The sequence below is a fragment of the Pseudomonas sp. SWRI111 genome (genome assembly GCF_014268555.1).
Classification (GTDB): domain Bacteria; phylum Pseudomonadota; class Gammaproteobacteria; order Pseudomonadales; family Pseudomonadaceae; genus Aquipseudomonas; species Aquipseudomonas hamedanensis.
Map to the genome: position 1 here is coordinate 1 of NZ_JABWQQ010000020.1, position 53,584 is coordinate 53,584.

Genomic DNA, 53,584 nt, shown 5'->3' on the forward strand with positions numbered 1-53,584 from the left:
AACCGCCGTATACGGAACCGTACGTACGGTGGTGTGAGAGGACGGCGGATGTAAATCCGCCTCCTACTCGATCTGAAATTTGGCTATTCCTCTTTCTTTCTCGAAACTTCTGCACAAGTCCTGTAGGAGTAAGCCTGCTCGCGATAGCGGTTTGTCAGTCACGAACATCGGCGACTGGAATACTGCTATCGCGAGCAGGCTCACTCCTACAGGGATCTGATTTCAAATCACATGGTGCGATGCCACGTCGCATTGATTTTTTGATTATTTAGTCAGGTTTTCGTAACGGGTTGTTTGCTGCGGCCTCAGAAACCTTTAAAGTTAACCTTTCGGTCAGCTTTGCACTGTCAACACAGCTCTTTGCTTCGCCAGAAAGGGCTTCTGCACGACTCGAGATTCCCAGTACATAACCAAAAGGGCGGACCCATAACCGCCCAGAGGATGATCCATGTCCAACCGTGAAATATCCCGGCGCTCGTTCCTTCAGGGCGGGCTGGTGGCGGGTGTGAGCGTCACGCTGACACCGCTCAGCAGTCAGGCGCTGGCTGCCTTGATGGAAAACAGCGTGACCGTGCCCTCCGAGCAGTGGCTCGGCAACAACGGCAAGGCGCGGCAGCGTAACGATGCCTTGTCCAAGGTCTGCGGGGCCAAAGTGTTTGCCCGCGACATCCGTGCCAAGGACATGCCGGGCTGGCCGCAGCAGCAAGGTCACGCCATGCTGCTGAAAACCATCAAGGCCGACCGCATCTATGACGGCTACGACTTGTCGTGGCTCGGCGCCGATCTGCAGCCGGACCGCATCGTCACCGCCGCCGACCTGGACAAGGACGGTATCGTCTTCCCCGAAGAACACGCCCCCGATCCGTTGCTGCCGCAAGGCCAGGTGCCGATGTTCATTGGTCACCCGGTGGCGATCCTGATCTGGAATGATTTCGAGCGCTTTCGCCAGGCCAAGAACCAGCTCAAGTTCAATGACAAGGCGATTCGTTACGGCGCCAAAGTGCCGTTCTACGAAGGCGATCCCTACGGCAGCTTCCGCTATGTGCGCGTCGGCGGCCCGACCTCGGCAGACGAAGACGAGTTCGCCAGCCTCAAGGACTCGATCCTGTTCCCGATGCTGAAAAACCGCCGGCCGGTGTGGAATTCCCAGCCGAACCTGCACGGCAACCTGACCGAGCGTGGTCTGTTCTACGCCGAACGGATGAAGAAACAGATCGATACCCCGCCAGACAACTGGCTGGTGTTCGATGAGCGCTACAAGACGCCATCGATCGAACCGGCGGCACTGGAGCCGGACAACGGCAACGGCTGGTACGACCCGAAAACCAAGACCCTGCATTTTGTGGTGGCGACTCAGTGCCCGCTGGAAGTGGCGACCGATACCGCGAAAATGATCGCGCCGTCGCACTTCGGCCTCGCCAATCTGAACCTGCACCCAGGTTACACCGTCGGTTACGGCTCCAAAGACCACAACATTTTCGTCTACTACGCAGCCCTCGCTGCGCTGTATGGCGACGGTGTGCCGGTGCGTCTGGCCAATGATCGCTACGAGCAGTTCCAGAGCGGCATCAAGCGCCACCCGTTCGACATCCGCTACCAATTGGCCGTGGACAAGAACGACTACACCTTCAAGATCTTCCGCGCCGAGATGAGCGTCGACGGCGGTGGCCGGATCAACTACAGCCCGTCGGTGGCCGCGGTTGGCGCCACTGCGGCGCAGTCGATCTACTACATGCCGCAGAATGATCTGCAGGTCACCGCGTATCACTCGCGGGCGGTAGAAGCGGGTTCGATGCGCGGCTACGGCACTCTGCAGAGCATGGCGTCGACCGAGATGATGGTTGACGAAATTGCCAATCGCCTGGGTGTCGACGCGATCGATTTACGCCGCAAGAACGCCCTGCGTTCGGGGATGAAAAATACCCAGGGCGCGATCCCGGCCGGTGCGCTGCGCCTGCACGAGATTCTCGACAAGGCCGCAGTCCACGAAGTCTGGAAGAATCGCGACGCGATCAAGCAGCAGCGCGAAGCGGCTGACCCGGACAACTGGTATGGCGTCGGCTTCGCCATCTGCCAGAAAGACTTCGGTACCGGTTCCGAAGCACCGATGGCCAGCATCGAGTTCACCGCCGACGGGCGCATCACCTTGCGCCACATCGGTATCGAGATCGGCACCGGAATGTCCACCTCGCAAGCCTTGGTCGTGGCAGATTTCCTCGGCAGCCCGGCGCACGAAGTGAAGACCGGCGAAACCGAATGGAAGGAGATGCAGCTGATCACCAGCGGCAACCCTTACATCATGAGTCAGGCCGAGCAAGACAAGTTGCTGCGCAACCCGCGCTGGGTCGGCAAATTGGCGTCGGCGTCGTCGGCGACCAACTCGGCTTACTACTTTAGTCACGCCACGCGGGAAGCCGCGCGCGTACTGTTCAATCACGGCCTGTGGCCGGCAGCGCTAGAGATCTGGCGTCAGGGCCCGTATGGCGGTCAGGCCAACCCTTACGTGGTGCGTCGCGAAGATGCGCATTGGGTTGACGGCAAACTGACCGCCAACGGTATGCAGCCACTGAGTTTCGAGGAGCTGGCCAAGCGTGCCCACGAACGCGGTCTGGTGACAGCTGCCACGGTGCACGGTTTCAACCGCTGGAGCTGGGCCGAGGCTGAATACAGCATCGACGGCGTGCGCGAGCGGCTGCCGCTGGACGGTCTTGCGGTGAAGTACGGTGAGGGTGCGCCACGAGCGAAAAAGGCGCAGATGAACAGTGCCGGTTTCCACTTGCTTGATCGCCAGAACGTCAACTACCCGGTGGTTCAGCTGAACAACGCAGCAGTGACTTACTACAGCCCGGTCGCCACGCTGGTCGAACTCAAAGTCAACAAAGGCTCGGCGCAAGTTGAAGTACTCAACCACCATTCATGGGTCGAGTGCGGGCGTGTGTTGGTTGAAGAGTTGGTCAAGGGCCAGCTCGAAGGCGGTATCGCCATGGGAATTGGTCACGCGCTGATGGAAGAAATGCCGTTGTACGAAGGCGGGCCGGGGGAGGGTGACTGGAACTTCAACCGTTACCGTTTGCCGATGGCGCGCCACGTTGCGGTGTGGAAACAGACCGCGGAAATTCTGCCGCCGCTGTCGCCAAGCGATCCGTCCAAAGGCATCGCCGAGGTGGTGATGATCCCGATTGTCGGTGCCATCGGTAACGCCGTGGCCCATGCCATCGGTAAACGTGTTCGCGATCTGCCCATCACTGCTGCGCGCATCAAGGAGGCCCTCAATGGCTAACCGTCCGCTTCAACTGACTCTCAACGGTCAATCCGTCGGCCCGGTGGACATCCCTGATGACCTGCCGATGATCGACTATCTGCACGAATACAAAAACCTCACCGGTTCGCGCCTGGGCTGCGGCCAAGGCATCTGTCATGCCTGTGTGGTGATCGTCGATAACCCCGACGGCACCAGCGAAGAAGTGCGCACCTGCATCACCGGCGCGCATTACTTCGAGGGCAAGAAGGTTCGCACGATTGAAGGCCATGCGACCCGCGACGAGCAGGGTCAGGTCACCGCGCTGAACCCGATCCAGCAGCGCTTCGTCGATGAGTTCGCCTTCCAGTGCAGCTACTGCGCGCCAGGCTTCGTCAACGCCGCGACGGTGCTGGTTGAAAAGCTGCAACGCCAGCCAATCGTCAAAAGCCAGCTCGAACAGGTCATCGAGGACAGCCTCGGCCACCACGTCTGCCGTTGCACTGGGTACGTGCGTTACTACAACGCTACCCGCAACGTGCTGACCGATCTCGGTTTGGTCAAGGAGGGTTGAGCATGAAGCTGTTACTGACCCGCCTGACCCTGGCGCTCGGGCTGGCTGCGCCGCTGCTGTCTGCTCATGCCGACGATCAGGTCAAGCGCGGCGAGTACCTCGCCCGCGCCGCCGACTGCATGGCCTGTCACACCGCGCCGGGTGGCGCGCCTTATGCGGGCGGCCTGCCGATCGTGTCGCCGTTCGGCACGATCTACGGCACCAACATCACGCCGAGCAAGGAACATGGCATCGGTTTGTATAACGACGACGAGTTCTTTGCCGCGCTGACCGAGGGCAAGCGGCGGGATGGTGCGAACCTGTATCCGGCGATGCCGTATACCTCGTATCACCTGATGCCGCGCGCCGACTCCGATGCGATTCACGCGTACCTGAAAACTATCGAGCCGATCGAACGTGCTGCACCGGTGACCGGCCTCAGCTTTCCATTCAATGTCCGTCTGGGCCTGACCGGCTGGAACATGCTGTACGGCAAAGACCTCAAGCTGGAGCCAGCCGAAGGTAAAAGCCAAGCGTGGAAGCGTGGCCAGTACATGGTCGATGTGCTCGGCCACTGCGGTGAATGCCACACCCCGCGCGGCCTGCCCGGCGCGATGCAACTGGACAAACGCATGACCGGCGGCATTCTCAATGGTTATCTGGCGCCGAGTCTGCTGGCCACCGACTTGGCGGCTCGTGGCTGGAACCAGGAGGATCTGAGCACCTTCCTTAAACACGGCATGAGCGCGCAAGGGACGATGTTCAACGAGATGTTCCCGGTGTTCCACAACAGCACGCAAGGCCTCGACGATGCCGATCTGGCGGCGATGGCGACGTTCTTGCTCGGCGACAAACCGCCAGTGGCCCAAGCGCTTGTTGAGGTACCGGCAGAGAAGCTTGGCGTCAGTGCCCAGCGCGGTCGTCAGGAATATTTGAACGTCTGCGCCGGATGCCACGCGGTCGGTGGCGAAGGCAAACCGCATATCGCGGTGGCCATGCGTGGCAACACCACGTTGCGTCTGGACGACCCACGCAATCTGTTGCGCGTCATCGAAGATGGTATCGGCGAGCAGAAGTTCTCCGGCTTTGAACACATGCAGCCGATGCCTGGCTTCGCCGACAAACTCAGCCCGGAGCAATTGACCGATCTGCTCAATTACCTGCGCCAAGGCTGGGGTGGGCAACCCGCTGAACTGGCGGTGAGCGAAGTGCAGAAGCTGCAAGCGGATGCGCCGTCGATCGAGCACAAGGCGCACTGACATGCAGCATCTTGATCTGCAAGTGGTGCGGCGAGCGCTGGAGTGGTCGGCAGCGGGGCGGCGCATTTGGTTGTGCACGGTACTGACGACTTACGGTTCGGCACCGCGTGCGCCAGGATCGCTGCTGGCGGTGAACGATGGCGGACAGTGGATCGGTTCGCTGTCCGGTGGCTGCGTCGAAGAGGATTTTCTCGAGCGCGTCGCCGAAGGTGCGTTTCTCGATCCGGTCAGCATCGTGCGTTACGGCGCCGGCGAGGATCCGCGCTCGCGGGTCAGCCTGCCGTGTGGCGGCATTCTCGATGTGCTGGTCGAGAAACTCGACGCCGACTGCGCGGTGCAGATGCACTTGCGAGAATTGCAATCGGCGCTGTTGGGGCAGCGTCGCTTGATTCGCCAGATCGATCTGGTCAATGGTGCGCGCAGTCTGTTCGCTGATGGCGAGCAGGGTGCGCGGATTGCGCGCGAAAACGATCGGGTACGCATTCGTGTTGGCGCAGCGCAGCGCTTGTTGCTCGCCGGCTATTCCAGTGTGGCGCAGGCGTGCGCCGAGTTTGCGCTTGGGCTCGGGTTTGAAGTGATTCTCTGCGATCCGCGCGACGAGGTGCTAGAAGGTGTGGTGCTCGACGGCGTGGAAATCCGTCGGCAATTGCCATCGGTGTTTGTTGCCGATGGCGGATGTCATCGCGACACGGCGGTGGTGGCACTGACCCACGATCCGCGCATCGACGATCTGGCGATGATGGAAGCGGTGCGCACTGACGCGTTCTACATCGGCGTGATGGGATCGCAGCAGACCTCGCAGAAGCGTTTCGAGCGTTTGCGGCGCATTGGTGGTTTGAGTGAGGCGGAACTGGCGCGGATTCATGCGCCGATCGGTCTTAATCTTGGCAGCAAGACACCGGCAGAAATTGCCTTGGCGGTGCTGGCGGATATTCTGCGGATTCGCAGAGGGATTGCTCGGGATCAGCTATAGGCCGCCGTTACCCAAACCCTGTGGTGAGGGAATAAATCCCTCACCACAGCACTGATCAGAACCCGAGCTTGTCACGCAACCCGTAATACCAGGCCCCCATCGCCGCAAATGGGGTACGCAGCAATTGCCCGCCCGGGAACGGGTAGTGCGGCAGATCAGCGAACGCATCGAAACGCTCAGCCTGCCCACGCAAAGCCTCGGCCAGCACCTTGCCGGCCAGGTGCGTATAAGTCACGCCGTGGCCGCTGCAGCCCTGCGAGTAATAGATGTTGTCACCCAGACGCCCAACCTGCGGCAAGCGCGACAAGGTCAGCAGGAAGTTGCCCGTCCAGGCGTAATCAATTTTTACATCCTTGAGTTGCGGAAAGGCCTTGAGCATTTTCGGGCGAATGATCGCTTCGATATTCGCCGGGTCCCGCGCGCCGTACACCACGCCGCCTCCGAAGATCAGGCGTTTGTCAGCCGTCAGGCGGTAGTAATCGAGCAAGTAATTGCAGTCTTCGACGCAGTAATCCTGCGGCAACAGGGTCTTTGCCAGCTCATCGCCCAGCGGTTGCGTGGCGATCACCTGCGTGCCGCAGGGCATCGATTTGGCGGCCAGTTCCGGCACCAGATTGCCGAGGTAGGCGTTGCCGGCAACGATAATGAATTTCGCCCTGACCTTGCCTTGCGGGGTGTGCACGACCGGATTGGCGCCGCGCTCGATGCGCACCGCAGGCGACTGCTCATAAATAGTGCCACCGAGGGATTCGACAGCAGCCGCTTCGCCGAGCGCCAGGTTCAGCGGATGGATGTGGCCGCCGCTCATGTCGAGCATGCCGCCAACATACTGATCGCAAGCCACGACTTCGCGGATCCGGTGCTGATCGAGCAGTTCGAGTTGGCTATGGCCGAAACGCTCCCAAAGGCGCTTTTGCGATTCCAGATGGCCCATCTGCTTCGCCGTCAGGGCGGCGAACACGCCGCCGTCCTTCAAATCGCACTGGATGTTGTACGTGGACACGCGTTCACGAATGATCCGGCCGCCTTCGAAAGCCATCTGCCCAAGCATCTGCGCCTGCCGAGGGCCAACGCTGCGCTCGATCACATCAATATCACGGCTATAGCTATTAACGATCTGCCCGCCATTGCGCCCCGAGGCACCGAAACCGACCCTGGCCGCTTCCAGTACCGTCACGCGAAAACCGCTCTCCAGCAGAAAGAGGGCAGAGGACAGCCCGGTATACCCGGCGCCGATCACGCAGACATCCGTCTCCACATCGTCCTGCAGGACAGGGCGTGGCGGTGCGGGATTGGCCGACGCCGCATAATAAGACTCTGGGTAAGGGGTGTTCGCCATCCTGCAGCCTCTGTTTAATATATTTTACGAGTGCGCCGATCCTACCCGAGTTGAAAAACCTCCGCCAGCCACTGAAAATCTCTGTCGGCACGCTGAAATTAAATATTTTGCATATTCATAGGGTTAGGTGAAAAAAAGGTGTTGACACCCCTACGGAATTCCGTAGAATGCCGCCTCACAGCAGGCACGTAGCTCAGTTGGTTAGAGCACCACCTTGACATGGTGGGGGTCGTTGGTTCGAGTCCAATCGCGCCTACCAAACAAAATCCGCTCTGCTGGGCGGTCTGGAAGGGCTCACCGAAAGGTGGGCCCTTTTTTGTTGTCTGCGATTTGCAAGACTTTTGCAAAACTTCCACCTCAGAACGCCAGTTCGGCGCTCACCTCAACATAGTCGATCGTCTTGTCGCCGTGTCCCTCCTGGTAGTGCTTCGTCATCTTCTCATCCGCGTGGCCCAGCAGCGCCTGGATGTATTCCTGGGGGGAGTCCCGCACCTGGGCAAATGACTTGGTCAGGTAGTCGGGCGTGACGGCGTTCCAGTGAAGCTTGGCATCGAGCTGCGACCGCTTGCGGGCTTTCGTCGAGTAGTGGGTCAGGTAAGTGAACAGCATTACGGCCATGCGCCGAACTTACGCAGGACAGAGGTGTTAAAGTCCAGCCCCTTAGAGGGATGAGCCATGACCCAGGAAGAGCAAGCAGTTTCTGAGCGTGCTGTGATGTTTGCGAAGCAAAACCGAACCCGTATTGCCCGGGAGTTGGCCTGTTTGGAGACCTATCCGAGCGATGAGTACCCCGTCTCTGTGTTCATGGCTGGGTCGCCAGGCGCAGGGAAAACTGAGGTGTCCAGGGCATTTATTGGAATGATGCAGGTCGGCGGGTCGAAAGCGTTACGAATCGATCCTGACGATTTTAGAGTCTATTTCGATGAATACACAGGGTGGAACTCCAGGCTCTTTCAGCGTGGAGTAACGACTATTGTCGAGGGAGCCCTGGATCTAGTTTATCAGCAGCGTCAATCGTTCCTGCTGGATGGGACTCTTGCGAATCTCGATGTGGCGCGCCGAAATATCTCGCGAGCTCTTGATAAAGAAAACAGGTCCGCCCAAATAATCTATGTCTATCAGCGTCCTGAACTTGCTTGGGAATTCGTGCTTGCGAGAGAGAGGAGAGATGGAAGGAGTATTCCGTGCCCTGAGTTTGTTAGGCAATTCTATGCCGCAAAGGTCTCTGTCTGTACGCTCAAGCATGAGTTTCAGGATGCGTTGCAAGTGGATGTGATTATCAAGGATAACGATGGGGAGAACGGCGATATTGGCATTAACCTTTCGGCTGACGAAATTGACGGGTTCGTCAACCAGCCCTATGATCCCAGCGAGCTTGAACGTATTTTGAACGGAGAATCCCCATGAAAGGCGAAAAGGCAACAGGCGCTTCGACGAAACTTCATGGTTCGTCGACCATGTCTGATTTTTTCCGCCACGGGTCTGCGGAAGAAAGGCGAGAGATTTATCACATGGCGGCTCGTGCGGCCATTGACGAGCAGAAGGATGTGATCCTCTCGACGAAATCTGGCGAATTTATGGCTGCAAAATGTAAATAATTCTGTATCTACCACCAAGGCCCGGCCTGCAGTTGCCGGGCTTTTTTGCGTCTGGCTCAAAGCTTGGGGGCGTTGGCCTTCTCGATCATGCCGGCGATGCGCTCCAGCAGCATCAGATCCGACTCCTTAAGCCTTACCTTCGCCACTGCTCTGGTTAGCTTCTCGATAACAGCAATCGCGTGGGCGAAGCATTCTTTTGCACGGCTTGATATGGACATACACTTCGGTGTTGGCTTGGGACCTTTCCATCAGCACCATACTGGCGCATATCGGCGGCCTGATCGACGAGCGCAGCCATCTGGACTGCAATCTCTACCAATCCTTTATGCGGACTATCAGTACACCGTTTTAAATATTCTGGACTGGATCTTTATCTTCTTTGGTTCGCGTAAGCGCCTCGGTGACATGCTTGCCTCCACGATTGTGGTCCGCTCCAGGTAGCTCAGGATTCAGTGCGGGCGCAAGGCGTTGATGCCGAGAAAAACGTAAATCTGTCGGATATTGAACAGGTTACGAGTTTTTTTAACCGACCGGTTATCCAAAAAGCCTTGTTGAGGGTTGTGAATTTAAGTAACATCCGTCCCGCGTTCACCACCACGGTTTATGCATTTTTAAATCCCAAGCTTCCATCAGCTGCTTGGGATTTTTTTTGCCTGCGATTTGGCTTCTCCCGCCCCCTCGTTTTTTCTTCGCTGTCTCGCGACACCCGGCGATATGCCGCGGCACGTCGCGGTTTTTTCGACTACTACTGACTGGCCGATTTTCTAACGATTGCCGATTGGGGGTAGCGATGCTGAGTCACTGGTTCCTCGCCGCTGTGCATCTTCTGGCTTTTGCCTTGGGCTTCTGGGCCGTGCTGACGCGTGGTGCGGCGTTCAGTCGTCTGGCGGCCGGTACGGGAGAGGTCGGGCGGGTTTTGCTGGCCGATAATCTCTGGGGAGTGTCGGCGCTGATCTTGCTCATCACCGGCGGGATGCGAGCCTTTGGTGGCTACGAAAAGGGTGCTGACTATTACCTTCATCAGCCGCTGTTTCATCTGAAGATGACGCTGTTTGTACTGATTCTGCTAATTGAGCTTGCACCGATGATTACATTGATCAAATGGCGGATCGGCAAGGCGCGGGGAGCGGTGCTTGATACCGGGCGAGCAAGGTTGTTTGCGCGTCTCAGTCACGTCGAAGCGCTGCTGCTGGCGCTCATGGTCATCGCGGCCACGGGTATGGCGCGGGGCATCTCGTTGGGTTAGGAGCGCGAATTCCCCGTGCGCTATCGGAAACGTCCGACAGTCAGTGACAGGAATGGCAGGTAGTATCGTGCGGCAAGAGAGGAGGGGAGGCGTAACGAAGTGTTCCGGTGTTTCAAGCGCCGTACCCAGTGGAGTGGGGAGCGGATGGCAAAACGGCGCGTGAATCTTTAGCCAGTCATTGCGCGCAGGCACACGAACTGGCTACTGACTGCGGGTGGCTCAGGGCGTCTGTGGCTTGTCCGGGGCGGTCAGGCCAGCCTGGATGCGCTGATAGATTTCTTCACGGTGCACGGCAACATTTTTCGGAGCGTTGATACCGATGCGGACCTGTTGCCCGCTGACGCCCAGAATGGTGATGGTGATGTCATCACCGATGTTTATGCTTTCACCGACTTTGCGGGTGAGTATCAGCATGGTCTTCTCCTTGATTGCTTTGTAGGGCACCTGATTCAGACAGTGCAGAAGTCGGTGGTACGTATAGATTAGTGCGAAGTCTCACGGTTTGGGTGCCTCTTTCTGACGCGCAGAAGCGGCATTAATTCCCAGGGCGTAACTATACAGAGGCTGCAATCATCAATCTCGTTGTTTTGTGCCCATTTTGCGGGGCTCGCGAAGTATTTATGAATGTTAAGATCGCCGCTTTGAGAATTCCGAGGAAAGCGTTGTGCGCAAATTGGTCTGGTTGGTCGCGGCACTGGCATTGGCAGGGTGTGGTGAAGGCAAGCCTGTAGAGGAGCAAAAACCAAAAGCGGCGGTTGCGCCGGCAGTGGCGTCGGCGCCGCAGTGGGATCTCGAAGTGCGTGGCGAAACCCCTCAGGCCGTCAGCGATCTGAGTGGCTGGTTGATCGAGCATGCTTTCGTCCCGACCGTTATCAAGGACAGCAGCGGCAAGACGCGGATTCTCATCGGTCCGTTCAATTCCAGGGCTGAAGCTGAAGCGCGAAAGGTGCAGGTGGATGCGGCTTTGGTGAAAGCCAAAAAGCAGAACATTGAATCGGTGTTGGTCGAGCATCCGATCGCGCCGTAAGCATGCCATTCGGCGGAGTTGCCTAAAGGCGATCCGGCGCGATTCGTTTTCAAGGGAGTCGCTGATGATTTCCACAAGGAGCGCCCGATGGCTTCCGCCAATCCTTACAGGCTGTTCGATGTCACCTTGCACCGCAAAACGCAATTGAGTCCGCACATGATGCGGCTCACGCTGACGGGGCCGCCAGTCACCGAAATGGCAACGTGGGCACCGGACCAACGAGTAAAGCTGTTTTTTCCCGCCGCTGACGGCACGCACTCAAAGCTTGTCCGGGAAGATGGTTGGTACGCTCGATTCAAGTCGATGCTTGCGGATCGTCGTCCCGCGATGCGCACTTACACCATCCGGCATCTGCGTGCCGAACAGGGGGAGGTGGATATCGATTTTGTATTGCATGGGGAAACCGGTCCGGCATCGCGTTGGGCGTTGCGAGCGCAGCCAGGGGACTCGATGCAGATTCTTGCGCCTGACAAGCAATTTTCAGCGAAAGAAACCGGTGGGTTTGAATGGAAGCCCCCAAAAACGCTCACGCAGTTGCTGATTGTCGCGGATGCGACGGCATTGCCGGCGGCCATGGGGATTCTCGATGAGTTGGCCGCCCTCGCGAAGCCACCGCAAACGCAGGCGTTCTTCGAAGTCGATAGCGCGCAAGACATGCTCGTCGTGCCGGACTGGCCGGGGCTCTCAGTACAATGGCTGATTCGCGATCAAGCCGATGCGGTGGTTGCCGGTGCGCTGATGGTGGATGCCGTGCGCCATGCAGTCCTGCCCGTGCAGCCAGCTGCGGGGCAGGCGGTAGAGCTGGCTGAGGTCGATATCGATAAAGACATTCTCTGGGAAGTTGCCGAGACGGCCAGTGAAGGCTTCTATGGCTGGATCGCTGGAGAAAGTGCCGCGGTCATGAATCTGCGCAGGTACTTGATCAAGGAGTGCGGCATTCCCCGCGAAGCGCTTAACCTGATGGGCTATTGGCGCGACACCAAGCCTGGTGTTCAGGCGTAAAAAAGGGCCTCGAACATTTCTGTTCGAGGCCCTTTTTTTTGTCGCGATTGATCAGCCGCAAGCTTTCAGATTAACCGGGCCGACGAACTCGTTGCCTCGTCCCATCACGCACGCCACGCTTTGATTGCGCTGACGCTCCCAGTCCTGCACCGGGTAGGTCTTGTCCCATGCTTCGTACAAGCGCCGATCCTGTTTCGACAGGCGCAAGCCGTATTGCTTGCTCATGTAGAAATAGGTGCGCGCGATCATTCCGCGAATCGACGGGCGGGGCATGACCTTCTTTGCCTTGAAGTCGACTTGGGTCAGGCATGAGCCGTACTGGCCGGACTGCACTGGCAGCCAGCCGAAGCTGAAGTTGCTGCGGTCACCGTTGACCTCGCCGATGCTCGGTACCAGGTTGTGCAAATCCGCTTCGGCTTTCTGATAGGTCGGGTCGTAGCGTGTGCAGTTTTTACGCCCGCCTTCTTGCCAGCATTGGCGCTGATGGCCGATTTGCCAGGCCGGCACGATGTGCTCCCATTCGATACGAGACGCGCGTTTGGCGTTCTTGCGCGGAACGTAACCACACGCCTTCAAGTCGACTCTGTTGCCGGTGTATTTGCAGCCGCAGTAAAACTCGGTGGACTGCGGTGCGTACAGTGTCCAGGCGACCTTCTTGGCTTCAGTGAATGTGCGGGGGGCGCCAGCATGGGCGCCCATGGTGACGAACAGCAGCAGTAGAGCAAAACAGCGGACAATCATTGAATCAATCTTCCTTCGGCACAACCCAAAAAATCTGCACGCCACCGTCGTCGCGGTAGGCGAGGGTGACGTTGTCGTTCTCGTCGATTTCCTCAAGCAGACGCTCCCACTGGTCCATCGGCTCGTCTGGCAGGCGGAAGATCAGTGCGGCTTTGGCTTTCTGTGCGGTGGGGGAGTTGATGATTTTCTGAACGCGCATGCCCATGCGTTCGTAAGCGTCAGGAGCATCAGGAGAGGTGGCCACGAGGTTATCCTTATTAAGCTGTACGTGCATACAGTATTTAACTGTAAGCATTTTCGCAACTGCTTAAATTTCAAGAAAATCCTCTGACAGCGGTTTTCAGATTTTGGTGTAGGGCGCGTCGAGTTTTTTGTAGGAAAGATGCTGGACGAGGCATCACCCGCCGATCAGGCGAGTGATGAATCGAATGCCCGGTCCAGACTGGATCGGGCGAGGGGCAATCAGTATTCCCAGAACATCCGTTGCAGCTCTTTGCTGTCGTTGGTTTTGGTCAGTGCGACCATCGCCAGGATGCGGGCTTTTTGCGGGTTCAGGTCGTGCGCGACCACCCAGTCATACTTGTCATCTGGTTGTTCGGCGTTACGCAGGACAAAGCCGCCAGCGTTGACGTGGGACGAACGAATGATTTGCACGCCATCCTTGCGCAGCGCTTGCAGGGCCGGGACAACGCGGGAAGACACCGAGCCGTTGCCGGTGCCGGCATGGATGATCGCCTTGGCGCCGGATTGCGCGAGGGCCTTGTAGGCGGTATCGCTGACGTTGCCATAGGAGTAGGCGATTTCTACGTCCGGCAGGCTTTTGATGGTTTTGATGTCGAATTCCGAATCCATGGTATGGCGCTTGGCTGGCAAGCGGAACCAGTAGGATTTGCCTTCAACGACCATGCCCATCGGGCCCCACGCGCTTTTGAACGCTTCGGTCTTGATGTTGATCGTTTTGCTGACGTCGCGACCGGACTGGATCTCATCGTTCATGGTCACCAGCACGCCTTTGCCGCGAGCTTCTTTGCTGCTGGCCACGGCCACGGCGTTGTACAGGTTGAGCATGCCGTCGGCAGACATGGCGGTACCCGGACGCATCGAGCCGACCACGATGATCGGCTTGTCGGTTTTCTCGACCAGGTTCAGGAAGTAAGCGGTTTCTTCCAGGGTGTCGGTGCCGTGGGTGATGACGATGCCGTCGACATCTTTGCTGTCGGCCAGTTCGGCCACGCGACGACCCAGCTGCAGCAGGTTTTCGTTGGTGATGCTTTCGGAGGCAATCTGCATGACTTGTTCGCCACGTACATTGGCCAGCTTGCTCAGCTCGGGAATGCCGGCGATCAGTTGTTCAACGCCGACCTTGGCGGCTTGATAGGTGGCGCTGTTGGCGGCGCTCGCACCGGCACCGGCGATGGTGCCGCCAGTGGCAAGTACCACGACGTTAGCGAGCTTGGTCTGGGTTTCGACTTCTTTTGCCTGAAGGGCGGTGGGCAGGAGCAGGAGGAGGGCCAAAGCGCCCGGAACCAAAGTGTTGAAAGCAGATTTCATTATTTTTCTCTCTAGTAGTGAGACGGTGCTGATGCAGGTTCATCTAGATGCGCCCCGAGCCGATCTGGAGGCTGGGGTGCAATGAACGGAGCAGGATCTGTACCACTCGTACTTTGCGCCGTAAAAATGTTTAACTCGATGATTTGCATCAATATTTTATAAATCTTCAAATTGCGGAGTGAGTCGGTTATCCGGGTTTCCGAACACTGCGCGTCTTCCTGTTCGGCTCTCCGAAAGGGACTACCGGTTCTGTCCGGTTATGCGGATTGCCGATTTGCGTCTTTCTGCTAAAGAAACATTCGTTCGGGCCGATGGGTGTTCAAGGAAACTAAAACGTAGGGAGTTCCCATGTCACTGACGGTCGGTTTTACAAATCCTGGCGCTGTCACGATCGGCGGCAAGACCGCGGCAACGATCAACACAATGAATCAGGAGCAAGCGGATGCTTCTGCCGAGGCGTCTGGCACCGAGAAGGCTGACGGCACGCAGGTCAGAACCGGTGGTGGTCCTGCTGCACCAGCAGACAGCAAGGCTGAAAGCGGCGATAACCTGGGCGTCACCGTCAAGATGCTGCTGAAGCGGATGCAGGAACTGCAAAAGCAGTTGCAGGAACAGCAGCAGCAACTGGCGGCCGCTCAGGCCCGCAGCTATCCGACGCCGGAGGCAAAGTCGCAGGCGCTCATGGCCATTCAGGGGCAGATCGCACAGACCAGCGCAGCGCTGGCGGAAGTGGCCGGTTCGCTGGTCAAGGAAATGTCCAAGAGCACTACCAGCGGTAATTTTGTCAGCACCACGGTGTAAGCAGCGAAAGGGCGGGTCGGACGATTCGCCCTACAATAAATGACGATTTGTGATTGTTGACAAATGTCGGCGGGATTCGCATAGTTCGGTCTACGCAAACGTTTGCGCGACTCATGCGGCGCGGTAAGGCCGGGAGAAGCGATGAAGCTTACGCCAGCGCGAGCGTTGCTCACAATAATCATAAGATCGGAGTGAACCCATGAAGCTGCCATTCGCTGGACGTCTTCTTGCTGTCGCTATGCTGGCTGCCACAGCCGCCGCACTACCCGTCTCGTCGGCATTCGCCGAATCCCCTGAAAAACCCAAGGTCGCGCTGGTCATGAAGTCGCTCGCCAACGAATTCTTCCTGACCATGGAAGACGGCGCCAAGGCTTACCAGAAAGAACACGCTGCCGATTTCGACCTGATTTCCAACGGCATCAAGGACGAAACCGATACCGCGAACCAGATCCGTATCGTCGAGCAGATGATCGTCTCGAAAGTCGATGCGCTGGTCATCGCGCCCGCCGACTCCAAGGCCATGGTGCCCGTCATCAAGAAAGCCGTTGATGCCGGCATCACGGTCATCAACATCGACAACCAGCTCGATCCTGCCATCGTCAAAAGCAAGAATATCAGCGTGCCATTCGTAGGGCCGGACAACCGCAAGGGCGCACGTCTGGTAGGCGAATACCTGGCCAAGCAACTGAAGGCGGGCGACGAGGTCGGCATCATCGAAGGTGTCTCCACCACGACCAATGCCCAGGCACGCACGGCCGGCTTCAAGGACGCGATGGACGCGGCGCAGATCAAGGTGGTGTCGCTGCAGTCCGGTGACTGGGAAATCAACAAGGGCAATCAGGTTGCCTCTTCCATGCTCAGCGAGTACCCGCAGATCAAGGCGCTGCTGGCTGGCAATGACAGCATGGCGGTCGGTGCCGTTTCCGCGGTGCGTGCCGCTGGCAAGGCCGGTCAGGTGAAAGTGGTCGGCTACGACAACATCAACGCCATCAAACCGATGTTGAAGGACGGTCGCGTGTTGGCGACGGCTGATCAGTTCGCCGCCAGACAAGCTGTATTCGGCATCGAGACCGCGCTGAAAATCATCAAGGGCGAGAAAGTCGACGGCGCTGCCAATGGCGTGATCGAAACGCCGGTCGAACTGGTTACCCAATAAGTCTTCTGGCGACACAACGGCGCTCGTCCGTCCGGGCGAGCGCATGGAGAGTTTTTTATGTCAGTTTCCGCCCCGAACGCTGTCCTCTCGGTCAGCGGTATCGGTAAGACTTATGCGCAACCGGTGCTCAGCGGCATCGATCTGACGCTGATGCGTGGTGAAGTGTTGGCGCTGACCGGCGAGAATGGCGCTGGCAAAAGCACCCTCTCGAAGATCATCGGTGGCCTGGTCACCCCGACCACTGGCCGCATGGAATTCCAGGGCAAAGAATACTGCCCTGGCAGCCGTACCCAGGCCGAAGACCTCGGCGTGCGCATGGTCATGCAGGAACTCAATCTGTTGCCGACGTTGTCGGTGGCGGAGAACCTGTTTCTCGATAACCTGCCGAGTCACGGCGGCTGGATCAGTCGCAAGCAATTGCGCAAGGCCGCTATCGAAGCCATGGCGCAAGTCGGTCTCGACGCGATTGATCCGGACACGCTGGTCGGCGAGTTGGGCATCGGTCATCAGCAGATGGTCGAAATTGCGCGCAACCTGATCGGTGACTGCCATGTGCTGATCCTCGACGAGCCGACCGCGATGCTCACCGCGCGCGAAGTCGAAATGCTCTTCGAACAGATCACTCGTCTGCAGGCTCGCGGTGTTTCCATCATTTATATTTCCCACCGCCTCGAAGAACTGGCCCGCGTCGCTCAGCGGATTGCCGTGTTGCGCGACGGCAATCTGGTCTGCGTCGAGCCGATGGCCAATTACAACAGCGAGCAACTGGTCACGCTGATGGTCGGTCGCGAACTGGGCGAGCACATCGACATGGGGCCGCGCAAGATTGGCGCCGCGGCGCTGACGGTCAAGGGCCTGACCCGCTCGGACAAGGTGCGCGATGTGTCCTTTGAAGTGCGTGCCGGAGAAATCTTCGGTATTTCCGGACTGATCGGGGCAGGGCGTACCGAGCTGCTGCGGTTGATCTTCGGCGCTGATACTGCCGATAGCGGCAGCATCGCGCTCGGTTCGCCGGCTCAGGTGGTCAGTGTGCGGTCGCCGGTCGACGCGGTGCGCCACGGTATTGCCTTGATCACCGAGGATCGCAAGGGCGAGGGCTTGCTGCTCAGCCAGTCGATCAGCGCCAATATCGCGCTGGGCAACATGCCGGAAATTTCCAGTGGCGGGTTCGTCAATAACGGCGACGAAATCTCTTTGGCACAGCGTCAGATTGATGCCATGCGTATCCGCAGTTCCAGCCCGACACAACTGGTGTCGGAGCTGTCGGGCGGTAATCAACAGAAAGTGGTGATTGGTCGCTGGCTGGAGCGCGATTGTTCGGTGCTGCTGTTCGATGAGCCTACCCGCGGCATCGACGTCGGTGCCAAGTTCGACATTTATGCTTTGCTCGGTGAATTGACTCGCCAGGGCAAAGCGCTGGTGGTGGTTTCCAGTGACTTGCGTGAGCTGATGCTGATCTGCGACCGGATCGGCGTGCTGTCGGCAGGGCGCCTGATCGACACTTTCGAGCGCGATAGCTGGACCCAGGATGATTTGCTTGCCGCCGCGTTCGCCGGCTACCAGAAACGTGATGCGTTGCTCAACGAAGCGGCGCCTAGGGATCTCCCATGAAAACTGCATCTCCTGCCGGCAAACGTAGTGGCAATTTCTACGGCCTGGGCACTTATCTCGGCCTGGCCGGTGCCTTGCTGGCAATGGTCGCGCTGTTCTCGATGTTGAGCAGCCACTTTTTGTCCTATAACACCTTCAGCACGCTGGCCAATCAGATTCCCGACTTGATGGTGCTGGCGGTCGGTATGACCTTCGTGCTGATCATTGGCGGTATCGACCTGTCGGTGGGTTCGGTGCTGGCACTGGCGGCGTCGACGGTCAGCGTTGCCATTCTCGGTTGGGGCTGGAGCGTATTGCCAGCTGCGTTGCTCGGCATGGCGGTTGCGGCGCTGGCCGGTACGATCACCGGCTCGATCACCGTGGCCTGGCGGATCCCGTCATTCATCGTGTCCCTGGGTGTGCTGGAAATGGCCCGGGGCGTGGCCTATCAGATGACCGGGTCGCGGACTGCGTACATTGGCGATGCATTTGCCTGGCTGTCGAACCCGATCGCTTTCGGCATCTCGCCGTCATTCATCATTGCCTTGCTGGTGATTTTCATCGCCCAGGCCGTTTTGACCCGCACGGTGTTCGGCCGCTACCTGATCGGCATCGGCACCAACGAAGAGGCGGTACGCCTGGCCGGGATCAATCCGAAACCCTACAAAATTCTGGTGTTCAGCCTGATGGGTCTGCTGGCCGGGATCGCTGCGCTGTTTCAGATTTCCCGACTGGAAGCGGCCGACCCGAATGCCGGTTCCGGCCTGGAACTGCAAGTGATTGCTGCTGTGGTAATCGGCGGCACTAGCCTGATGGGCGGGCGCGGCTCGGTGATCAGTACATTCTTCGGCGTGTTGATTATTTCCGTGCTGGCGGCAGGGCTTGCCCAGATCGGTGCGACCGAACCGACCAAGCGCATCATCACGGGTGCGGTGATCGTGATTGCGGTGGTGCTCGACACTTATCGCAGTCAACGCGCCAGTCGACGGAGCTGAGATAACGATGGCAACGATCAAGGATGTAGCGGCACTCGCAGGCATTTCCTACACGACCGTGTCCCACGTGGTGAACAACACCCGGCCGGTCAGTCAGGAAGTGCGTTTGAAAGTCGAAGCCGCGATCAAGAGTCTCGATTATGTGCCCAGCGCGGTGGCGCGTTCGCTGAAAGCCAAGACCACTGCCACCATCGGCTTGCTGGTGCCCAACAGTCTCAACCCGTACTTCGCCGAACTGGCACGGGGCATCGAGGATTATTGCGAGCGAAACGGCTACTGCGTGATCCTCTGCAACTCCGACGACAACCCGGAAAAACAGCGCAGCTATTTACGCGTGTTGCTGGAAAAGCGCATCGACGGTCTGATCGTTGCCTCCGCCGGCGGTGACAGTAGCCTGGCGGAGGGGCTGGCGGGCGTGAAGACGCCGATGGTGATTGTCGACCGTGGCCTGGAAGGTGTGAATGCCGATCTGGTGCGCATCGACCACGAGTACGGCGCTTATCTGGCGACACGTCACCTGCTCGAGTTAGGCCACCGCGACATCGCCACTATTGGTGGTCCGGCGAGTACCAGCGTGGCGCAAATGCGTCAGGCCGGATATTGCCGAGCGCTGAAAGAGGCAGGCATCGAGGCGCGCGCGGAGCGCATGCTGGAGAGCGACTTTACCAGCACCGGCGGTTACAACGCCGCGGCCCGGCTGCTTGAAAGCAATCCGCCCAGTGCGATTTTTGCCGGTAACGACATGATCGGCATCGGCGTGTTACGCGCGGCGGCCGAACGTAACGTGCGGGTACCGGCCGAGCTGTCAGTGATCGGCTTCGACGACATCCAGATGAGCCGCTACGTTTATCCGGCGCTGACCACAGTTGGCCAGTCGATCCTGCAACTGGGGGAAATGGCCGCTGAAGTCTTGTTACGAAGGATTGCTACGCCGAATCTGGGCACTGATCAGCGGATCGTGACCCCGAGTATTGTCTTGCGCGAATCCACTGCGCCGCAGTCCGGCGTGTTCACCGAATACCGCTGAAACCGAATTGACGAGTAGTGATGTATGCCAGCAAATGTAGTGGTAATAGGCAGCTTGAACATGGACCTGGTCACCCGGGCGCCACGGCTGCCGACAGGCGGTGAAACGCTGATCGGTCACTCTTTCGCCACCGTGTCCGGTGGCAAGGGCGCCAACCAGGCCGTGGCCGCGGCGCGCCTCGGGGCGCAAGTGGCGATGGTCGGTTGCGTCGGCTCTGACGATTACGGTGTGCAGTTGCGTGATGCGCTGCTGGCCGAGCAGATCGATTGCCAGGCCGTTAGCGTTGTCGAGGGTTCCAGTGGCGTGGCGCTGATCGTGGTCGATGACAACAGTCAGAACGCTATCGTAATTGTTGCCGGCGCCAACGCAGCGATGACGCCCGCGGTGATTGACCGGTTCGATGCGGTGTTGCAGGACGCCGATGTGGTGATCTGCCAGTTGGAAATCCCGGATGCCACGGTGGGGCATGCGCTCAAGCGCGCACGTGCACTGGGCAAGACGGTGATTCTCAATCCGGCACCGGCCAGCCGACCACTGCCGGCAGACTGGTTTGCCGCCATCGATTATCTGATTCCCAACGAGAGTGAAGCGGCCGCGTTGAGCGGCCTGCCGGTCGACTCGCTGCAAACCGCTGAAAAGGCTGCCAGCCACCTGCTCGCCATGGGCGCGAGCAAGGTCATCGTCACCCTCGGTGCCGAGGGCTCGCTGTTCGCCAACGGCAAGGGCTTCGAGCATTTTCCCGCGCCGAAAGTGAAGGCGGTCGATACCACGGCGGCTGGCGACACCTTTGTTGGTGGTTTTGCCGCTGCGCTCGCGGCTGGCAGTTCCGAGGCCGAAGCTATCCGCTACGGACAAATCGCCGCCGCGCTGTCGGTCACTCGCGCAGGTGCGCAACCGTCCATCCCACGTTTATCCGACGTTCAGGGGTTTAAACCCGCATGAAGAAAACACCTCTGCTGAACATCGCGCTATCGCGCCTGATCGCCTCTTTGGGCCATGGCGACAGGGTGGTCATCGGCGACGCCGGGTTGCCGGTGCCGCCGGGAGTCGAACTGATCGATCTGGCCCTGACGCATGGGGTCCCGGATTTCGTCAGCACGCTGAAGGTCGTGCTCAGCGAGATGCAGGTCGAGAGCCATGCGCTGGCCAGGGAGATCTTCGACAAGCAGCCGACGGCGCTGGCTACGCTGGAGGCATTGAATGCCGAAGGTGCGCTGGGACGTCGCGATTTGCTCACTCACGAGCAGTTCAAAGTGCTCAGCCGACAGGCACGGGCGATTATTCGTACAGGCGAATGTCAGCCGTACTGCAACATCGTGCTGGTCGCCGGGGTTACATTCTGATTTCGATTTTCAACTGCACAAGGAATGCGCCATGCAACGCTATGCTGAAAAAATCCATCACCTGATCCGGAGCCTGCTGCTTTTGTCCGTGATAACCGCGACCGGCGCTCAGGCGGCGGAAAAAATCGACTTGATCATCGATACCGATCCGGGCGCTGACGACGTGGTCGCCTTGCTGTTCGCCCTGGCCTCGCCCGACGAGCTGAATATTCGTGCGTTGACCACCGTGGCTGGCAACGTGCGCCTCGACAAGACTTCGCGCAACGCGCGCCTGGCGCGGGAGTGGGCGGGGCGCGAAGACGTGCCGGTTTACGCTGGCGCGCCGAAGCCGCTGATGCGCACGCCGATCTATGCCGAGAACATTCATGGCAAGGAAGGTTTGTCGGGTGTCACGGTTCACGAACCGAAAAAAGGCCTCGCGCAAGGCAGTGCCGTCAACTATTTGATCGATACGCTCAAAGGCGCCAAACCACACAGCATCACTATTGCCATGCTCGGCCCGCAAACCAACCTGGCACTGGCGCTGATCCAGGAGCCCGAGATCGTCCAGGGCATCAAGGAAGTGGTGATCATGGGCGGCGCGCATTTCAACGGCGGCAACATCACCCCCGTGGCCGAATTCAACCTGTTCGCTGATCCGCAGGCGGCTGAGGTGGTGCTCAAGAGTGGCGTGAAGCTGACGTATCTGCCGCTGGACGTGACGCACAAGATCCTCACCAGTGACGCACGCCTGAAGCAGATTGCCGCGCTGAACAACAATGCGAGCAAGATTGTCGGCGGCATACTCAATGAATACATCAAGGGCGATATGGAGCACTACGGTATTCCAGGTGGCCCGGTGCACGACGCGACGGTCGTGGCTTATTTGCTCAAGCCTGAGCTGTTCACCGGGCGGTCGGTCAATGTCGTCGTGGACAGCCGGGAAGGGCCGACATTCGGCCAAACGATCGTTGACTGGTACGACGGTTTGAAAGCGCCGAAGAATGCGTTCTGGGTCGAGAATGGCGACGCCCAGGGATTCTTTGATCTGCTGACCGAGCGCCTGAAACGTCTGAAATAAGCCAGTACCCGCAGGCCGTTGCTTGCGGGTTTTTACTGCGTCTGTTCGGCCTGTACGGTCGTGTATCGTTCAAATGCCTGATTGATAAATTGCTGCGCTGCCTTTATACCCAACTCCTTGACCAATAAATCGATACCGATCAGCGCCAGCTCTTCCGTCGTGCCGGGGCTGTAAGAACTGTGTCCGTCCGCCCATTTGGCGTTAATGGCGGCGTCGATGTGGAGGCTGGTCATGAGAGGCTCGAAAGGTCAGGAGGTCTGTTTTCGAGTTAACCATTTTGCGCGACATTTGGCACTGCGACTTAGGCATGAACGGAGCGCTATGCGACACTTGGTCTTTTCCGGTTTTCCGAGGACCCTGTTGTGCAAATCGATCTGAATGATCCCGATGGCCTGACAATTGCTGCTGTGCGCCAGCTACTGGCTTCAGCCAGCGATGACGAGCACACCCAGTTGCGCGTGACCAAAGGTGGCATCGCCTATCTGTCCACCGTAACCGGTGGACAAGAGATCGACGGTCTGCTGTTTCGCCTCGAAACGTGGGCGAAGGGCTCGGGCTATGTGGGCAAGGTCGCTGCCAGCGATGAAGTCTGGGTGATGCAGATTTACAACGCGCTCAAAGACAACTGGCCGAATCCACCGTTTGACTACATCGACGTTTATTGAGCGTCGTTAATATTCAGTCACGATTGTTTGATAAAGAGTCGGGCAAGGCTCAGGCACACTCGTCGTTTTTCGATTGTGGGGCAGGGTGATGGCACTCGCCGGGAAACCAAACGCCGGATTGGCGGTCGCACGATCTCAGCTTAACCATTTTAAACAAGGAGGCTTCATGCCTTTGAAGTTCGCGACACTGGGTGCATTGATGGCTGCTGCCATGTTGGCGGGTTGCTCCACGACCTCCAGCGAGTCAGCCAAGGATCCAGTGGCATCCGAATCCGGTCACAGCCGCTGTGAAGCGACGGCGGCAGAGTTCACCATTGGTAAAAAGGCATCGCCGCAACTGCTGGAGGAGGCGCGGGCCAAGGCCGGCGCACAGAACGCACGCTTCCTCAAGCCAACCGATATGATCACCCTGGAATATCGTTCCGATCGGCTGAATCTCAACACCGACAACAATCTGGTGGTGACGCGCGTCAACTGCGGCTGATCGTAGACCGCTTTCGTTGCAGGCATAAAAAACCCCGTCACAGGGACGGGGTTTTTTTAGTGCGCCGAGAAATTACTCTGGGCGAACCTGTGCAGCTTGCATACCCTTTTGGCCTTTCTCAGCCACGAAGGAAACGGTCTGGCCTTCTTTCAGGCTTTTGAAACCGTCGCTTTCGATAGCTTTGAAGTGTACGAACAGGTCGTCACCGCCACCTGTAGGAGTGATGAAGCCGAAGCCTTTTTCATCGTTGAACCATTTAACGGTGCCGGTTTGGCGATTAGACATGGTGTATCTCCAAGAAACATATATTTTCAGTAGTGCTGTGCTGCTCAGGCCAACTGGGCACACCCGGGTATCATAGTCGAAATGTTCGCTTTGGTAGCCCCCCGGACGTGCTGTTTGCCAATCAGTCGTGTTTTCTTTACCGCCTGTTTCTGCTGAAAGCCCCGGTTTGAAAGGCCTGCAGCGAAACGTAAAGGCGATAAAAAAACCTGTAAAACCTGCATAAATCGTCTGAAAACCTTCATTTCCAGCATTTTTTTTCAGCTTTCAGCCGATCAGGAAGCTCGGTTTTCTTACTTTTTCGCTGGGGGATTTGCCTTGCATTTGGCGATCTGGCCAAGGGCTTTCTGTTGCAGCTCAGGGGTGGCCTTGTTGTCCATCAGCGCCTGGATATCGCTGGCCGGATAGGACTTGATGGCATCAGCACCGCAAGCGCAGTGAGATTTCGCGGCGGCAGCGCCGATTTGTTGGGTGGCCGCCTGGGTGCACTGGGCCATGTACTTCTCGCGCTCGCCCTTCGGCCAGTCGGCATGGGCGCTCAGTGGCAGCAGCAGAACGACGGGGGCGACGACGGCGAATAAGCTTTTCAGACGCATGCGAGGATGCTCCTTGTGGGTCAATGTCTTGTTATCTGAGGGTGCAAGGGCCTTTCAAGTTCAGCACTCTGGCATAAAAACGGACAATCCGCCTTCTGCTAAATCAGGGCGTAAGCGACCGTTCATCTGTGCTAGCATGCCGGGCTCAAGCGTTCTCACGCGTCGGATGACCTTCAGTCCCGGTGCGGTCGGCGTACGAATTATTTCCCGATTTGAATCCCAGTCACTCTGGTTCGGTTTTCCGGTTGGCCGCAAGGCTCCTGCCGCTGTAAGGCAGGCGTTCGTCATTGAATGGCCTGGATCGGATCTTGTACTGGCTCATCCCAACCCACGTGACCTTTGGTAGGGGTCACCACTAGGAGAGGAGGCGCCATGCCAACTATTACTCTTCCCGACGGCAGTCAACGTTCATTCGATCACCCGGTTTCCGTAGCCGAGGTCGCCGCATCCATCGGTGCAGGTCTGGCCAAGGCAACGCTCGCCGGCAAGGTCAATGGCCAACTGGTCGACGCCAGCGACATCATCAGCAGCGACGCGACCCTGCAAATCATTACGCCAAAGGATGAAGAGGGGCTGGAGATCATTCGCCACTCTTGCGCTCACCTGGTCGGCCACGCGGTCAAGCAACTGTACCCGACCGCGAAAATGGTCATCGGTCCGGTCATCGACGAAGGCTTCTATTACGATATCGCCTACGAGCGTCCGTTCACGCCGGAAGACATGGCGGCCATCGAACAGCGCATGCAGCAGCTGATCGAAAAAGATTACGACGTCATCAAAAAAGTCACTCCGCGCGCCGAAGTGATCGAAGTGTTCAAGGCCCGCGGCGAAGACTACAAGCTGCGTCTGGTCGAAGACATGCCGAACGAGCAGGCCATGGGTCTGTACTACCACGAAGAATACGTCGACATGTGCCGCGGTCCGCACGTGCCGAACACGCGTTTCCTGAAATCCTTCAAGTTGACCAAGCTGTCCGGTGCTTACTGGCGCGGCGATGCCAAAAACGAGCAATTGCAGCGCGTTTACGGCACCGCGTGGGCCGACAAGAAGCAACTGGCAGCGTACATCCAGCGCATCGAAGAAGCCGAAAAACGCGATCACCGCAAGATCGGCAAGCGCCTGGGCCTGTTCCACACCCAGGAAGAATCCCCGGGCATGGTGTTCTGGCACCCGAACGGCTGGACGTTGTATCAGGTACTCGAGCAGTACATGCGCAAGATCCAGCGCGACAACGGCTATCTCGAGATCAAGACGCCGCAAGTCGTTGACCGCAGCCTTTGGGAGAAATCCGGGCACTGGGCCAACTACGCCGACAACATGTTCACCACCCAGTCGGAAAACCGCGACTACGCCATCAAGCCGATGAACTGCCCGTGCCACGTGCAGGTGTTCAATCAAGGCCTGAAGAGCTACCGCGAGCTGCCGATGCGTCTGGCCGAGTTCGGTGCCTGCCACCGTAACGAGCCGTCAGGTGCGTTGCACGGCATCATGCGTGTACGTGCGTTTACTCAGGACGATGCCCACATCTTCTGCACCGAAGAGCAGATGCAGGCCGAATCCGCCGCGTTCATCAAGCTGACCATGGACGTTTATCGCGATTTTGGCTTTACCGAAGTCGAGATGAAACTGTCCACTCGTCCGGAAAAACGCGTCGGTTCCGACGAGCTGTGGGATCGCGCTGAAGCCGCATTGGCCGCAGCCCTTGATTCTGCGGGCTTGCCGTACGATCTGCAGCCGGGCGAGGGCGCTTTCTACGGTCCGAAGATCGAGTTCTCGCTGAAAGATTGCCTCGGTCGCGTCTGGCAATGTGGTACCTTGCAGCTCGATTTTAACCTGCCTGTCCGTTTGGGCGCTGAATACGTCTCCGAAGACAACAGCCGCAAACACCCTGTGATGCTGCACCGTGCGATCCTCGGTTCCTTCGAGCGTTTCGTCGGGATTCTGATCGAGCACTACGAAGGTGCTTTCCCGGCCTGGCTGGCGCCAACCCAGGCGGTGATCATGAATATCACTGATAAACAGGCAGATTTTGTTGCAGAAGTCGAAAAAACTCTCAACGAAAGCGGATTTCGTGCCAAGTCCGACTTGAGAAATGAAAAGATCGGCTTTAAAATCCGCGAGCATACTTTGCTCAAGGTTCCCTATCTTTTGGTTATCGGAGATAAGGAAGTCGAGATGCAGACTGTCGCTGTGCGTACTCGTGAAGGTGCTGACCTGGGCTCGATGCCCGTCGCCGAATTCGCTGAGTTTCTCGCGCAAGCGGTTTCCCGGCGTGGTCGCCCAGATTCGGAGTAATTATTATTAAGCGTGAAATGAGACAAGATAAACGAGCTGCACCGAAAGCCCCGATCAACGAGAATATCTCGGCACGCGAGGTTCGGTTAATTGGCGCTGATGGCGAGCAGATTGGCATCGTCTCGATTGATGAAGCGCTTCGTATCGCTGAAGAAGCAAAGCTTGATCTGGTGGAAATTTCCGCAGACGCAGTCCCGCCTGTTTGCCGGGTGATGGACTACGGCAAGTCGATCTTCGAAAAGAAGAAGCAGATTGCTGCGGCGAAGAAGAACCAGAAGCAGATTCAGGTTAAAGAAATCAAGTTTCGTCCAGGGACGGAGGAAGGGGATTACCAGGTAAAACTGCGCAACCTGGTACGTTTCCTGAGTGACGGGGACAGGGCCAAGGTATCCTTGCGATTCCGCGGCCGTGAGATGGCCCACCAGGAGCTGGGGATGGAACTCCTCAAGCGGGTTGAACAAGACCTGCTCGAGTACGGTTCGGTCGAACAGCATCCTAAGATGGAAGGACGCCAGCTGATCATGGTCATCGCCCCGAAAAAGAAGAAGTAATCAACAGGGCACGGCAGGCCTTCTGATTATGTTTATCAACTGAATGCGGAGTATCCGAACATGCCAAAAATGAAAACCAAAAGTGGTGCTGCCAAGCGGTTTCTGAAAACTGCTAACGGCATCAAGCACAAGCACGCTTTCAAGAGCCACATCCTGACTAAAATGTCGACCAAGCGTAAGCGTCAACTGCGCGGTAGCAGCTTGCTGCATCCGTCTGACGTGGCAAAAGTCGAGCGCATGCTGCGCCTTCGTTAATTTAGTCAAGAATAGAGGAAGTAACTCATGGCTCGTGTAAAGCGTGGCGTCATTGCCCGTAAGCGTCACAAAAAAATTCTGAAACTTGCTAAAGGCTACTACGGCGCACGCTCCCGCGTATTCCGTGTTGCCAAGCAAGCGGTAATCAAGGCAGGCCAATACGCCTACCGTGACCGTCGTCAGAAAAAACGTCAGTTCCGCGCTCTGTGGATCGCTCGTATCAACGCTGGTGCTCGTGTTAACGGTCTGTCCTACAGCCGTTTCATCGCTGGCCTGAAAAAAGCGTCCATCGAGATCGACCGTAAGGTTCTGGCTGATCTGGCAGTGAACGAAAAAGCGGCGTTTGCTGCGATTGTCGAGAAAGCTAAAGCCACCTTGGCTTAAGTACCCCCGACAGTCACCCGGCCGCACCTCTGTGGGGTCAGGTGTTAAACGTCATAAATAGGGGAAGAGCCTTCAAGCTCTTCCCCTATTTTGTATCTGGAGTCTGTACATGGAAAACCTGGATGCGCTGGTCTCTCAAGCACTAGAGGCTGTGCAAAGCGCTGAAGACATCAATGCCCTGGAGCAAATCCGGGTTCAATACCTTGGCAAGAAGGGCGAATTGACTCAGGTGATGAAGACCCTGGGGAATTTGCCAGCAGAAGAGCGTCCGCAAGTCGGCGCCCTGATCAACGTTGCCAAGGAACGTGTTACAGGCGTTCTCAATGCGCGCATGGCGCTGTTTGAAGAAGCCGAGCTGGCTGCCAAACTGTCCGCCGAATCCATCGACGTGACATTGCCGGGCCGTGGTCAGACCTCCGGTGGTCTGCATCCGGTCACCCGGACTCTGGAACGTGTCGAACAGTTCTTCACCCGCATCGGCTACGGCATCGCCGAAGGCCCTGAGGTCGAAGACGATTATCACAACTTTGAAGCGCTCAACATCCCAGGCCATCACCCGGCCCGGTCGATGCACGACACCTTCTATTTCAATGCCAACATGTTGCTGCGCACCCATACCTCGCCGGTCCAGGTCCGCACCATGGAATCGAAACAGCCGCCGATCCGCATCGTCTGCCCAGGCCGTGTGTACCGCAGCGACTCCGATATCACCCATTCTCCGATGTTCCATCAGGTCGAAGGCCTGCTGGTTGACCGCGACATCAATTTTGCCGATCTCAAAGGCACCATCGAAGAGTTCCTGCGGGTCTTCTTCGAGAAAGAACTGGCTGTGCGTTTCCGTCCTTCGTACTTCCCGTTCACCGAGCCCTCCGCTGAAGTCGATATGGAGTGCGTGATGTGCAGCGGTAAAGGTTGCCGCGTGTGCAAGCAGACCGGCTGGCTGGAAGTGATGGGCTGCGGCATGGTTCACCCGAACGTGCTGCGCATGTCCGGCATCGATCCGGAAGAATTTTCCGGCTTTGCTTTCGGCATGGGCGTCGAGCGTCTGGCCATGCTCCGTTACGGCGTGAACGACTTGCGTCTGTTCTTCGACAACGACTTGCGGTTCCTCGCGCAATTTCGCTAGTCGTAACGAATTCTTAGGAGAGCAGGATGAAATTCAGTGAACAATGGCTGCGTGGCTGGGTTAGCCCGCAGGTAAATCGCGACGAGCTGGTTGCCCGTCTGTCGATGGCCGGTCTTGAGGTCGATAGCGTCACTCCGGCCGCCGGTGTATTCAGTGGCGTGGTGGTGGGCGAGGTGCTGAGCACCGAGCAACACCCGGATGCCGACAAGTTGCGCGTGTGCCAGGTCAGCAATGGCGCGGAAACCTTCCAGGTCGTGTGCGGTGCGCCAAACGTGCGTCCGGGCCTGAAGATTCCGTTCGCCATGATCGGTGCCGAGCTGCCAGGCGATTTCAAGATCAAGAAGGCCAAGCTGCGCGGCGTTGAGTCCAACGGCATGCTGTGCTCGCAAGCCGAGTTGCAGATTGGCGAAGGCAACGATGGTCTGATGGAGCTGCCGGCCGATGCGCCAGTGGGTGAAGACATTCGTGTGTATCTGGACCTGGAAGACGCCAGCATCGAGGTCGATCTGACCCCGAACCGTGGCGACTGCCTGTCCCTCGCTGGTCTGGCCCGCGAAGTCGGCGCGCTGTACGCCGTGCCGGTGACCCGTCCTGTGGTGGCGGCGGTTCCTGCCGTACACGACGAAGTGCGTCCTGTCGAAGTGCTGGCGCCAGCCGCCTGCCCACGTTACCTGGGTCGAGTGATTCGCAACGTTGATCTGTCCAAACCAACGCCGCTGTGGATGGTTGAGCGTCTGCGTCGCGCCGACGTGCGCAGCATCGATGCGGCCGTCGACATCACTAACTACGTGATGCTTGAGCTGGGTCAGCCGTTGCACGCCTTCGATCTTGCCGAGATCAATGGCGGCATCCGTGTGCGCATGGCCGAAGACGGCGAGAAGCTGGTACTGCTCGACGGGCAGAAAGTCAGCCTGCGCAGCGATACGCTGGTCATCGCCGACCACACCCGCGCGCTGGCGATTGCCGGTGTCATGGGCGGCGAGCACAGCGGTGTGTCTGCGACCACGCGCGACGTATTCCTTGAATCGGCGTTCTTCGATCAGATCGCTGTGGCGGGCAAGGCCCGTTCCTATGGCCTGCACACCGACGCGTCGCACCGCTACGAGCGTGGCGTCGACTGGCAACTGGCCCGTGAAGCCATGGAGCGCGCCACTGGCCTGCTGCTGGACATCACCGGTGGCGAAGCGGGCCCGATCATCGAAACCGTCAGCGAGGCGCATCTGCCGTCGATCGCACCGATCACTTTGCGTGCCCAGCGCATCACTCAGATGCTCGGCATGGAGATGGATTCGGCGCAGGTCGAGCGTCTGCTCGGCGCGCTGGGGCTGACCATCAGTGCCGAGGGGGCAGGGCAGTGGCGCGTAGAAGTGCCAAGCCATCGCTTCGATATCAGCCTGGAAGTCGACCTGATCGAAGAACTGGCCCGTCTGTACGGCTACAACCGCCTGCCGGTTCGTTACCCGCAAGCGCGTCTGGCGCCACAGGCCAAGGCTGAAGCGCGTAGCGATCTGCCTGAGCTGCGTCGTCTGTTGGTAGCGCGTGGTTATCAGGAAGCGATCACCTACAGCTTCATCGATCCGAAGCAGTTCGAACTGTTCAACCCGGGCGTCGAGCCGCTGCTGCTGGCCAATCCGATCTCCAATGACATGGCCGCCATGCGCTCGTCGCTGTGGCCGGGTCTGGTCAAGGCATTGCAGCACAACCTCAACCGTCAACAGGATCGCGTGCGTCTGTTCGAAAGCGGTCTGCGCTTTGTCGGTCAGCTCGAAGGCCTGAAGCAAGAGCCGATGCTCTCCGGTGTTGTCTGCGGTAGCCGTCTTCCGGAAGGCTGGGCGCAAGGTCGCGACACCGTTGATTTCTTCGACGTCAAAGCCGACGTGGAAGCGGTGCTGGGCTTCGCAGGCGCACTGGATTCGTTCACCTTCGCACCGGGCAAACATCCGGCGCTGCATCCGGGTCAAACCGCGCGCATCGAACGCGAAGGTCGCGAAGTGGGTTTCATTGGCGCCATTCACCCTGAGCTGTCGAAAGCGTTGGGTCTGGACCGTCCTGTGTTCGTTTTCGAGCTGGTTCTGGCGGAAGTGGCACTCGGTAAAATGCCGAAATTCCACGAGTTGTCGCGCTTTCCTGAAGTGCGTCGTGACCTTGCACTGATCGCGCACAAAGAGGTCGCGTCCGCGGCTGTACTGGACGTAATCCGTGAAAATGCAGGCGAATGGCTCACAGATCTCAGGCTGTTTGACGTGTATCAGGGTAAAGGCATTGATCCTGATAGAAAAAGCCTTGCAGTTGGCTTGACCTGGCAGCATCCATCGCGCACTCTTAATGACGATGAGGTGAATTCGACGACGCAAAATATCCTCACCTCGCTCGAACAAAGGTTGAACGCCACGTTAAGGAAGTGACGTATGGGGGCTTTGACGAAAGCTGAGATGGCGGAACGTCTGTATGAAGAGCTGGGCCTGAACAAGCGGGAAGCCAAGGAATTGGTCGAACTGTTTTTCGAGGAAATCAGGCACGCTCTTGAAGACAACGAGCAGGTCAAATTGTCCGGTTTCGGCAATTTCGACCTTCGGGACAAACGCCAGCGGCCTGGCCGCAACCCGAAAACGGGGGAAGAAATTCCGATCACGGCTCGCCGTGTGGTCACCTTTCGTCCAGGGCAGAAGTTGAAGGCCCGAGTTGAGGCTTATGCTGGAACCAAGTCATAACGACGAACTACCCGTCATCCCGGGCAAACGCTACTTCACCATCGGTGAAGTCAGCGAGCTGTGTGCCGTAAAGCCACACGTGCTGCGCTACTGGGAGCAGGAGTTTCCTCAGCTAAACCCCGTCAAACGCCGCGGAAACCGCCGGTATTATCAGCGCCAGGACGTGCTGATGATCCGGCAGATCCGCGCGCTCCTTTACGATCAGGGTTTCACCATCGGCGGCGCACGTCTGCGCTTGTCCGGCGACGAAGCCAAAGACGACACCACTCAGTACAAACAGATGATTCGGCAGATGATTGCCGAGCTGGAAGACGTACTGGTGGTGCTCAAGAAATAAAAAGCTGCGTTTGAATACTTCCAGTTTTCAAATGCTTGCGATATATTCTTGAGCGTTCTTCGAAGCTGAAGAACACGTGCAACATCAGTCGGGGCGTAGCGCAGTCCGGTAGCGCACTAGCATGGGGTGCTAGGGGTCGAGTGTTCGAATCACTCCGTCCCGACCATATTTTTCAATGATTTAGCCCAACTCTAGCCAGTTGGGCTTTTTCATTGGCGGGGAGTTTTTCGGGGCTTCATCCAATTTTCCTTTTCAAGATTGTCAGCACCGGCCCGCGTGAATCGGTTGCTGATACCATGTTTGCAGCCTCAATCAGATGCCCAAGCTCAGCGCCCGAATAGTGACTGGTGATGCTGCCGTCTTTGTGGCCGAGAAGTGCCTTTCGGTCTTCTTCGGTTACGCCCGCCGCTCGAAGGCGACGGCCAAACGTGTGCTTCAAATCGTGAATCCTGATTGATAGATAGCCAGGGTGAGCGGGGCGAAGGTTTTCCTCCTGCCAGAGTTTCGCCGCTCTCACTCGCGCTTTCTTCCAAGCCGAGTCGTTCATCCGGTGCATTGCGTTGCCGTTGTAAGGGAAAACCCACTCCTTGCTCAGGCCGCGCTGCTTATCAATGATCGACTTGGCAACGCTGTTCAGCACTACCAAGCGTTCGTCGCCATTCTTCACGCCAGAACGTTCGTGTCTGCCGCCAAAGTCAGCCGGGATCAGGAACACACTAGTACCGAGCTCCGGCACCGAAATCTCCCAGTCCCAACTCAGCTTGCAAACTTCCTGCTCGCGACAACCGGTGTTCACTTTGAACAGCGCCATCGTCTGCAGGTGGGCCGGCAACTCCCGAAAAGAATCGATTGTTCCTCCCACGACATCGGATAGGGTTTGCGTCTCGATTTCTTCTCTTCCAACTTCGTAAGCATTGGTACGCTATCCAGCCACGGCCTCCGCTCATCATCTCGCCACTTCCTGGCACACAACGACAAAACCCGAACCACGCGCTCGATCGAGATATTCACCGTCCTGTTGCTCACACCTTTCTTCACCTTGCCATCCGGTAGCGTTTTGGTCGCCAGCCTGTCCTTGATGAAAGGCCCGAGGGCCTGGTCATCAATATGGGCTAGCGGCATGTCGCCGATGAATTCGTCCAGCTGTGAAAGATGGTGAGCCGAAAGCTTGATGGAGGGCTGGTCCTTGAATTCGACCAAGAAGCGCATCGCCGCATCCCGCCACGTTCTGACCTGCCGAACGCCGTAGACCTTCTCCTGCCGGATCTGCTCCAGTCGGTGTATCAGGTAGCGCTCTGCTTCTTGCCGGTCACTTGTTCCAGTAGATTCGTAAAGTCTTTCGCTGTTGATTTTCTTGTCGATATGCCAGAGACCTTTCCTTTGGGAGAGGCCTGTGATCGTTTTTCGCGCCATTGTGTTTCTCCTTTCTGGCGCTCGCTGCGGGGCAATTGTTGCTCCCTCGCGCCCTTTTTATCAATTGCCTTGGCTGCCACATAAGACGATGCCCACGCATCAAGCTCCTGACGATCAAAGTCGACACCGCGCTCCCCGACCGGGAACTAATTCACGAACGGCCTGACGATTTCGTTAAACAACGGCAAATTCATGCTCAAGTAGGCAGGCGCCTCGCCGGCCCGGATAAAGCGTGGCTGCAATTTTTGTGCGCCCATACAGCATCCTTTTCCCCCGATGGGGCAGTTAAATGGTGATGCTCCATGCCGCCCGTGGCGGCAGAAGGTGGTGATGGGTTATGCGCTGGCCTTGGCCAGAACTGCGTCGATCCGCTGAACAGTAACGTGCAGCGAAACCTTTTCATCGGCGTCGAACCAATCGGGCGCGCCCGCTTTGAGCTCCATGGCGATTACTTGCCGAGACTCCCAGAGCGTCGCGACCATTTCTTCGTGCAGGCTGTCTTTCTGCTTAGGCATACGAATACCTCGCCCGCCTTGCACCGGCAGGCTGTTGAGTGGTTGGGGTTACTGCGGGATGAGTTCGGCGGGTACCTTCACCGCGGCACCGCACTTGGCAAAGACCACAGCGCGGAACACCGCGATGGTTCTGGTATCGCCGGGCTGGCGGTTGAACGGGTCGTTGGTGAGGTCGGCCAGCCATGGTTGCCGGTGGCCAACATCAACCCAGACGCCGTACTTCGTGATCAATTGCTCGGCGTCGGGTAGGGCGAAGAGATCCAGCTGACCGGCGGCGGGCTGCGGATCATCCTCGATCGCGTTGATTGCCCAGTCCAGTGCCGGGCCGGTCAGTTCCTCGGTGCGGACGCTGACCATGCGGTTCATCGCTGGCGCCTCTGAAAGTCAGTACAGCGCACGATCACCGTCTCCCCGTCGCGGGAAAGTGGCGGCGTGGTGCTGAAGGGTAGGTGGCTGCAATTGCGGTGGACGTGGATGCAGGTTGCGCACATGGCACCTTTGGACTGATGGTTCATCATCGCGGCCCCTTGTGGCAGTACACGTAGACGAATCAGGCGAGGGCGATCATGGCGTCACCCGCTTGAACTCGACGACCCAGACCCATGGGTTGGCGTCCCAGTCGCCGCCGGTGGAGTTCCACAACTCCTTCCAAGCCGCCGGGTCCAGTCTCGGTAATTCGGCGAAACGTCATCGCTTGCTAGCTTCGGCGGACACTGCAGGCCTTCCGCCCGGACATCGGCGCGGCTGATGTGTCCTGCAAGCGTTCGACGCAGACGGCGGTGATCTCCAGTGCGATGCGGCAGGCCCAGCGCGGCATGTGGAGGCTCGGCTTCCAAACTGGCTGATCGGTTTTATATGGGGTCAGCCCGTCGGCGGCGTACACCAGCGTGCCGTCGTCGCGCGCCTCGCTCACATCCAAGTCGTCCGGTTTGAGGTAGGGGCCGCACATGACCTCGTTGTGATCGCAGTACCAGGTCTCGCGCACCCACAGCCGGTCGCGGGGCTGGCCATAGGGGCAATCTGCGATTATTTGCTGCTTGGCATTTGGGTAAAGCCAGTGGCCACCGCGTTTGTTTTTAAACGTCAGGATCGGGCCGATCATGTCGACCATGCGCACTTCGGGCTGAACCTTCACCGGTCGCCGCGTGACCGTCTTCCGGCCATCCAGAATGGCGCGCACCATCGGTGCCGAGAATAAGATAGGGCGTTCTTTCGTCATGCTACGCTCCATGAAAATACACAAAGTGGGTGTGTGGGTATGACCGGCCAAGAAATGACCATTTCGGATTGGGTGATTGTTGCTGCCACGCTGCTGGGTCCCATACTCGCAGTACAAGCTCAGAAATGGATTGAGCGATCCAGAGAGAGTCGGGCAAGGAAACTTCAAGTTTTCCATGCGCTGATGGCAACGCGAGGAGCTCGTCTGTCTGCCGACCATGTTCGCGGGCTGAACATGATCGACCTGTCTTTTTATGGATATGTGGCCTTGGGACGAAGGTGGACTACTGGGCGAGACCAAAACGTTCTCGATGCGTGGAAGGAGTACCACGATCATTTAAGTGATGTAGCCAACATAAATTCAATGAGCTCTGAAGCGCTCTTCGCTCAACGTGATGAGCTATTTTTGAACCTGCTTTTTGCGATGGGTCGTTCGCTGGGGTATCAGTTCGATCGGGTCCAATTGAAGAAAAGTTGGTATTCGCCACATGCGCATGTTCAATACGAAGCTCGAATGGAGAATCTTGTTACTGCCGCGACTGGAGTTCTCGAAGGTAGAAGTCCGATTCAAGTTGTTCCGGGAGATTTTGAGCGCCCCAGCGCCGGAAGTGAAAATGTGCCCCCACCTTGACCTCTATAGCGGCTGACTTTGAAGGGGGAGAGAGTTACTGCTGACTGAGTTCTGGATACGTGCCCGGGGGCGGAGACATTTGAGGCTTGGCTGCCTGCTTGGCGCGGATCTGCTCGGCCTTCGTCCAGATGCGAGCCAGCTCAGTCTCTCCGGCAGCGTGCATGTCCATGTCATTGGCAAGGCATAGCGCGGCGAGCGTCACCATCACACCTCCGACTTCCTGCGCCGGCTCACCAATGTCACGGCCGTGAACGTAGTCGACCAGCTTGTGCGACTCGGTCGCGCTGCATCCGCAAGTCTGGACCAGTTCCAGCGCCTCCTCGAGGAACCGATGGTTTCGCCCTTCACGGTCGCCGGCAATCATCGGCCCGAAGCATTCCATCAGCCAAGGCTGCACCCGCGACTGGAACGGGCTGGTCAGCTCATCAATTCGCTGATCCGCTGCATTCAGGCGCTGCTGCAGTTCGTTGATCTTCAACTGGGCCACTGCGAGCTGGTCATCACGCGACTCGATAGCCGATAGATTCTGAATGCCGTGGCAACGTTCGCGGAATTGCTCAAGCTGACGGTTCACTTCACGCAGCTCGTCCTGACGCTCGTTGGTACGCTCTTCCGCCTGGTCGACGATCTTCTGCGCTTCGTGCACGTCGATCCAATTGCCCGTGGCCTGGTCTTCGAACTTCTGCACCGACTTGCCCGATGGTGATAGCAGGAAGGCGTAGCGGAACAGTGCGTTCAGCTTGTCCCCGAACTCAAAGCCTTCGCGGGTTTTGATGTTTCTCATCCTGCAGTCTCCATCGATACCAGATCATGGGCATTGGCAACTGTCTTCTGCTCTTGGCGCAGCGCCTGCTGCACCGCGAGGATGATTCGCTCGAGGTAGGCGTAATCGGGATTGGGCTCAGTGGCATCGCTCGTCATGTGCCACCACTCGTCGCCGAATAGCTTTGTCATCAATTCGCTGTGGGCGCCGTGGAGATGATCAACCGAAGGCGATTCGCGCAGATCCTCTGCCGCGTCGAACATTTCCCGCGCTTCGTCCGATGTGTAGCCGAATCGGTGGCGCTCTTTCAGCACCAGGTGCTGCGCCTCATTTGCGAGGGCATCACCGCTGAACTGGCGCGACCTGATGGTCTGATCGAAGTAACCGATGATGTAGCTGGCATTTAACTCGCAGAAGAACTGCGCGATGGTGTGACCATCCCACATTCCGCCCCAGTAAGCGGTCCAATTCTTCCCCCAGCAGCTGACGGTGATCTTGCCGCGCTTCGGTGTTAGGTCCTCAAGGAGCACAGTGATCGGATCGAGGCTTGGCGCGCCAGTGATCACCAGCTTCGTGACGGTCGAGCGCTCAACCTTAGGCGGCTTGAGTAGTTTGTTTTCTATGGGCATGGGTATACCTTCGCGATATATTTGTGTCAAATTGGCGTTGAGATTTTTTGGGGAGAGGGGCGCGTGGCTGGGAATCTTTTTCATTACACGGATGCAATGGCTGTTAAAGCGATACTTGAAAACAGAGAGCTATGGTTGAGTGATATTCGATTTTTGAATGACTCCCAAGAGATGAATGACGGTGTTAAATACGTTGTGGATGTATTGCGCGCTGACATTCCGGACTTTCAGCTTGATGAAAAGTCTACAGCGGCTGCGACAGAATTTTTGATGGAAACATTTGATGACCATGTCTCAAAGTATATGGATGACGAGCCAACGTTTGTGTGTTCTTTCAGCGAGGCTGGTAATCAGCTAAGTCAGTGGCGGGCGTATGGCGGCTACGCGATTGAGTTTGATAGGGCGGTAATGGAGGGCGCGCTCGATCTATTTCAATGCCTTTATGACGACACCGAGAAAAAAGAATATGCGTCTAAAATGGTATACGATGCAATCCATGGCTTGGCAGCAGACTTGACGAATAATAATGGTGTATTCGGTTCGGATTTTATGAATTATTCGTCATTGCTAGTTAGAACAGCATCGATTTTTAAGCATGAAAGCTTTTATGAGGAGCGGGAAGTTCGCTGCGCAATTGATGTTGCGTTGCCGACATCTGAGCTGAAATTTCGAAGCAAAGGTGGATTGCTTATTCCTTATGTGACTTCAAAATTTCCACTAGAAGCGATCAAGGCTATTCATGTAGGGCCAATGCGAGATCAGGAACTCGCGTTCACATCCATTAAAGCTTTAGTTTCAATGATTAATCACAGCTATCCTGCCGATGGTGATGCTCCCATTCCCGAAATTTATGTCGTAATGTCAAAAATTCCTTACCGGGCTTCTAGTTGATTGTTTTAATTTTTTTCAACTCCATACCGAATGTTTTTCGGGTGCCCTGCACCGGGGCATGCCCGGGCGGTGGAGGGTGGTTTGACAGCTTTCGGAATAAGCGGATGATGACTACTCACCCATCGAGTCAGGCGGTCGAAGAATGACCTTCAATGCGAACCATCAAGAGAGCGATCAATTTCACGTTGATCCAAAGAAGGCTATTTGTTTCAACTGCAGCGAGCCGTTCACCGGCGCATCGGTTCGGTATGATGGTTACGCTGGTAATGGCGAAGGTGAGGGGCACTCGATCTACCTTCACGTCAAATGTGCATCTGAAATGGCGCAGCGCTTGATTACTGATGCTTGGCCGAACCGTCGGGCCGGGTGATTAGCACCCTGTGGGCAGGGCAATAATGTCGCTACCACCGCGAGCGATGCCGGCGTGCAGCTCTACTTTGCTGCCGGCGAGCATCCCGGCAATCTGGGCGTTCATATCCAGCTCGACGCCCTTTCTTTTCCGTGACTTTCCGATGTCCTGGGCAGCGAGGAACTCGCTGATCAAGGCTTTGTCTTGCGCCTGAAGCGCAACGAGCCCTTGCTCAGTGCCGGACAGTCCGGCCGGCTCATCATTCTGAGGCAGGAGCGCTTTCAGCTTCGACTGGACTTCCCATACCCAAGCCAGTGCAAAGTGGTCGCCGGCGGTTTCTGCTGAATACTCAATGCGCCGCAACCCAGACCTGACTGATGAGCAGTACTCCTTGCGCGCCTGGGTGAGCTTTCTGTGCAGGGACTCATACGCATATAGAGCGATGTTCTGAGCTGGCGAAACGCCGACGAATGTAGCGCACTCGATGACGTGCCCTTTCGCAAAGATCCACTTCCTGCACCGCAGAGTTTTGCAGTTGAATGCACCTGCTACGGCGATGCTCAATTGCTGATCCCATGCCGGCCGCCGCTTGGCTCGGTAGAGATCCGACCCGACTTCGCCGACGTCGCTCAACTTCACATCCATTTCGGTCAGGCGATACTCGTGCATCGGAGCCTGAGCCTGCCTCAGCGCGGTCGCCGCTTCGTTTTCGTTGGCGCTCTGGGCCAGTGCCAGGCAGCGCTTGATCTTGCGGATTGCGCGCTCGAGTTTCTTTTCGTCGATCTGATTTGCGGACATGAGGGGGGGCTCGCCGGTATAGTTTATGAAAAGGATGGAGGGAGCTATGGACGTTTTTTTGAAGCAGCTGGTAAAAAAAATATGGAGCTTTTGGTTTTTAATCGTCGCCATGGCCGTCGCGGCGCTAATCGTGGCAATTTATTTCTATAGGCTTACTTTTGGCGGGGAGTTCTCACCCGATTCTGGCGATTGGTCGGCATTCGGAGGATATATTGGTGGGATATTTGGGCCGCTTGTTTCGTTCCTTACATTACTTGCGGTGTTGAAGACTATTTACTTGCAAAGAGAGCTGCTTGATGCGCAGGTTGGTGAATTTCTAAAGCTCGATCAACATCAAAAAGACGCCTCAACTAAGTTGGGCGAGCAAATAGATATCGCTAAGTCTGAATTGGAAGTTTCTAAGGTTCAAGCTTATTTGTCTACTCAGCTTGAGTTGCTTGAAACTCTCCGTGACCACTTTCGTAGGGAGGCGGATGGTATGGAGCAGGCGGTTCAGAAACTTCTTGAGATAGACGGTTTCCGGGGAATGCATTCGAAATTAGCAGAAGAACCGTTACAAAAGAAGGAGTCTGCAGAGCAAAAAATAGCTGATCTAATCGCGCTTTCCCTGGAGCTTTCGGTTAAGACCTACGAGTCGGTAGATGACGTTGCCAAGTTGAGTGGCCCCAAAATAATTGAAATTATTTATAGGTGAATTTTGGACTGCGATGTGATCTCAGTCACCGCAGAAGCAGTCGATAACTTCGGCGAAGTATTCAAAATCTAAGTTGGGCTGTCGGGAGCGTTGCTCGGCTGACCAGCCCATAGTCTTGTAGTCGGCGCGATCTTGCCGAAATACCTGGCCGAACCGTTCCCTCTGCGCCAGACCACCAAATCACCCGCGACGGGTCGTCCATGATGGTCTTGATCAACTTGCCTTCGTTCTTCTTCCAGCACAGGTCGCAGTTGCCGAAGTCGGAATTCATACCGAGATCGAAAGGCTGGGCTGTCCAGAACACGTCAACGTCCTCCTTGGTGACGCCAGCCGAGTAGGAGGGGCAGACGTTATCCCAGCGCGTTCCGCCGCGGTCATTGGCGGCCATCATGCGGTGGTAGCGTTTCGGCTCGTCGTAGCGGATGCCGACGACACAATCCCATTCGGTGTAGCCAAGAACTCGCATGTGCTTCTCGCCGATCCTCACCTTCAGGAAGGCGGTGCACATATTGTTGGGGAAATTCGGCAGCACCGGCGGCAGGTTCTTTTCGGCCTTCCGGTACGCGGCGTAGTAATCGAGCATCATCGTGAACGGTTCGCCGTTCCGACTGGCCGTTTCGAAGTCCACCAGCCTGTACCAGGGCGTGTCATCCGGCTGGCCGTAGACGCGGCACCACCCCATCCAGACGATGTTCATGTTCCAGCGCTTCACGATCTGGTCGATGAAGACCAGCGTTTCCTCGCGCTCTTTACCGGTGTTCTGGAAGAGCAGGTGCACGTCTGGGTGCAGAACTCCGCCATGCGCTTCGAGGATCTTGTAGATCATGTGCCCGCTGGTGCGACCATCGCTGATGCCGATCTGGGCCGGGCCGGTGATCAGGTAGGGATTCATAATTGCTCCAGGCAGCCGATTGCCTCTGCGGCTGGCGTGATTCCTATAAGTGGGGTATTTGTGTCCTGCCCGGCATCTAGCCGGATCAAGGAGAGACATGTGGGAAAAATTAAGATCGAGCGCCTGACAATCAGCTCTGGCTCAAGTCTCGCGACCTATGACCGAGAGAAAAGCACTGAGGATCTTTTCTTGGAAGATACCGATGAGCTCAATGTTTACAAGGTCACTCTTCGGGAAGGCACTTACGGTCACACTGGAGAGGTTCGCGCACAGGGTGAGTTCGAAGCCACTCTGTCAATCGGCAGCAGCATGCATGGCCACGTTGTTTCGCAATTTCCGGGGCTTACTCAGGAAGGTGAGCCAGAGACGATTATTCTTACGCTTGAGGCTGATCGTTAAGGCTCGATGATTTCGTCGTCAGGCTCTGGCGGATCGTCAGCTAGCGACTTCATCCCGGCCTCTTCAATAAATTTCGACACCTTTTCAGTGATTACAAAAGGTGTCGTGACACAGCGAAGCATCTTGGCTTGGGTTTCGAAGTCGGCGGCGATCAGGTTCATCAGCGGCAGCTGGTAATCCTCCTGCCGGTTGTTGATGCCGTGGGCTGCCATGACACGCTTGAGGTTGGGCTTGAACACCCCAGCCACCTCAACCGTAAACTTTTCGACGCCCAGCGCAGCGTCCTTTTCTGCTGCCTTCTTGCGCTTCCTGCGCTGCTTCTTGGCTTCCTCCGTCAGTTCCCTTTCCTCGGCCATGAACTACCTCTTCAATCCCGCTGGCCGGCAAGTCCAGCCAGGTCTGTCGTTTGCGTTGTTGGGTGCGAAAACGTCTCACGCTGCGACCTTCACCTGATGCCAGACGCCGGCGGCGTAGAACAGCTTCGTGGCTTGGGCTTCGTCCATCGAGCTCTCGTCGGGAATTGCGATCCAGCCTGAAGCAACCAGATGGTTCGGGTTCGCGCTGTTGCGTAGCTCCAAGTAGTAATGCTCGATGGCGTCGGTCGGGCGCTCGACCTTGTAGATGCCCTCAGGCGAGATCTTGACCGACTTGATGTACTCGGCGCCGCGCTCGTCTCGACACATGGCGGCGATGTAGATCGTCCAGCGGTAGGAGAAGTCGAATATCGCGTTGGCGATCGCCAGGCTGCGGATCTGCTTGCAGCTCTTCCAGTTCGCCATGATCTGGCTGCCGCTGGGGTCGATGTTCACCACCGCGACGTGGTTGGTGCGCAGCAGCGCCCGGCAGCTGCGTTCGGCCCGGGCGAAACCGTTGTTGGGTTTGCGTTTCGACTTTATAGCGAGTCTGCCATTTTGCGCAGCGCCTTGCGTTCGGCGGCCGATATCGGTTTCGGCCGCCGCTTGAGGACCGTTTCAGGGTCTGCCCAGTCGCGCCGCGCAGGCTTTGGCTTCGTGCGAGCCGGCGGCAACTCTTTGAAGCTGCCGCCGGGCCGCGTCCAGAAGTCAGCCATCGCAGCGGCAATCCGCTCCGACTCAGTCTGCTTTTCACGAACTGCGTTGAGGTTGAGGCTGATCATGCTCAGGCTACTACCGAGATGCAAAAAATAGGGAGTAGTCCGCAGCTCCTTTCGCATCGGGCTTGATCTGGCCGGGGGTCAACCGGCATTCGGCGGAAGGGGTAGGCGCACGTGGGCTACAGTTGTCCGATGCGCAGTGACCTGGAGGCAATGAATGTTTGATCGATATCCTGAGCAGAAGCCGAGCAGGAAAGCGCTTTGCGCACTTGGTGTCGCGGTCATGACGCTGGGATTATTTTTAATCGCCATCAAAGGAGTGGGCGGGGTTCTATTCACCGTCATGGGAGCCGGGTTGGTTTTAACCTGCTTCGCGAGTGAACGAGCATTCGCGAGGGTACTTCGCCTGCTGAGTTGGTTTTGAGTCGACACCCTTTCCAGGGCCGTGTACCCGCAGGCCTTGTGGTTCAACGAGAGAAGTTAAGGATAGGTTGCTATGGAAAAGGCGTTTCGAGATCCATTGTTTTTGACAGGCTTACCGTTGGCTGTTTGTGGTTTCGCCATCACGGCGCCGGCCTTCTGGATTCCGGGCTTGGCCTTGATGGTGGGCGGATGGGCCAAGAGTAAAAAACAAGCCTGAGGCCATCACCGCGGCCCCTTGTAGCAGTACATACGCATGGCGACTTCCATTGTTTGGGGGCACACGGCCTCACAAAAGCACGAAGGGCTTCAGTTGCACGACTCATCAGCCGGAACGGGGATCAGGGGACGAGCTTCAGAGGCAGTCGGACTTGCCTATCTGAAACTCGACTATCGGTGAGCTGGTTGAATCGTTGTAGAGGTAGTTATCACTAATCCATAACACCCGATCCCGCCTTGCCGTAACCGCTCCCGGCCTCTGTCAAGTTCGAGTAAAAGATGCACCCGATAAGTCTCGCGAACAGGCCTAAAGTGTCGGCCAGATCCGGGTCGTCGAATATCACCGCCCTTGAATCCAAAGCACACAGCGCACCCCAGAGTTGTCCGTCGGGCAGGAAAATAGGTGCGCCGGCGTAGCTTTCAATCATGTATTGCTTCACGACCGGGCGTGTCGCGAATCTGCCGTCTTTACTTATTTTCGGGACGAAAAGCACCTGGGGATCTCTTCGGAATTCACTGCAGAGCGTGGTCTCCAGTTCCAGCGTATCGCCGGTGTGGATGCCCAACTCGATTGGGTCGTACGCGGAGCAGACTATCCATTCCGTTTCCGTGAATTTTGCGATCGCCGCGAAGCGCGTTCCTGTCATGCGGGTGACGAGCTGCAAAATGTTGGTAGTTGCCTCAATTTCGGCGATAGAGGAACGCTCTTCCGCGCTTAGCAACGCTCTGTGAATGGTGTCACTAAGAGGCATGCAGTTTTCTCCAATAATCAAATGATGGGCCGGCAGCGATACACGCGCTGGACGCTGCCCCTATTGATTCTAGACGGAGCTGATTCGTTCACTTAATGGGTTGCGAATTGCCATCAGAGAAGAAAATGAACGGCGCCAAACTCGATGCGTTGTCAGTTGTAGGCGAAGAGCGGGTTCGTTTGTGCAGAAACAGCACAGAATCTGTGCTGTGCGTGATGTGTTCAAACTAGGCGTACCTCCCTAGCATTCCCTTTCTCAATCAATCGAAAGGAAATGCCCCATGCCACCTTTGACTCGTCGTTTTCTTGCTGCCTGTGCATTTTCTGGCATAATTGCCAGTGCGGGTGCCTTGGCCGAAGGCCATCCCACCATTCGCGCCATGTCCGGCGCCAAACCGGTCAGCGAATTGCCTGCCGGTAAATCCGCACTGCTGGTGATCGACTTCCAGAACGAATATTTCACGGGGCGAATGCCGATTCCCGACGGCGCCGAGGCGTTGGCCAAGACGCGTGAATTGATCAAGTTCGCCGACAGCCACAAGATGCCGGTCTATCACGTCCAGCACATTGCACCAGCAGGTTCCGCGGTGTTTGCCATTGATGGGGAAAGCGTGAAGTTCCACCCGGACATGCTGCCGCGGGCCAAGGATTCGGTTGTGCAGAAAACCAGCGTCAGCGTGTTCGCCAGTACCGACCTGGATCAGCGCCTGAAGAGTGCTGGCATCAAGACCCTGATCGTTTCCGGTCTGATGACCCACGCTTGTGTTGCCGGCGCCGCCCGTGACGCTGCGCCCCTTGGCTACAACGTCATCGTCGCCTCCGATGCGTCGGCCACTCGCGACATTACCCGGGTCAACGGTGACAAAATCGACAAGGATGCCTTGCACAAAGCCGCATTGGCCGAAATCGAGGACACCTTCGGCGATGTGCTGACCACGGCCCAGATCGTTAAATTACCGGTGCGCTAAACCTATGAATCAGATGTTCGCCATGCGTGTATTTCGTTGCATTGTCGAGGCCCAGGGTTTTTCGGCCGCTGCCGAGCGGCTGGACACGACTCATTCCTCGGTATCGCGACACTTGCAGCATCTGGAGTCCACGCTCGGCGTGCGTCTGATCAACCGCAATACCCGGCGCATGAGCCTCAGCGCTGCGGGCGAGCGTTATTACGCGGCGTGCGCGGACATTCTGGATCGCGTCGATGCGGCGGCGCAGGCCGTCACTCTGGAGCAGGAACGACCTTCCGGCTTGTTGCGCATCAGTGCTCCTCTGGTGGTCGGTACGCTGGAGCTGGCCCAGTGGTTGCCAGCGTTCCAGCAGCGCTACCCGGATATTCAGGTCGACCTGTCCTGCTCGGACCCTTTCGTCGATCTGGTGGCCGATGGCTTCGATGTCGCCATTCGCATTTGTGGCCCGTTAGCCGACAGCAGTCTGGTCGCGCGGTTGCTCACGGTTTCGCCCATGGTTCTGGTCGCCTCGTCGGCCTATGTATTCAGGCACGGCTTGCCGCGTAGCGTCGCCGAACTCAGCGAGCATCGGCTGCTGACATTTGCCGGCACGGCACAGTGGTCACTGATCAATGACCGGGATGAGCCGATATCCGTCACGCCCGACAGCAGCTTTCACACCGATACCATCACCGCACTGCACGCTTGTGCCCTGGCGGGCGGTGGCATCGCGGCTTTTACGTTAGCCACGGTGCAGGACGACCTGCAGGCCGGGAGGCTGGTGCGGATCCTTCCGGACTACACCCTCGGCGTGCGCCATTACTACGCGTTGTATCCCCATGCCCGACATTTGCCCGCCAAAGTCAGGGCATTTGTCGATTTCATGGCCGAGTATTACCGGCTCAAGCGTGGATCGTGATCGGTGCTTGGCGAGTGCTGACGGCTTTACCCTGTGAGAATGGGGGAAGTTGGAACATCACCGCACCCTCTGCTTGGGAAATTTCCTACAAGTATTTGCAAAAGCCCCTGCTCCCCATCGAGTTGTCATCTTCCAAGATGGCTTCCTGGCTCGATGGACGTAGCAGACGAAAAATGACCTCACTGCGTATTCTGGTTTTAGAAAAGCATTCAGTTCAGCGCAACGCAGTAGTCGCCGCGTTACAGCAACTGGGTGTTTTCGACATCCTGCAGGCCAGTAGTGGCGAGCAGGCATTGGCCTTGATGCAAAGGCAGGGCAGGGTGGATGTCGCGTTGTGCGACCTGGCCCACAAAGGTATGGACTGCCTGGATTTTCTCAACTGTGCCAGTCAGCTTTTGTTGGTCCGGGCGGTGATCCTCTATTGTGATTTCCAACCGCAACTGCGCCGGGCAATTGAACAGATGGCCTCGTTTTCGGGCGTCGAGTTACTAGGTACCCTGAGTACGCCGATCCAGGCCAGGGTATTGCAAAACATTCTGCAGCGTTACCAGCGCCAATGCCTGGTAACGGCCTCGATGCCTTTGCCAGCCACGATGTTGCCTGACGAAGAAGACATTCGTCGCGGCTTGGCCCTGGGCGAGTTCCGGGCGTTCTTCCAGCCCAAGTTTTTGCTGGCCACGGGGCAGGTGGCCGGAGCCGAGGTGCTGGCGCGCTGGCAGCACCCGACCAAGGGGTTACTGCTGCCCAAGGACTTCCTCGCGGCCGTACTGGCTTACGATCTGATAGACGAGATGTTCAAGCAGTTGCTGGAACAAGGGCTGAGTCTGCTTGGCATGTTGCAGCGCGATGGCCGGTCTCTCGAAATGTCGTTCAACCTGCATGCTTCGCAATTGCTGGAAACGGGGTTGATCGACCATATTCGCCAGGCATTGAAGCGTTATGGCGTATCCGCCACGAGCCTGACTTTCGAACTGGCGGAGAACGGCCTGCTGGAGATACAACCCCGGATCCAGGAAGGCTTGCTACGCTTGCGCGTAATGGGGTGCGGGCTGTCGATCGATGACTTTGCTGTCGGCTTTTCCTCCTTGAAACTGCTCTGCCAATTGCCATTCACCGAGATCAAGCTGGACGGTGAATTTGTCCGCAGCATTCACGAGCCGCGTTGCAAAGCGGTGATTGCCAGCACCGTGGCATTGTCTCGCGCGCTGAACATGACGCTGGTGATCGAAGGGATCAGCGAGCAACAGCAATGCACCGCGCTGATCGATATGGGGTGCGAGCAGGGCCAGGGTTTCTACTACGCCCAGCCGATGTCGTCCCATGAACTGCTGATGTGGCTGCAGGCGCCTTTCGTTGCCGGACAGGAGGATGCCTAGCGAGCGCTCGAACCCAGGAAAATACATCGCAAGCAGCCTCGCAAAGCTCGAATATGCTAAAAAGTCATAAACCGTTACCAAGCGTTTTCTGTATGGCGCCGTGAACTCTTCCTGTCTTAGTTTCGCTATTTCTTTCCAGAGGCTCCTATGCTCAAAGCCATGATCGTGGACGACCATCCATTCATTCGTTCAGCCGTAAGAATGATTTTGAAGCAAGAGCAGTACGAGATCGTGGCCGAAGCCGACAATGGCGCCGACGCGGTTCAATTGACCGTTAAACATCAGCCGAACCTCATCCTGCTGGATATCTCCATGCCAGGAGTGGATGGCCTGGATGCGCTCAATCGGATCTCCTCATTGGGGCTGCCGGTGAAGGTTCTGGTCCTGACGTCGCTGTCTCCGGTGTTTTTTTCCATGCGTTGCATGCGGGCGGGGGCGGCCGGCTATGTTTCGAAGGCGGATGACTTGGACGAGTTGGTGAAGGCCATCAATGCCATCAAGTCCGGCTATACCTTCTTTCCTGACCTGACGATGAATTCGGTACGCAGAGAAGACATGGATGCCTCAGAGCAGGCGTTGATACAGAGTCTGTCCGACAGAGAATTGTCCATCCTGCAACAACTGGCCAAAGGGATGAGCAACAAGCAGATCGGTGAGGAAATGATTCTGAGCAACAAGACCATTAGCACTTACAAAGCCCGGATAATTGAGAAACTCAATCTGAATTCCATTGTGCACCTGTCGGAGCTGGCTAAACGAAACCATCTGATCTGATGAAGTATTCACTGCGGTTTTGCCTGTGCCTGTTGCTGTTGCCTATATTGGCGGGGATGCAGCAGGTTCTTGCCGATGAGCAACCCGACGTGGAAACCCTGCAATTGCTGGGGCGCTCCGCGGCGGGCATGCACAAGGTCGCACTGGCCGAGGCAGACTGGAGCTGGCTGCGTAATAAAGGCACCGTGTATCTGGGCGTTTCGGTGCCGGATTACCCGCCCTTCGACTTGACCGGCAACGGTCGTGACTACGAGGGGCTGACCGCCGATTACGCGGGGTTGCTGGCTCAACTGCTGCACATTCAGGTAGAGGTGCGCCGGTATCCATCCAGGGCCGATGTGATCCGTGCGTTGAAGGATGGCGAAGTCGATCTGTTGGGCACCGCCAACGGTTTTGAAGCGTCCGACCCCGAGTTGGTGATGTCGGCCGCTTATGCCGACGATCAGCCGATGATCATCACTCGCAGCAATGACGGGGCTTCGTTTACCGCGGATATGGCGGGAAAAAAAATCGCCATGCTGTATCACTACCTGGCGCCGCAGGCGGTCAGTCGCGCCTATCCCGATGCCGAGCTGCAACTTTATCCTTCGACGTTGAGTGCAATCGGAGCCGTTGCCTTCGGCAAGGCAGACGTTTACCTCGGCGACGCGATCAGCGCCAACTACCTGATCGGCATGAACTACCTGAACAATGTCCAGCTTGCGGATTTTTCCCGCCTGGAAGGCAGCCGTTTCGCCTTTGCCTTATCCGCGACAAACACGCGGCTGCTCGGCATCACCAACGCCGCCATCGCGGCGATTCCCATCGAAGAACGCATGGCCATTTTGCGGCGCTGGGGCGGTTCCGAGATGTATATTCCGGGGCAACATCGCCTGCACCTCACACCCAAAGAGCAACGCTGGCTGGAAAGTCATCCACGGGTCACCGTCGCGGCGATGGAAAATTTCCTGCCACTGTCGTTTTTCGATAAAAAGGGCGCGCTTCGCGGCGTGAGTGCGGATGTGCTGGCCAAGGTCAGCTTGCGCACGGGCTTGAAGTTCGATGTGGTGCGCGGCAGCTCCATGGCCAGGCAGATCGAAAACCTGCATGCCGGCAAGGTCGATCTGCTGGCGGCCTTGACCCCCAGCTCCGAGCGGGAAGGGCAGATGCGCTTCACCCGGCCGTATCTGTCAACGCCCTATGTGATGATCAACCGTGGCGGGGCAGACAGCCCGGCGACGCTGGGCGAGATGGCCGGCAAACGCCTGGCGCTCATTCGCGGCATGTTCCTGACCGGCTACATCTCCAGTCGCTTTCCGCGAATCCAGATTGTCTATGCTGACAACGCCGCCGAGGTCATGGCGATGGTTGCCAAAGGTGAAGTTGATGCTGGCGCCAACTCGTTGCTCAGTGCCCGTTACCTGATTTCCCGTCAGTATCGCGACCGCCTGCAAATTACCAGTACCGTAGGCGTCGAGCCCGCCAGGTTCGCCTTTGTCACCAATCGTGGTGACCTTGAGCTTTACGCCATTCTGGAAAAAGCACTGCTGAGCATCTCCCCGGAAGAAATGGCGGAAATCACCAGTCGCTGGCGAAGTGAGGTAGTGATCGATGACAACTTCTGGCTGCGCAATCGCGACGCAATCATCCAGGGATTCTTTTTCGCCGGCGCGCTGCTGTTGTTGGCATTTGTCTGGATCGCTTATTTGCGTCGTTTGATCCATCGGCGCGAAGTGGCCGAACGGGCGCTCAATAATCAGCTGGAGTTCAAGCGGGTGCTGATCGACGGTACGCCGCATCCGATCTACGTGCGCGACCTTGAGGGGCGCATGGTGATCTGCAACGCCAGTTATCTGGAGGTGTTCGGCCTCAGCAGCGAGGAGGTGCTGGGCAAGCGCATCACCGAAAGTGTGTTTACCGACAGCGCCGAAGCGGCGGCCTACGACGACGAGTACCGCCAAGTGCTACGCGACGGAGTGTCGAAAATCCGCGACCGCGCGCTGGTGCTGCCTGACGGGTGCCGGTTGATGATCTATCACTGGATGTTGCCGTACAGAGACAGTGACGGGGCCATCTGCGGCATGATTGCCGGATGGGTCGATATCAGCGAGCGCGAGCGATTGCTCGGTATGGTCCAGGAAGCCAACCGGGCCAAGACCACCTTCCTGGCGACCATGAGCCATGAAATCCGCACGCCACTGAATGCCGTGATCGGCATGCTCGAACTGGCTCTGAAGAAATCCGACCAAGGCGTACTCGACCGCTTCGCGATCGAGGTCGCGTCGGGGGCTGCCCACGGCTTGCTGGACCTGATTGGTGACATTCTCGATATTGCGCGGATCGAGTCCGGCAAACTCTCCCTCACACCTGGCCGGGCCAACCTCAGGGAACTGGTCAGGTCGGTGGCGCGGATCTTCGAAGGCCTGGCGGAGCAGAAACACCTGAAACTGGAGCTGGAACTCGATGCCCGGGCCGATTGCGACGTGTCGATCGATCCGCTGCGTTTCAAACAGGTCATTTCCAACCTGCTCAGTAACGCGATCAAGTTCACCAGCGAAGGCCAGGTGCGCCTGGTGCTCGACGTGCTGGCCGATGCGCCCGACGAGCCGCTGTCGATCCGCGTGTTGGTGGAGGACAGCGGCCAGGGAATCTCCGTCGAAGACCAGCAGCGTCTGTTCAGCCCCTTCATCCAGGCCAGCAACAACAACCAATCCGACCGCAGTGGCTCCGGCCTGGGCCTGGTCATCAGTCGCACCCTCTGCGAAATGATGGGCGGGCAACTGCACCTGGACAGCGTGCTCGGGCAGGGCACGCGGATCGAAGTATTGCTGCAAGTCCCCGTCCTTGAGCCACTTCCCCCGCAAGATCCCTCCATCGTCGAAGAGTTCCCCTCCCGTGCGCTGAAGATTCTGGTGGTCGACGACTATCCAGCCAACCGCTTGCTCCTGTCCAAACAACTTGGCTACCTCGGGCACGAGCTGGTCGAGGCGCATGACGGTGCCCATGGTCTGCGTGCCTGGCGCAAGCAGCGTTTTGACGTGGTCATTACCGACTGCAACATGCCGGTCATGAATGGTTACGCCCTGTCACGCGCCATTCGCGCCGAAGAAACCGATCGGAAATTGCCGCGCAGTCTTATCATCGGCTTCACCGCTAACGCGCAGCCAGATGAAAAGGCCCGATGCCTGGAAGCGGGCATGGACGATTGCCTGTTCAAGCCCATCAGCCTGGAATCGCTCAAGCAGCGCCTGGACCGCTGCGAGGCGGTTGCCGTGGAATCGCCGGTGGAGCAGGCCACTGCGGCGCAAACCGATGACATCGACTTTGCCTCCCTGGAAAAACTGGTGCGCGGTGATCAGGTGGCGTTGCGCGAGTTGTTGAACGATCTGGCCGTCAGCAATCAGCAGGATATGGAGCGGTTGGGCGAGGAGTGCTCCACTCCGGATTGGCAAGGGCTTTCGAACCTGGCGCACAAAATCAAAGGGGGGGCACGCATCGTCAAGGCCAGGAAATTGATCGCAGCCTGTGAATATGTGGAGGCGGTGTGCGAGGCTAAAGACGATGCGCAGGTGCTGGAACAGGCGATCACGGGCTTGAAGCTTGAAATGTCAAGGTTGGCTGTTTCCTTGAAAGAATATGGGGTTAGTGCCTAAGGGTAAGTTTTCCCTGTTAGTCAGGTGCGTGAAAGTTGGTGTTGGGTTTGTTGATGTAAATAGTGTTATGAGGTTAATTCGCAATAACGAGTGGCGCAGCTTCCCTGGTTGTATCTGGTCGGCTCTGTTGTTGTGTTACTGACGCGCAAGGGCGGGTCTAAGGTCATAGGAAATTTCCTACATGATCTTGGGCCGCTTCAACTGTTTCGAATATTGCCGCCTATTTATCCTTGGTAACAGGTGAACGGGTACAAGCTGAAAACACAATCAGCCTTGATCTCAAAAACCTTTCCTTGGATTTGTTTTATTACAGGTGGTGTTTATGAGCTTTTCGAAAAAATTTCTGTTGGGTTCATTGTTGGCAGTGAGCGCGACCAGTGCCTTTGCTGTTGAAACGGCTGATCTGCGAGTGATTGGTACTATTGCCCCGGGCGCATGTACTCCGGTCTTTGCTGGTGGTGCGACTGTCGACTATGGTGTTATTCCGCTTGCCAGCCTGAGCCAAACGGCTGACACCGCGCTGGGATCTCGAGACGTCAATTACACCATTTCTTGCAACGCGCCTATTGCTATCTCCGCAACCTGGTCTGACGCTCGAGCTGCTTCCGTAACTAATCCGAATGCTGCCCGTTATGGCTTGGGGACGCACAACGGTACTAACATCGGGCGTTACGGTGTTTCGTATGTCGTTGCCGGTACTACAGCAGATGGTAATCCTATCACCTTGATTCAGCGCGCCAACCCTACGGCGGCCTGGACCGCCGGCGTCAATACCATCGGCACATCTCCAAATGGCCTCCTCGCGGTTTCGTTTGCTAAGGTTGGCGAAGTGGTACCTAGCGCTTTCTCGACATACGCCGGGACGATTCGAGTAACAACATTGATCGACCCTATTCAGAATCTGGATACAACTACGGATGTGGCGCTGGATGGTCTCTCTACCATGACTGTCAACTACTTATAACCCTTTCTTTATATTGCGCTCCGGTCGGGGCGCAATATTTTCCTTGTCTGGTTGATTTTTATTTTTGATTCTATCTCTTGAATCCTAAGGGGTAAGTGCGCTTTCAATTTGCTGGAGTTAATCATGTTTATTTTATTTGATAAGTCCAAACTATTGTTTATTTCAACTGTGCTTCTGGCCACTTTCAGCAGTCTGTCTCAGGCCGCTGGCATGGTGCCCGAATCCACTGTAGTACTCGTCAATATCGCCGATGGCGAAGGCACCATGAATGTAACCAACAGCGACGACAAAGCCATGTTGTTGTACACCTCGTTGGAAAACTTGCCAGAAGATCAGGAAAGCCTGGTAGTCGTAAGCCCGCCCGTGGCCCGCGTCGAGGCGGGGGAAAAACAGCTGGTGCGCTTTATTGTCCAGTCGGATCAGCCAATCACCACCCAGCGACTCAAGCGCGTGACGTTCGAAGGTATCCCGCAAACCGACCCGACTGCCAAGGCGAAAATTGGCGTGACCGTGCGGCAGAACCTGCCGGTACTGATCAGTCCCGGGGATTTGCCAAAGAAACAGGATCCATGGAGCTTGCTGGAATGGAGCCTCAATGGCCGCGATCTAACGGTGAAGAACGAAAGCCGTTACGTGGTGCGGCTTAACCAAGCATTCAGCGTGATGCCGGTCGACCTCAAGCTGGAGCTGCCTGCTACTTACATCCTGCCGGGCCAGACTCATCAATTCGAGCTGCCCGCCGGCACCACCCTGGGGGCTGACGCCACGGTGCGTCTCTATCCGGTCACTACCTACGGCTTCGCGGCCCAGCCTTTCGATGCACCGCTGAAGAAGCAGTGATCCCGCCCCGACCTTTCAAGTGGTGTGCCCATGACTTTGCAACCAACGATGGCGTCTTCCCGCCGAGGGAAGATGCGTAAGCTCCCTGCGCCGATGCCAGCCCTACGGGTCAAGCCGTTGCTAGCGGTGATCGCTGGCCTGATCGCCTGTGGCGCGCTGCAGAGCAAGGCCGCATCGCCTGCCGCGACCAGCGGTGCAACGCTCAAGGACGCGCCCACCCTGGCCTCGTTCGACCTGGGCATGCTGAAAAGCCGCGGCCTCGATCCGAAGGTCGCGGAGTACTTCAGTCAGGC

Annotated in this window: 64 protein-coding genes, 2 tRNA genes and 2 pseudogenes (1 of these 68 cut by a window edge); 45 read left to right on the top strand and 23 right to left on the bottom strand. The window is 57.4% G+C overall.

The window, feature by feature from the left end; translation table 11 throughout:
* Positions 1–448: 448 nt before the first annotated feature.
* The 4 genes from HU755_RS20970 to HU755_RS20985 are packed head-to-tail and all read left to right on the top strand — an operon-like array spanning position 449 to position 6,023.
* Complete coding sequence (locus HU755_RS20970) at positions 449–3,280, top strand: xanthine dehydrogenase family protein molybdopterin-binding subunit (protein WP_186636065.1); 2,832 nt, start codon at positions 449–451, stop codon at positions 3,278–3,280.
* Entirely contained in the window at positions 3,273–3,812 is a 540-nt protein-coding gene (locus tag HU755_RS20975; protein WP_186636069.1) for a (2Fe-2S)-binding protein, read from the top strand. The genes HU755_RS20970 and HU755_RS20975 overlap by 8 nt, the downstream gene beginning before the upstream one ends.
* Positions 3,813–3,814: 2 nt before the next feature.
* The gene (locus HU755_RS20980; RefSeq protein ID WP_186636072.1) at positions 3,815–5,050 is read left to right on the top strand and encodes a cytochrome c; all 1,236 of its coding nucleotides are present in this window, start codon (positions 3,815–3,817) and stop codon (positions 5,048–5,050) included.
* Between the two features lies 1 nt (position 5,051).
* The gene (locus tag HU755_RS20985) at positions 5,052–6,023 is read left to right on the top strand and encodes an XdhC family protein (RefSeq protein WP_186636075.1); all 972 of its coding nucleotides are present in this window, start codon (positions 5,052–5,054) and stop codon (positions 6,021–6,023) included.
* A 55-nt stretch (positions 6,024–6,078) separates the two neighbouring features.
* Here HU755_RS20985 and HU755_RS20990 read toward each other — a convergent pair whose 3' ends face one another.
* The gene (locus HU755_RS20990; RefSeq protein ID WP_186636078.1) at positions 6,079–7,362 is read right to left on the bottom strand and encodes an FAD-binding oxidoreductase; all 1,284 of its coding nucleotides are present in this window, start codon (positions 7,360–7,362) and stop codon (positions 6,079–6,081) included.
* A 182-nt stretch (positions 7,363–7,544) separates the two neighbouring features.
* Between HU755_RS20990 and HU755_RS20995 the strand changes: the two genes are divergently transcribed.
* Positions 7,545–7,621 (top strand) — tRNA-Val (locus HU755_RS20995).
* 98 nt (positions 7,622–7,719) lie between these two features.
* On the opposite strand, the gene HU755_RS21000 is transcribed toward HU755_RS20995, so the two are convergent.
* Positions 7,720–7,980: a hypothetical protein gene (locus HU755_RS21000; protein WP_186636288.1), complete on the bottom strand. Its 261-nt coding sequence runs from the start codon at positions 7,978–7,980 to the stop codon at positions 7,720–7,722.
* A 57-nt stretch (positions 7,981–8,037) separates the two neighbouring features.
* Here HU755_RS21000 and HU755_RS21005 point away from each other — a divergent pair, with 57 nt between their 5' ends.
* Both HU755_RS21005 and HU755_RS21010 read left to right on the top strand, forming a co-directional pair.
* Positions 8,038–8,769 carry a zeta toxin family protein gene (locus HU755_RS21005; protein WP_186636081.1) on the top strand — a complete coding sequence of 244 codons (732 nt, stop codon included), beginning with the start codon at positions 8,038–8,040 and terminating at the stop codon, positions 8,767–8,769.
* Positions 8,766–8,960: a hypothetical protein gene (locus HU755_RS21010; protein ID WP_186636083.1), complete on the top strand. Its 195-nt coding sequence runs from the start codon at positions 8,766–8,768 to the stop codon at positions 8,958–8,960. The genes HU755_RS21005 and HU755_RS21010 overlap by 4 nt, the downstream gene beginning before the upstream one ends.
* A 56-nt stretch (positions 8,961–9,016) precedes the next feature.
* Here the strand turns inward: HU755_RS21010 and HU755_RS21015 are convergent, their stop codons facing one another.
* Positions 9,017–9,178, bottom strand: coding sequence for a hypothetical protein (locus HU755_RS21015; RefSeq protein WP_186636086.1), 162 nt, complete (start codon positions 9,176–9,178; stop codon positions 9,017–9,019).
* A gap of 234 nt (positions 9,179–9,412) precedes the next feature.
* Here HU755_RS21015 and HU755_RS21020 point away from each other — a divergent pair, with 234 nt between their 5' ends.
* Positions 9,413–9,712: a hypothetical protein gene (locus HU755_RS21020; protein ID WP_186636089.1), complete on the top strand. Its 300-nt coding sequence runs from the start codon at positions 9,413–9,415 to the stop codon at positions 9,710–9,712.
* A gap of 38 nt (positions 9,713–9,750) precedes the next feature.
* Positions 9,751–10,206 (top strand): DUF2214 family protein, encoded by a 456-nt coding sequence (locus HU755_RS21025; RefSeq protein ID WP_186636092.1) that lies wholly within the window; start codon positions 9,751–9,753, stop codon positions 10,204–10,206.
* A gap of 219 nt (positions 10,207–10,425) precedes the next feature.
* On the opposite strand, the gene csrA is transcribed toward HU755_RS21025, so the two are convergent.
* A complete protein-coding gene (gene csrA, locus HU755_RS21030) occupies positions 10,426–10,620 on the bottom strand; it encodes a carbon storage regulator CsrA (RefSeq protein WP_003179932.1) in 195 nt (64 codons plus the stop codon).
* Between the two features lie 250 nt (positions 10,621–10,870).
* Here csrA and HU755_RS21035 point away from each other — a divergent pair, with 250 nt between their 5' ends.
* Both HU755_RS21035 and HU755_RS21040 read left to right on the top strand, forming a co-directional pair.
* On the top strand, positions 10,871–11,233 hold the full coding sequence (locus HU755_RS21035) for an SPOR domain-containing protein (protein WP_186636095.1): 363 nt from the start codon (positions 10,871–10,873) through the stop codon (positions 11,231–11,233).
* Positions 11,234–11,320: 87 nt separating this feature from the next.
* The gene (locus HU755_RS21040; protein ID WP_186636098.1) at positions 11,321–12,235 is read left to right on the top strand and encodes a siderophore-interacting protein; all 915 of its coding nucleotides are present in this window, start codon (positions 11,321–11,323) and stop codon (positions 12,233–12,235) included.
* A gap of 51 nt (positions 12,236–12,286) precedes the next feature.
* Here HU755_RS21040 and HU755_RS21045 read toward each other — a convergent pair whose 3' ends face one another.
* From HU755_RS21045 to HU755_RS21055, 3 genes are all read right to left on the bottom strand, one after another.
* Positions 12,287–12,976 carry an endonuclease gene (locus HU755_RS21045; RefSeq protein ID WP_186636101.1) on the bottom strand — a complete coding sequence of 230 codons (690 nt, stop codon included), beginning with the start codon at positions 12,974–12,976 and terminating at the stop codon, positions 12,287–12,289.
* 4 nt (positions 12,977–12,980) lie between these two features.
* Positions 12,981–13,271 (bottom strand): DUF1654 domain-containing protein, encoded by a 291-nt coding sequence (locus HU755_RS21050; protein ID WP_158953860.1) that lies wholly within the window; start codon positions 13,269–13,271, stop codon positions 12,981–12,983.
* Positions 13,272–13,438: 167 nt separating this feature from the next.
* A complete protein-coding gene (locus HU755_RS21055) occupies positions 13,439–14,527 on the bottom strand; it encodes an asparaginase (protein WP_186551940.1) in 1,089 nt (362 codons plus the stop codon).
* 348 nt (positions 14,528–14,875) lie between these two features.
* On the opposite strand from HU755_RS21055, the gene HU755_RS21060 reads away from it, so the two are divergent.
* The 8 genes from HU755_RS21060 (at position 14,876) to HU755_RS21095 (ending at position 22,499) form a co-directional block, all read left to right on the top strand.
* Positions 14,876–15,328: a hypothetical protein gene (locus tag HU755_RS21060; RefSeq protein WP_186636104.1), complete on the top strand. Its 453-nt coding sequence runs from the start codon at positions 14,876–14,878 to the stop codon at positions 15,326–15,328.
* A gap of 199 nt (positions 15,329–15,527) precedes the next feature.
* Positions 15,528–16,484: a sugar ABC transporter substrate-binding protein gene (locus tag HU755_RS21065; protein WP_186551938.1), complete on the top strand. Its 957-nt coding sequence runs from the start codon at positions 15,528–15,530 to the stop codon at positions 16,482–16,484.
* Between the two features lie 57 nt (positions 16,485–16,541).
* Positions 16,542–18,095: a sugar ABC transporter ATP-binding protein gene (locus HU755_RS21070; protein ID WP_186551937.1), complete on the top strand. Its 1,554-nt coding sequence runs from the start codon at positions 16,542–16,544 to the stop codon at positions 18,093–18,095.
* Entirely contained in the window at positions 18,092–19,069 is a 978-nt protein-coding gene (locus HU755_RS21075) for an ABC transporter permease (RefSeq protein WP_186622508.1), read from the top strand. Before HU755_RS21070 ends, HU755_RS21075 begins: the two co-directional genes overlap by 4 nt.
* A gap of 7 nt (positions 19,070–19,076) precedes the next feature.
* Positions 19,077–20,096 carry a LacI family DNA-binding transcriptional regulator gene (locus tag HU755_RS21080; RefSeq protein ID WP_186551935.1) on the top strand — a complete coding sequence of 340 codons (1,020 nt, stop codon included), beginning with the start codon at positions 19,077–19,079 and terminating at the stop codon, positions 20,094–20,096.
* 24 nt (positions 20,097–20,120) lie between these two features.
* On the top strand, positions 20,121–21,038 hold the full coding sequence (rbsK, locus tag HU755_RS21085) for a ribokinase (RefSeq protein ID WP_186622509.1): 918 nt from the start codon (positions 20,121–20,123) through the stop codon (positions 21,036–21,038).
* Entirely contained in the window at positions 21,035–21,439 is a 405-nt protein-coding gene (gene rbsD, locus HU755_RS21090; protein ID WP_186636107.1) for a D-ribose pyranase, read from the top strand. Before rbsK ends, rbsD begins: the two co-directional genes overlap by 4 nt.
* 31 nt (positions 21,440–21,470) lie before the next feature.
* Positions 21,471–22,499 (top strand): nucleoside hydrolase, encoded by a 1,029-nt coding sequence (locus tag HU755_RS21095; RefSeq protein WP_186636110.1) that lies wholly within the window; start codon positions 21,471–21,473, stop codon positions 22,497–22,499.
* Positions 22,500–22,531: 32 nt separating this feature from the next.
* Here the strand turns inward: HU755_RS21095 and HU755_RS21100 are convergent, their stop codons facing one another.
* Complete coding sequence (locus HU755_RS21100) at positions 22,532–22,732, bottom strand: hypothetical protein (RefSeq protein ID WP_186636113.1); 201 nt, start codon at positions 22,730–22,732, stop codon at positions 22,532–22,534.
* A 129-nt stretch (positions 22,733–22,861) separates the two neighbouring features.
* Between HU755_RS21100 and HU755_RS21105 the strand changes: the two genes are divergently transcribed.
* Both HU755_RS21105 and HU755_RS21110 read left to right on the top strand, forming a co-directional pair.
* Positions 22,862–23,164, top strand: a complete 303-nt coding sequence (locus HU755_RS21105) for a hypothetical protein (RefSeq protein ID WP_186636116.1) — start codon at positions 22,862–22,864, stop codon at positions 23,162–23,164.
* A 166-nt stretch (positions 23,165–23,330) separates the two neighbouring features.
* The gene (locus HU755_RS21110; RefSeq protein WP_186636119.1) at positions 23,331–23,648 is read left to right on the top strand and encodes an I78 family peptidase inhibitor; all 318 of its coding nucleotides are present in this window, start codon (positions 23,331–23,333) and stop codon (positions 23,646–23,648) included.
* Positions 23,649–23,720: 72 nt separating this feature from the next.
* Here the strand turns inward: HU755_RS21110 and HU755_RS21115 are convergent, their stop codons facing one another.
* Both HU755_RS21115 and HU755_RS21120 read right to left on the bottom strand, forming a co-directional pair.
* Complete coding sequence (locus HU755_RS21115; protein ID WP_047229330.1) at positions 23,721–23,933, bottom strand: cold-shock protein; 213 nt, start codon at positions 23,931–23,933, stop codon at positions 23,721–23,723.
* 290 nt (positions 23,934–24,223) lie between these two features.
* A complete protein-coding gene (locus HU755_RS21120) occupies positions 24,224–24,526 on the bottom strand; it encodes a hypothetical protein (RefSeq protein ID WP_186551928.1) in 303 nt (100 codons plus the stop codon).
* A gap of 372 nt (positions 24,527–24,898) precedes the next feature.
* Between HU755_RS21120 and thrS the strand changes: the two genes are divergently transcribed.
* The 9 genes from thrS (at position 24,899) to HU755_RS21165 (ending at position 32,351) form a co-directional block, all read left to right on the top strand.
* A complete protein-coding gene (thrS, locus tag HU755_RS21125; protein WP_186551927.1) occupies positions 24,899–26,821 on the top strand; it encodes a threonine--tRNA ligase in 1,923 nt (640 codons plus the stop codon).
* Positions 26,821–27,372, top strand: coding sequence for a translation initiation factor IF-3 (infC, locus tag HU755_RS21130; protein ID WP_169432615.1), 552 nt, complete (start codon positions 26,821–26,823; stop codon positions 27,370–27,372). The genes thrS and infC overlap by 1 nt, the downstream gene beginning before the upstream one ends.
* Positions 27,373–27,432: 60 nt before the next feature.
* Positions 27,433–27,627 carry a 50S ribosomal protein L35 gene (gene rpmI / locus HU755_RS21135; RefSeq protein ID WP_002553160.1) on the top strand — a complete coding sequence of 65 codons (195 nt, stop codon included), beginning with the start codon at positions 27,433–27,435 and terminating at the stop codon, positions 27,625–27,627.
* 27 nt (positions 27,628–27,654) lie between these two features.
* Positions 27,655–28,011 (top strand): 50S ribosomal protein L20, encoded by a 357-nt coding sequence (gene rplT, locus HU755_RS21140; protein WP_002553161.1) that lies wholly within the window; start codon positions 27,655–27,657, stop codon positions 28,009–28,011.
* 109 nt (positions 28,012–28,120) lie between these two features.
* Entirely contained in the window at positions 28,121–29,137 is a 1,017-nt protein-coding gene (gene pheS, locus HU755_RS21145; protein ID WP_003226365.1) for a phenylalanine--tRNA ligase subunit alpha, read from the top strand.
* A gap of 26 nt (positions 29,138–29,163) precedes the next feature.
* Entirely contained in the window at positions 29,164–31,542 is a 2,379-nt protein-coding gene (gene pheT / locus HU755_RS21150; RefSeq protein ID WP_186636122.1) for a phenylalanine--tRNA ligase subunit beta, read from the top strand.
* A 3-nt stretch (positions 31,543–31,545) separates the two neighbouring features.
* Entirely contained in the window at positions 31,546–31,848 is a 303-nt protein-coding gene (gene ihfA / locus HU755_RS21155) for an integration host factor subunit alpha (RefSeq protein WP_002553164.1), read from the top strand.
* Positions 31,829–32,185, top strand: a complete 357-nt coding sequence (locus HU755_RS21160; RefSeq protein ID WP_003179985.1) for a MerR family transcriptional regulator — start codon at positions 31,829–31,831, stop codon at positions 32,183–32,185. The genes ihfA and HU755_RS21160 overlap by 20 nt, the downstream gene beginning before the upstream one ends.
* Positions 32,186–32,274: 89 nt before the next feature.
* Positions 32,275–32,351 (top strand) — tRNA-Pro (locus HU755_RS21165).
* A 69-nt stretch (positions 32,352–32,420) separates the two neighbouring features.
* Here HU755_RS21165 and HU755_RS21170 read toward each other — a convergent pair.
* The 5 genes and pseudogenes from HU755_RS21170 to HU755_RS21185 all read right to left on the bottom strand — a co-directional run bounded on the left by HU755_RS21170 (position 32,421) and on the right by HU755_RS21185 (position 35,332).
* Positions 32,421–33,598: pseudogene (locus HU755_RS21170) on the bottom strand (tyrosine-type recombinase/integrase).
* Between the two features lie 335 nt (positions 33,599–33,933).
* Positions 33,934–34,113 (bottom strand): hypothetical protein, encoded by a 180-nt coding sequence (locus HU755_RS21175; RefSeq protein ID WP_186636125.1) that lies wholly within the window; start codon positions 34,111–34,113, stop codon positions 33,934–33,936.
* A 48-nt stretch (positions 34,114–34,161) separates the two neighbouring features.
* On the bottom strand, positions 34,162–34,479 hold the full coding sequence (locus tag HU755_RS21180) for a hypothetical protein (RefSeq protein WP_186636128.1): 318 nt from the start codon (positions 34,477–34,479) through the stop codon (positions 34,162–34,164).
* Positions 34,480–34,677: 198 nt separating this feature from the next.
* A pseudogene (locus HU755_RS27550) lies at positions 34,678–34,755 on the bottom strand (morphogenetic protein); the annotation flags it as partial.
* Positions 34,756–34,810: 55 nt separating this feature from the next.
* On the bottom strand, positions 34,811–35,332 hold the full coding sequence (locus tag HU755_RS21185; RefSeq protein WP_238350021.1) for a hypothetical protein: 522 nt from the start codon (positions 35,330–35,332) through the stop codon (positions 34,811–34,813).
* Between the two features lie 39 nt (positions 35,333–35,371).
* On the opposite strand from HU755_RS21185, the gene HU755_RS21190 reads away from it, so the two are divergent.
* Positions 35,372–35,962, top strand: a complete 591-nt coding sequence (locus HU755_RS21190) for a DUF6680 family protein (RefSeq protein WP_186636131.1) — start codon at positions 35,372–35,374, stop codon at positions 35,960–35,962.
* Positions 35,963–35,996: 34 nt separating this feature from the next.
* Here the strand turns inward: HU755_RS21190 and HU755_RS27345 are convergent, their stop codons facing one another.
* On the bottom strand, positions 35,997–36,746 hold the full coding sequence (locus tag HU755_RS27345) for a hypothetical protein (protein ID WP_202885365.1): 750 nt from the start codon (positions 36,744–36,746) through the stop codon (positions 35,997–35,999).
* The gene (locus tag HU755_RS21200; protein WP_186636134.1) at positions 36,743–37,354 is read right to left on the bottom strand and encodes a hypothetical protein; all 612 of its coding nucleotides are present in this window, start codon (positions 37,352–37,354) and stop codon (positions 36,743–36,745) included. Before HU755_RS21200 ends, HU755_RS27345 begins: the two co-directional genes overlap by 4 nt.
* A 63-nt stretch (positions 37,355–37,417) precedes the next feature.
* On the opposite strand from HU755_RS21200, the gene HU755_RS21205 reads away from it, so the two are divergent.
* Both HU755_RS21205 and HU755_RS21210 read left to right on the top strand, forming a co-directional pair.
* Positions 37,418–38,245 carry a DUF2971 domain-containing protein gene (locus HU755_RS21205; protein WP_186636137.1) on the top strand — a complete coding sequence of 276 codons (828 nt, stop codon included), beginning with the start codon at positions 37,418–37,420 and terminating at the stop codon, positions 38,243–38,245.
* A gap of 142 nt (positions 38,246–38,387) precedes the next feature.
* Entirely contained in the window at positions 38,388–38,615 is a 228-nt protein-coding gene (locus tag HU755_RS21210; RefSeq protein ID WP_186636140.1) for a hypothetical protein, read from the top strand.
* Here the strand turns inward: HU755_RS21210 and HU755_RS21215 are convergent, their stop codons facing one another.
* Positions 38,616–39,392: a DUF2786 domain-containing protein gene (locus HU755_RS21215; RefSeq protein ID WP_186636142.1), complete on the bottom strand. Its 777-nt coding sequence runs from the start codon at positions 39,390–39,392 to the stop codon at positions 38,616–38,618.
* 46 nt (positions 39,393–39,438) lie between these two features.
* Here HU755_RS21215 and HU755_RS21220 point away from each other — a divergent pair, with 46 nt between their 5' ends.
* Positions 39,439–40,086 carry a hypothetical protein gene (locus HU755_RS21220; protein WP_186636145.1) on the top strand — a complete coding sequence of 216 codons (648 nt, stop codon included), beginning with the start codon at positions 39,439–39,441 and terminating at the stop codon, positions 40,084–40,086.
* 61 nt (positions 40,087–40,147) lie between these two features.
* On the opposite strand, the gene HU755_RS21225 is transcribed toward HU755_RS21220, so the two are convergent.
* Positions 40,148–40,978: a hypothetical protein gene (locus HU755_RS21225; protein WP_238350022.1), complete on the bottom strand. Its 831-nt coding sequence runs from the start codon at positions 40,976–40,978 to the stop codon at positions 40,148–40,150.
* A gap of 99 nt (positions 40,979–41,077) precedes the next feature.
* Here HU755_RS21225 and HU755_RS21230 point away from each other — a divergent pair, with 99 nt between their 5' ends.
* Positions 41,078–41,377 (top strand): hypothetical protein, encoded by a 300-nt coding sequence (locus HU755_RS21230; RefSeq protein WP_186636148.1) that lies wholly within the window; start codon positions 41,078–41,080, stop codon positions 41,375–41,377.
* Here the strand turns inward: HU755_RS21230 and HU755_RS21235 are convergent.
* The 3 genes from HU755_RS21235 to HU755_RS21245 form a co-directional block, all read right to left on the bottom strand.
* Positions 41,374–41,733, bottom strand: a complete 360-nt coding sequence (locus tag HU755_RS21235) for a hypothetical protein (protein ID WP_186636151.1) — start codon at positions 41,731–41,733, stop codon at positions 41,374–41,376. The two genes, HU755_RS21230 and HU755_RS21235, sit on opposite strands and share 4 nt — an antisense overlap.
* A 75-nt stretch (positions 41,734–41,808) precedes the next feature.
* Positions 41,809–42,273 carry a hypothetical protein gene (locus tag HU755_RS21240; RefSeq protein WP_186636280.1) on the bottom strand — a complete coding sequence of 155 codons (465 nt, stop codon included), beginning with the start codon at positions 42,271–42,273 and terminating at the stop codon, positions 41,809–41,811.
* Complete coding sequence (locus HU755_RS21245; RefSeq protein ID WP_186636154.1) at positions 42,270–42,512, bottom strand: hypothetical protein; 243 nt, start codon at positions 42,510–42,512, stop codon at positions 42,270–42,272. Before HU755_RS21245 ends, HU755_RS21240 begins: the two co-directional genes overlap by 4 nt.
* Positions 42,513–42,666: 154 nt before the next feature.
* Here HU755_RS21245 and HU755_RS21250 point away from each other — a divergent pair, with 154 nt between their 5' ends.
* A complete protein-coding gene (locus HU755_RS21250; protein ID WP_186552400.1) occupies positions 42,667–42,873 on the top strand; it encodes a hypothetical protein in 207 nt (68 codons plus the stop codon).
* Between the two features lie 72 nt (positions 42,874–42,945).
* Positions 42,946–43,089: a hypothetical protein gene (locus HU755_RS21255; RefSeq protein WP_186636157.1), complete on the top strand. Its 144-nt coding sequence runs from the start codon at positions 42,946–42,948 to the stop codon at positions 43,087–43,089.
* Between the two features lie 211 nt (positions 43,090–43,300).
* Here HU755_RS21255 and HU755_RS21260 read toward each other — a convergent pair whose 3' ends face one another.
* Positions 43,301–43,840: a GAF domain-containing protein gene (locus HU755_RS21260; RefSeq protein WP_186636159.1), complete on the bottom strand. Its 540-nt coding sequence runs from the start codon at positions 43,838–43,840 to the stop codon at positions 43,301–43,303.
* A gap of 280 nt (positions 43,841–44,120) precedes the next feature.
* Here HU755_RS21260 and HU755_RS21265 point away from each other — a divergent pair, with 280 nt between their 5' ends.
* The 8 genes from HU755_RS21265 to HU755_RS21300 form a co-directional block, all read left to right on the top strand.
* Positions 44,121–44,807 carry a cysteine hydrolase family protein gene (locus HU755_RS21265; protein WP_186636162.1) on the top strand — a complete coding sequence of 229 codons (687 nt, stop codon included), beginning with the start codon at positions 44,121–44,123 and terminating at the stop codon, positions 44,805–44,807.
* A gap of 4 nt (positions 44,808–44,811) precedes the next feature.
* Positions 44,812–45,705 carry a LysR family transcriptional regulator gene (locus tag HU755_RS21270; protein WP_186636165.1) on the top strand — a complete coding sequence of 298 codons (894 nt, stop codon included), beginning with the start codon at positions 44,812–44,814 and terminating at the stop codon, positions 45,703–45,705.
* A complete protein-coding gene (locus HU755_RS27810; RefSeq protein WP_186636168.1) occupies positions 45,702–47,081 on the top strand; it encodes an EAL domain-containing protein in 1,380 nt (459 codons plus the stop codon). The genes HU755_RS21270 and HU755_RS27810 overlap by 4 nt, the downstream gene beginning before the upstream one ends.
* Before the next feature lie 147 nt (positions 47,082–47,228).
* The gene (locus HU755_RS21280) at positions 47,229–47,855 is read left to right on the top strand and encodes a response regulator transcription factor (RefSeq protein ID WP_186636171.1); all 627 of its coding nucleotides are present in this window, start codon (positions 47,229–47,231) and stop codon (positions 47,853–47,855) included.
* The gene (locus HU755_RS21285) at positions 47,855–51,487 is read left to right on the top strand and encodes a transporter substrate-binding domain-containing protein (RefSeq protein WP_186636174.1); all 3,633 of its coding nucleotides are present in this window, start codon (positions 47,855–47,857) and stop codon (positions 51,485–51,487) included. The genes HU755_RS21280 and HU755_RS21285 overlap by 1 nt, the downstream gene beginning before the upstream one ends.
* 322 nt (positions 51,488–51,809) lie before the next feature.
* Positions 51,810–52,451: a DUF1120 domain-containing protein gene (locus HU755_RS21290; protein WP_186636177.1), complete on the top strand. Its 642-nt coding sequence runs from the start codon at positions 51,810–51,812 to the stop codon at positions 52,449–52,451.
* A gap of 123 nt (positions 52,452–52,574) precedes the next feature.
* Positions 52,575–53,291 (top strand): fimbria/pilus chaperone family protein, encoded by a 717-nt coding sequence (locus tag HU755_RS21295; protein WP_186636181.1) that lies wholly within the window; start codon positions 52,575–52,577, stop codon positions 53,289–53,291.
* A 72-nt stretch (positions 53,292–53,363) separates the two neighbouring features.
* Positions 53,364–53,584 carry the 5' portion of a fimbrial biogenesis usher protein gene (locus tag HU755_RS21300; RefSeq protein ID WP_186636184.1) on the top strand. It continues 2,317 nt past the right edge of the window, so 221 of the gene's 2,538 nt are visible here — the first part of the coding sequence; it begins with the start codon at positions 53,364–53,366; the stop codon falls past the right edge of the window.

Excerpts from the sequence above, each read along its gene's own strand:
- HU755_RS20970 (WP_186636065.1), top strand. The coding sequence starts at position 449 with ATGTCCAACCGTGAAATATCCCGGCGCTCGTTCCTTCAGGGCGGGCTG.
- HU755_RS20975 (WP_186636069.1), top strand. The coding sequence starts at position 3,273 with ATGGCTAACCGTCCGCTTCAACTGACTCTCAACGGTCAATCCGTCGGC.
- HU755_RS20980 (WP_186636072.1), top strand. The coding sequence starts at position 3,815 with ATGAAGCTGTTACTGACCCGCCTGACCCTGGCGCTCGGGCTGGCTGCG.
- HU755_RS20985 (WP_186636075.1), top strand. The coding sequence starts at position 5,052 with ATGCAGCATCTTGATCTGCAAGTGGTGCGGCGAGCGCTGGAGTGGTCG.
- HU755_RS20990 (WP_186636078.1), bottom strand. The coding sequence starts at position 7,362 with ATGGCGAACACCCCTTACCCAGAGTCTTATTATGCGGCGTCGGCCAAT.
- HU755_RS21000 (WP_186636288.1), bottom strand. The coding sequence starts at position 7,980 with ATGGCCGTAATGCTGTTCACTTACCTGACCCACTACTCGACGAAAGCC.
- HU755_RS21005 (WP_186636081.1), top strand. The coding sequence starts at position 8,038 with ATGACCCAGGAAGAGCAAGCAGTTTCTGAGCGTGCTGTGATGTTTGCG.
- HU755_RS21010 (WP_186636083.1), top strand. The coding sequence starts at position 8,766 with ATGAAAGGCGAAAAGGCAACAGGCGCTTCGACGAAACTTCATGGTTCG.
- HU755_RS21015 (WP_186636086.1), bottom strand. The coding sequence starts at position 9,178 with ATGTCCATATCAAGCCGTGCAAAAGAATGCTTCGCCCACGCGATTGCT.
- HU755_RS21025 (WP_186636092.1), top strand. The coding sequence starts at position 9,751 with ATGCTGAGTCACTGGTTCCTCGCCGCTGTGCATCTTCTGGCTTTTGCC.
- csrA (WP_003179932.1), bottom strand. The coding sequence starts at position 10,620 with ATGCTGATACTCACCCGCAAAGTCGGTGAAAGCATAAACATCGGTGAT.
- HU755_RS21040 (WP_186636098.1), top strand. The coding sequence starts at position 11,321 with ATGGCTTCCGCCAATCCTTACAGGCTGTTCGATGTCACCTTGCACCGC.
- HU755_RS21045 (WP_186636101.1), bottom strand. The coding sequence starts at position 12,976 with ATGATTGTCCGCTGTTTTGCTCTACTGCTGCTGTTCGTCACCATGGGC.
- HU755_RS21050 (WP_158953860.1), bottom strand. The coding sequence starts at position 13,271 with ATGCTTACAGTTAAATACTGTATGCACGTACAGCTTAATAAGGATAAC.
- HU755_RS21055 (WP_186551940.1), bottom strand. The coding sequence starts at position 14,527 with ATGAAATCTGCTTTCAACACTTTGGTTCCGGGCGCTTTGGCCCTCCTC.
- HU755_RS21060 (WP_186636104.1), top strand. The coding sequence starts at position 14,876 with ATGTCACTGACGGTCGGTTTTACAAATCCTGGCGCTGTCACGATCGGC.
- HU755_RS21065 (WP_186551938.1), top strand. The coding sequence starts at position 15,528 with ATGAAGCTGCCATTCGCTGGACGTCTTCTTGCTGTCGCTATGCTGGCT.
- HU755_RS21070 (WP_186551937.1), top strand. The coding sequence starts at position 16,542 with ATGTCAGTTTCCGCCCCGAACGCTGTCCTCTCGGTCAGCGGTATCGGT.
- HU755_RS21075 (WP_186622508.1), top strand. The coding sequence starts at position 18,092 with ATGAAAACTGCATCTCCTGCCGGCAAACGTAGTGGCAATTTCTACGGC.
- HU755_RS21080 (WP_186551935.1), top strand. The coding sequence starts at position 19,077 with ATGGCAACGATCAAGGATGTAGCGGCACTCGCAGGCATTTCCTACACG.
- rbsK (WP_186622509.1), top strand. The coding sequence starts at position 20,121 with ATGCCAGCAAATGTAGTGGTAATAGGCAGCTTGAACATGGACCTGGTC.
- rbsD (WP_186636107.1), top strand. The coding sequence starts at position 21,035 with ATGAAGAAAACACCTCTGCTGAACATCGCGCTATCGCGCCTGATCGCC.
- HU755_RS21095 (WP_186636110.1), top strand. The coding sequence starts at position 21,471 with ATGCAACGCTATGCTGAAAAAATCCATCACCTGATCCGGAGCCTGCTG.
- HU755_RS21100 (WP_186636113.1), bottom strand. The coding sequence starts at position 22,732 with ATGACCAGCCTCCACATCGACGCCGCCATTAACGCCAAATGGGCGGAC.
- HU755_RS21110 (WP_186636119.1), top strand. The coding sequence starts at position 23,331 with ATGCCTTTGAAGTTCGCGACACTGGGTGCATTGATGGCTGCTGCCATG.
- HU755_RS21115 (WP_047229330.1), bottom strand. The coding sequence starts at position 23,933 with ATGTCTAATCGCCAAACCGGCACCGTTAAATGGTTCAACGATGAAAAA.
- HU755_RS21120 (WP_186551928.1), bottom strand. The coding sequence starts at position 24,526 with ATGCGTCTGAAAAGCTTATTCGCCGTCGTCGCCCCCGTCGTTCTGCTG.
- thrS (WP_186551927.1), top strand. The coding sequence starts at position 24,899 with ATGCCAACTATTACTCTTCCCGACGGCAGTCAACGTTCATTCGATCAC.
- rpmI (WP_002553160.1), top strand. The coding sequence starts at position 27,433 with ATGCCAAAAATGAAAACCAAAAGTGGTGCTGCCAAGCGGTTTCTGAAA.
- rplT (WP_002553161.1), top strand. The coding sequence starts at position 27,655 with ATGGCTCGTGTAAAGCGTGGCGTCATTGCCCGTAAGCGTCACAAAAAA.
- pheS (WP_003226365.1), top strand. The coding sequence starts at position 28,121 with ATGGAAAACCTGGATGCGCTGGTCTCTCAAGCACTAGAGGCTGTGCAA.
- pheT (WP_186636122.1), top strand. The coding sequence starts at position 29,164 with ATGAAATTCAGTGAACAATGGCTGCGTGGCTGGGTTAGCCCGCAGGTA.
- ihfA (WP_002553164.1), top strand. The coding sequence starts at position 31,546 with ATGGGGGCTTTGACGAAAGCTGAGATGGCGGAACGTCTGTATGAAGAG.
- HU755_RS21160 (WP_003179985.1), top strand. The coding sequence starts at position 31,829 with ATGCTGGAACCAAGTCATAACGACGAACTACCCGTCATCCCGGGCAAA.
- HU755_RS21175 (WP_186636125.1), bottom strand. The coding sequence starts at position 34,113 with ATGCCTAAGCAGAAAGACAGCCTGCACGAAGAAATGGTCGCGACGCTC.
- HU755_RS21180 (WP_186636128.1), bottom strand. The coding sequence starts at position 34,479 with ATGAACCGCATGGTCAGCGTCCGCACCGAGGAACTGACCGGCCCGGCA.
- HU755_RS21185 (WP_238350021.1), bottom strand. The coding sequence starts at position 35,332 with ATGACGAAAGAACGCCCTATCTTATTCTCGGCACCGATGGTGCGCGCC.
- HU755_RS21190 (WP_186636131.1), top strand. The coding sequence starts at position 35,372 with ATGACCGGCCAAGAAATGACCATTTCGGATTGGGTGATTGTTGCTGCC.
- HU755_RS27345 (WP_202885365.1), bottom strand. The coding sequence starts at position 36,746 with ATGAGAAACATCAAAACCCGCGAAGGCTTTGAGTTCGGGGACAAGCTG.
- HU755_RS21200 (WP_186636134.1), bottom strand. The coding sequence starts at position 37,354 with ATGCCCATAGAAAACAAACTACTCAAGCCGCCTAAGGTTGAGCGCTCG.
- HU755_RS21210 (WP_186636140.1), top strand. The coding sequence starts at position 38,388 with ATGACCTTCAATGCGAACCATCAAGAGAGCGATCAATTTCACGTTGAT.
- HU755_RS21215 (WP_186636142.1), bottom strand. The coding sequence starts at position 39,392 with ATGTCCGCAAATCAGATCGACGAAAAGAAACTCGAGCGCGCAATCCGC.
- HU755_RS21220 (WP_186636145.1), top strand. The coding sequence starts at position 39,439 with ATGGACGTTTTTTTGAAGCAGCTGGTAAAAAAAATATGGAGCTTTTGG.
- HU755_RS21225 (WP_238350022.1), bottom strand. The coding sequence starts at position 40,978 with ATGAATCCCTACCTGATCACCGGCCCGGCCCAGATCGGCATCAGCGAT.
- HU755_RS21235 (WP_186636151.1), bottom strand. The coding sequence starts at position 41,733 with ATGGCCGAGGAAAGGGAACTGACGGAGGAAGCCAAGAAGCAGCGCAGG.
- HU755_RS21245 (WP_186636154.1), bottom strand. The coding sequence starts at position 42,512 with ATGATCAGCCTCAACCTCAACGCAGTTCGTGAAAAGCAGACTGAGTCG.
- HU755_RS21250 (WP_186552400.1), top strand. The coding sequence starts at position 42,667 with ATGTTTGATCGATATCCTGAGCAGAAGCCGAGCAGGAAAGCGCTTTGC.
- HU755_RS21255 (WP_186636157.1), top strand. The coding sequence starts at position 42,946 with ATGGAAAAGGCGTTTCGAGATCCATTGTTTTTGACAGGCTTACCGTTG.
- HU755_RS21260 (WP_186636159.1), bottom strand. The coding sequence starts at position 43,840 with ATGCCTCTTAGTGACACCATTCACAGAGCGTTGCTAAGCGCGGAAGAG.
- HU755_RS21265 (WP_186636162.1), top strand. The coding sequence starts at position 44,121 with ATGCCACCTTTGACTCGTCGTTTTCTTGCTGCCTGTGCATTTTCTGGC.
- HU755_RS21270 (WP_186636165.1), top strand. The coding sequence starts at position 44,812 with ATGAATCAGATGTTCGCCATGCGTGTATTTCGTTGCATTGTCGAGGCC.
- HU755_RS21280 (WP_186636171.1), top strand. The coding sequence starts at position 47,229 with ATGCTCAAAGCCATGATCGTGGACGACCATCCATTCATTCGTTCAGCC.
- HU755_RS21285 (WP_186636174.1), top strand. The coding sequence starts at position 47,855 with ATGAAGTATTCACTGCGGTTTTGCCTGTGCCTGTTGCTGTTGCCTATA.
- HU755_RS21290 (WP_186636177.1), top strand. The coding sequence starts at position 51,810 with ATGAGCTTTTCGAAAAAATTTCTGTTGGGTTCATTGTTGGCAGTGAGC.
- HU755_RS21295 (WP_186636181.1), top strand. The coding sequence starts at position 52,575 with ATGTTTATTTTATTTGATAAGTCCAAACTATTGTTTATTTCAACTGTG.